Source organism: Methylobacterium sp. yr668 (assembly GCF_900116245.1).
Taxonomy (GTDB): domain Bacteria; phylum Pseudomonadota; class Alphaproteobacteria; order Rhizobiales; family Beijerinckiaceae; genus Methylobacterium.
On sequence record NZ_FOZY01000007.1, the window covers coordinates 218,884 to 274,160 of the forward strand.

Consider the following 55,277-nt stretch of genomic DNA (forward strand, 5'->3'; position numbering starts at 1 on the left):
TGATCGCGCTGCTCTCCCATCCGATGGTCCATCTCGGCCTGCCGCGTCCCGACGTGGTCCGGGGCGCGGCCGCCCTGGAGATCGGATTGCTGCGCGGCCCCGTTCCGGCCCCGGGCTTCGACGGCCTGCGCAAGGCCCTCGCCGCCGAGCGCGCCGGGCCGCCCGAGCACCGGCCCCGGGCCAAGCGCCGCCTGAAGGACGTCGACTGGGAGCTGGCCGCGGACCTGCTGGACCGGCTCGATCTGGTGTTCCGGGATTTCCCGGGCCCGGACGGGGCGGGGGAATGCGACCTCGTCACCACCGCCGCGGGTCACCGTGAGGCGTGCGACCGGCTGATCGCCGGGCCGGAGGACGGTCCCCCGGTCGAGACGGACGGATCCCTGTCCTGCCTCGACGCCCTGTTCGACGACCTGGAGATGGCCGAGCCCGGCCTGATGCCGGGGCGGTTCGACGATTACGCCACTTTCTTCACGTCGCTCGCCCGGGAGCGCAAAGTCGCCTGCTCGGGCGAGGCGCCGCATCCGCGCCTGCGCATCCTCGGGCTGCTGGAGGCGCGCCTGCTCTCGGTGGATCGCGTGGTGCTCGGCGGGCTGGACGAGGGCGTCTGGCCGGTGCGCACGCTGACCGACTCGTTCCTCAACCGGCCGATGCGCGAGCGGGTCGGCCTCAACCCGCCCGAGCGGCGGATCGGGCAGATGGCCCACGACTTCGTGCAGGCGCTCGGCTGCCGCGACGCGGTGATCACCCGCGCGCTGAAGCGGGAGGGCGCGCCGACCGTGCCGTCGCGCCTGATCCAGCGCCTGCGCGCCCTCTCGGGCGACGCCCGCTGGGACGTCGTCCTGCACGCGGGGCGCCGGCTCGCGGGCCTCGCCGCGCGGCTCGACGCGGCGCCGCCGGAGCCGCGGCTGAAGCGCCCCGCGCCGAAGCCGGACCCGGCCCTGTTCCCGCGCTCGCTCAGCGTCACCGAGATCGAGACGCTGGTGCGCGATCCCTACAGCATCTTCGCCCGCCACGTGCTCGGGCTCGACCCGCTCGATCCGCTGGCGGCGGCGCCGGGCGTCGCCACCCGCGGCTCCCTGGTGCACGACGTCTTCGCGGAATTCGCCAGTCGCCATCCCAAGGACCTGCCGCCGGACTCCGCGGAGCGGCTGCTGAACTTCGCGGTGAACGCCTTCGGCGACATCGAGGCGGAGTACCCCAACCTCTACGCCGAGTGGTGGCCGCGCTACGAGCGCATGGCCTCGGCCTATCTCGACTGGGAGGCGCGGCGGCGGCCCGGCCTGACCCGGGTCTACCCGGAGGTCTCCGGGCGTTGGGCGATCCCGATGGGGCGCGAGACCTTCACGCTGCGCGCCCGGGCCGACCGGATCGAGCTGCGGCCGGACGGCACCGCCTGCATCGTCGATTACAAGACCGGGACGCCGCCCTCGGGCAAGATGATCTTCTCCGGGTTCTCGCCGCAGCTCACCCTGGAGGCGGCGATGCTGATGCACGGCGCCTTCGCGGATCTGCCGGCCGTGACGACGACGCCGGACCTGCTCTACGTCCACGCCTCGGGCGGCCGGAAGCCCTTCGTCCCGATCCCGGTGAAGCCGCCCCGGGGCGAGGAGCGCGGCGTGGAGGCGATCGTGGCCGAGCACGCCGCGCGGCTCCGGGGGCTGGTGGCCCGGTTCATGACCGGCGAGGCGGCCTACACGGCGCGGCCCTACCCGCAATATGCCAGCCGGTACGGCGCCTACGACCACCTCGCCCGGGTGCTCGAGTGGTCGCTCGCCGGGGACGAGGGCGGGGAGTGACCCCGCCCGGGCCCTCATCCTGAGGTGCCGAAGCGCAGCGGAGGTCTCGAGGAAGCCTCCCGATATCGCCGCGGTTCCGGGGGACTTCTTCGAGGCGACTGCGCCGCACTTGAGGATGAGGTGACCCGGTGGGAGGCGCGTCCTCCGCGCCTCAGAAGAACGCCTGCAGCCCCGTCTGGGCCCGGCCCAGGATCAGGGCGTGGACGTCGTGGGTGCCTTCGTAGGTGTTCACCGTCTCGAGGTTCTGGGCGTGGCGCATCACGTGGTACTCGCCCATGATGCCGTTGCCGCCGTGCATGTCGCGGGCGGTGCGGGCGATGTCCAGCGCCTTGCCGCAATTGTTGCGCTTGACCAGCGAGATCATCTCGGGCGCCATCTTGCCCTCGTCCATCAGCCGCCCGACGCGGAGCGAGGCCTGGAGGCCCAGCGCGATCTCGGTCTGCATGTCGGCGAGCTTCTTCTGGACGAGCTGGGTCTGCGCCAGGGGCCGGCCGAACTGCTTGCGCTCCAGCGTGTAGGTGCGGGCGCGGTGCCAGCAATCCTCTGCGGCGCCCATCGCGCCCCACGAGATGCCGTAGCGCGCCCGGTTGAGGCAGCCGAACGGCCCCTTCAGCCCCGAGACGTTCGGCAGCAGCGCGTCCTCCCCGACCTCGACGCCCTCCATGACGATCTCGCCGGTGGTGGAGGCGCGCAGGGACAGCTTGCCCTTCAGCGTCGGGGCGGACAGGCCCTTCATGCCCTTCTCGAGGACGAAGCCGCGGATCGCGCCCTCGTGGGCCTCTGACTTCGCCCAGACCACGAAGACGTCCGCGAAGGGGGCGTTCGAGATCCACATCTTGGCGCCGGAGATCCGGTAGCCGCCGTCGATCTTCTCGGCCTTGGTCTTCATGCCGGCCGGGTCCGAGCCGGCATCCGGCTCGGTGAGGCCGAAGCAGCCGATCCACTCGCCCGAGGCGAGCTTCGGCAGAAACTTCTCGCGCTGCTCCTCCGAGCCGTAGGCGTGGATCGGGTACATCACGAGGGAGGATTGCACGCTCATCATCGAGCGGTAGCCGGAATCCACCGCCTCGACCGCCCGCGCCACGAGCCCGTAGGCCACGTACGAGGCGCCCGCGCAGCCGTACTCCTCGGGGAGGGTCACGCCGAGCAGGCCGAGCTCGCCCATCTTGCGGAACAGGCCGGGATCGGTCTTCTCGGAGGCGTAGGCCTCCACGATCCCGGGCAGCAGCTGCTCCTGCGCGAAGCTCTGGGCGACGTCGCGGATCGCCCGCTCGTCCTCGGTGAGCTGATCCTCCAGCAGGAAGGGATCGTCCCAGACGAAGCGGGCCGAGGCCGGGGCCGACGGGGAGGCGCTGCCCGGAGGGCGCATCGGAGCGTTCATCGAGATTTCTCGCCTGCAGGGTGGCGCGGGTCTTCGCGGCCCGCGCGCTTGACCCTACCCTAGACCCGCGCGCCGCCCGGTCCAACGCGCGCGGTGACGCCGGGGCGCCGCCGTCACGCCCGGCCGAGGAGCATGAGCCAGAGCAGCGTGGTGAGCGGCGCCAGCAGCGTCGAGACCAGGACCGAGGCCGCGACCATGCCGGTCTCGGTCCGGTAGCGCGCCGCCAGCAGGTAGGCGTTGATCCCCACCGGCATGGCGGCGAACAGGGTCGCGACGCCCGCGTAGGCGGCCGGCATCGCGAAGACGTGGAAGGCCAGGACCCAGACCGCCAGCGGGTGCAGGAGGTTCTTCAGGAGCGCGATCACGAGCGCACCCTTGAGGTCGAACAGCACCCGGTAGCGCTTCAGGCCGGCGCCCAGCGCCACCAGGGCGCAGGTGGAGGCCGTGCCGGCGAAGGCGTCGATCAGCGACTGGGCGATGCCGACCGGCGCGAGGCCGAGGGCCTTCATGGCCATGCCGATCAGCAGCGCCACGAAGATCGGGTTGCGCAGCAGCACCAGGGCGAGCCCGCGGATCCGCGCCAGGACCGGCAGGCCGGAATCGGACTCGATCAGGAAAGTGGCGCTGCCCATCATCAGGGGCAGGTGGACGGCCAGCAGCATGAACAGCGGGAAGGCGCCCTCCTCGCCGTAGGCCTGGAGGATCATCGGGACGCCCACGAACACCGTGTTCGACTGGCTCGCCGCGAAGCCGTGGAGGATCGCACCCCGGCGCTCGATCCCGGCCCGCCGCCGGGCGATCAGCGTGCCGACGGACCACGAGATCGCCGCGCCGCCGAAATACGCGACCCAGTAGGACCACGCGATGGTCCCGCTCATCCCGGGCTTGGTCAGCGTGGCGATGATCAGCGCCGGGACGGCGACGGCGAAGACGTATTCCGACAGCCCGTCGCTGACCTTGTCGGAGAGGAGCCCCGCGAGGGCGGCGGCCCAGCCGATCAGGACGATCCCGAAGATCGGGGCGATGATGGCGAGGGCGTTCACGGTGCCGGCGGGAGCGGGGGCTGATGCGCGGGGGGAGGACTCGGCCCATAGCACGCCCGCGCGCCGCGTCGCGCCCCGTCGGAAGCTGTGCTGGCATGCCGGACGAGAGGAGGGAGAATCACCGCGCCGCCGAGCGCGCCCGGGTCGCCGCGGCGGTGCGGGCCCTCATGCCGACACCCGGCAACGCGCCGGCCGCGAGACCGTCGACCTCCCCTTCGTCACCACGGCCGACAGCGGCGCGTGACGGCGCCCGCGCCGCCTACTTGTTCTCCAGCACCTGGATCGGATCCGTGCGCTGGCTCGCGGGCGGTTCCTTGGTCAGGTTGGCGCCGCCCTCCCGCTGCACCTTGACGTCCTTCGGCGCACCCGGCCCGCCCACCGCGCGGCCGCCCTCGGCGCTCTGGGTCGGCACCGTGCCGGACGCCAGTTCCAGGCAGGTCACCATCTCGACGTAGGAGGGGAAGCCGCCCGCCTTGAACTGGTTCTGGCACTGGCTCTTCGCGGCGGGCGTGTAACTGCTCCAGTGGCGCTCGGCCTCCTTCTTGGCGTCGCGCTCGGAGCGGATGCAGCCGTCGTAATTCGCCTTGTCGCTGATGCTCGTGTTGGCGACCTGAGCCGACCGGCAGGTCCGCTCGACGTCGAGATCGGGAACCGCGTCGGCCCGGGCGGAGGCCGGCGCGAGCGCCAGGATGAGCAGCGCGAAGGTGCCGGGGACCATCGTGCGGGAACGGGTCGTCATGTCGTCAGACTCGCGATCTGTGGCGGTTCGCGCCGCCGGAACTGCCGGCACAACGCGCCAGGAGCCGGTTCGGCACCAAGCGCCCGCGACGATCAGCCCGCGTGGGCGCCGCGCAGGGCCTGGTCGAGATCGCCGTACAGGTCGTCCGTGTCCTCGATGCCGGTGGACAGGCGCAGCAGGTCCGGCGGGCAGGGGCTGCCCGGGCCTTCCACCGAGGCGCGGTGCTCGATGAGGCTCTCGACGCCGCCGAGCGAGGTCGCCCGCTTCCAGAGCCGCACCCGCGCCGCCGTGGCGATGGCGCCGGCCTCGCCGCCGGCGACCCGGATCGACAGCATGAAGCCGAACCCGTCCCGCATCTGCCGGCAGGCGACCGCGTGGCCGGGATCGTCCGGAAGGCCCGGGTAGAGGACCCGGGTCACGTGCGGGTGCCCGCTCAGGCGCCCGGCGAGGCGCAGGGCGCCCGCCGCCTGCGCGGCCGCCCGCAGGTGCAGGGTCCGGAGCGAGCGCATCAGCAGGTAGGCCTCGAACGGCCCGAGGATCCCGCCGCTGCCGGCGCGGATCCCCCGGATCCGCTCCCAGAACGCGTCGGCCCGCGCCCCCGCCAGCACGCCCGCAACCACGTCGGAATGACCGTTCAGGATCTTGGTGGCCGAGTGCATCACGATGTCGGCGCCGAGTTCCAGAGGGCGCGTGTGCACCGGTGAGGCGGCCGTCGAATCGACGGCGAGCCGCGCCCCCGCCGCGTGGGCGATCTCGGCCGCCGCGGCGATGTCGGTGACGGTCCAGAGCGGGTTGCCGGGGGTCTCGATCCAGACGAGCTTGGTCCGGCCGGGCTCGATCGCGGCGCGCAGGGCACCCGCGTCGTCCGTGTCCACGAAACTCAGTGTGAGGCCGCGCCGGGGCGCCTCCTCGCGCAGCCAGCGCTTCAGCGCCCAGTACATGACCGTGCCGGCGACAACGTGGTCGCCGGGCTCCAGCGCGCCGAACACCGCGGTCGCCGCCGCCATCCCCGAGCCGAACAGCAGCGCGCCGGCGGCGGCGCCCTCCAGCATCGCCAGGACCGACTCCGCCTCGCGCACCGTGGCGTTGTCGGGCCGCGCGTAGCTGTAGCCGGAGCTGTAGCCGTTGTCGGGATCGCGGATGAAGGTGGTGGCGACGTGGAGCGGCATCACGACCGCCCGCGTCTCCGGATCGATCCGGCCCATGGCCTGGGCGGCGAGGCTCCGGCGCGTGTATTCCGGCTCGGCGTCGCTCCGGGTATCCGACGGACCCCGCGGCGCGTAAGGCTGTGACATCTGGCGATTCTCGGCGGATGGAGACGGGCGCGTGCCACGGCGCGCGGGTGCCGGCAAGCCGCGCCACATGCCGGGCCACATGCCGCGCCACATGCCGCGCCCCGTGGAGACAGACGATCATGACCGCCGCCACACAGGTCCCCGAGGGATCGCCCCTGCCGCGCTGGCTGCGCCTCGCCGCCGCGATCCTGCCCGTCGCGGCCACGGCCGCCGTCGGCTCGGTGTCGACCCAGGCGGAGATCCCGGGCTGGTACGCGAGCCTGAACAAGCCGGCCTTCAACCCGCCGAACTGGGTGTTCCCGGTCGCCTGGACGATCCTCTACACGATGATCGCGGTCTCGCTCTGGCGCCTGCTCGGCGCCATGCCGCGCACGGGACCGAGCCGCCAGGGCTGGTGGCTCGCCCTCGCGGCATTCCTGGTGCAGATCGCCCTCAACGCCGCCTGGACGCCGGTCTTCTTCACCGCCCACGCGATCGGCGCCGGCCTGATCGTCGTCGCGATGCTGCTGGTGATGGTGCTCTGGACGATCCGGCTGACCTGGCGGTTCGACCGGCTCGCGGCGTGGCTCCTCGTCCCCTACGCGGCCTGGGTCGCCTTCGCGACGCTCCTCAACGCCGCGATCCTGCGGATGAACTGATTTCCAATTCCGGTTCGGTTTCCTTCCGTCATCGCGAGCGAAGCGACCCAGTGCAGCGTTACCTCGGTCGGCGTGGCGCAACTGGATTGCTTCGCTGCGCTCGCAAGGACGGTCAGGGCAATCCGGACGCCGTCAGGCGTACGGATCAGTGCAGGTCCTTCGTGAACGCCGCGAAGGCGCGCGGATCTCAGGACACGTGCTCGGGCTTCTCCTCGCCGGCCGGCTTGCCGTCGTCGCGGGCGCGGTGCAGCAGGAAGATCGCGAACACCATCGTGAGGATCAGACCCGCCAGCACGCCGAGCTCGATCATCGAGGCCTGGAACAGCGCCTGCTTCTCCGGCGACCAGTCCTTGGCGTGCATGATCTCCGACGATTGCAGGGTGATCACCAGAACCCGCCGGATCGAGGCGATCAGCCCGACGATCAGGAACGGCTCGCAGGTCAGCGTCCCCGACCGCATCGAGACCCGGACCGTGTGCAAAATCTCGATCAGCATCAGCAGGAACAGCAGCCGGTCGATCACCTCGAGGATCTGCTGAGCGCCGCCGAGCGCCCGCATCGCCTCCCAGGTCATGCCGGCAGCCTCGATCAGCGCCACGAGGGCGGTGAGCGCCAGCAGGATGCCGAGCGCCGCGTAGATCGCGTGCTCGGTGTGCAGGAAGATCGCGCTGGCGACCTTCGTCAGGCGCCCCTGGTCTTCTGAGTGTTCCGACATCATTCCCCCCCTGGAATGCGCCGAGACGATCAGCTTCCGGACCGCGCGTCCAGTGCGGCGACGCTTGTGCTCGATCGATCGGGATCGGGGGTGGCGTTACGTCGCTGCCGGCGGCCGGGGCCGCTCAGTGGAAGAACGGCAGGGCGTGCGGCGCGAGGTAGCCGAAGCCGAGCAGCGCCGCCCCGGCGAGGCCCAGGAAGCCGCCGGCGAAGACCAGCAGGCTGATCCCGGTGATGACCTCGGCCGAGGCCAGCACGATCCCGATCTGGAAGGCCGCCGAGGCCAGCTCGTAGTGGTGGTAGCGCAGCAGCGCGAGGTCGCGCCGGCCCTCCGAGGCGCGGGCCTTCTCGGACAGCTCCTTGCGGCCCTCGCCGGTCGCCGGCTCCGAATCCCAGCGCGCCAGCGTCTTCGACCACTCGGCGCGCTTGGCGGCGATCGCGTCCTGGTTCGGTCCCGGGGGCACCAGCGCCAGGGCCTCGTCGGCGGTCTTGAGCACCGTCGCGCGGATCGTGCGGGCCTGGAAATAGGCCCACTGGTTCGCGGCCTCGACGTTGGCGCCGATCGAATCCGTCTGGGACGCCTTGCCCAGTGTCTCGCTGAACGCGAGGAACAGCGCCAGCACCGAGATCAGCAGCGCCACGCGCTTGTTCGACCCCTCGACCGCCCCGTGACCACCCGACATCGTCTCGCTCGTCTCCGTTGATTCGGCGGGGCCGAGTCACAGCCCATCGCGGCGCGCGACGCAATCCGCGACACCGATCCGGCACCCGCTCTCCGCGCCGACCTGCTCTCCGCGCCGACCCGCTCTCCGCGCCGACCCGCTCTACTCCGCGGCGATCCGCGGCGGCGGCGGGTGCCCGTCATTGGCCGGATGGGCCGGATCGAAGACGGGGGCATCCTCCGGATCGTCGCGCTCGCCGATGAAGCGGCCGAACAGCCGCGTCAGCAGGCGGGACAGGTCGTCCATCAGCACGAAGATTGCCGGCACGAAGACGAGCGACAGCACCGTCGAGACGATCAGGCCGCCGATCACCGCCACCGCCATGGGCGAGCGGAACTCGCCGCCGATTCCGTAGGCCATCGCGGAGGGGACCATGCCGGCTGCCATGGCGATGGTGGTCATGACGATCGGCCGGGCGCGCTTGCGGCCGGCATCGACGATCGCGACGTTCCGGTCGACGCCGGCGCGGATCTGCTCGACGGCGAAATCCACCAGCATGATGGCGTTCTTGGTCACGACGCCCATCAGCATCAGGATACCGATCACCACCGGCATCGAGATCGGCATGTGGCAGATCAGGAGCGCCAGGATCGCGCCACCGATGGAGAGCGGCAGCGAGAACAGGATGGTCAGCGGCTGCAGGAAGTTGCCGAACAGCAGGATCAGCACGCCGAAGACCATCATCAGGCCGGCGCCCATGGCCAGCGCGAAGCCCTCGAAGACCTCGCCCATCACCTCGGCGTCGCCGGTCTGGCTGATCGTCACCCCGGGGGGCAGGTTCTTGGCGGTGGGCAGGTTCATGACCTGGCTGATCAGCGCGGCGAGCGCGTCGGTGCCCTGCATGTCGCCCTCGAGCGCGACGCGCACGGCGCGGTCGTAGCGGTCGATGCCGGTCGGGCCCTGGCCGAGGCTGATGTCGGCCACGGTCGCGAGCGGGACGGCCGTCCCGCCCTTCACCGGCACCTTCAGGGTCTCGAGGTCGGAGAGCCGGCCGCGCACGCTCTCGGGGAGCTGCACGCGGATCGGGATCTGCCGGTCGGTGGCGTTGAACTTGGCGAGGTTCATGCCGATGTCGCCGATCGTCCCGACCCGCACGGTCTCGGCGATGGTGTCGGTGCTGACGCCGAGATCGGCCGCCACGGCGGGCTTCGGCCGGATCCGGACCTCGGTCCGGTCGAGGGGGGCCGTCGACATGACGTTGACGAGGTGCGGGACCTGCTGGGCCTCGCGCTGGAGCTTGGCCGCCGTCTCGGCCACCACGGCCTTGTCGGGGCCGGCGATGATCAGCGCGAGGTCGCGCTGGCCGCCCTCGCGCAGGGCCCAGAAGCGCAGGTCCGGCTCCTCCCGGAGGATCGCCGCGACCTCGGCGTCGATCTGCTTCTGCGTCTTGTCGCGGCTGTTCTTCGGCGTGAGGTTGATGGTGAGACTCGCGAGCCGCACCTCCTTCTTGGCCGGCAGCTGACGGCCGCCGTCCACGAACACGCTCTTCACCTCGGGCAGCGCGCGGATCTTCTCCTCGATGCGGTCGGTGACCCGGACCGTGTCCTGGAGCCGGGCGCCCGGCGGCAGCTCCACCACGAACAGGGTGCGGGCCTGGTCCTCGGCCGGCAGGAAGCCCGCGGGCAGCAGGCCCGTGGAGGCGATGGAGCCGGCGAAGCACGCGAGGCCGAGCACCAGCGTGATGAACTTGTGCCGGACCGACCACGCCACGAGGCGGGTGTAGCCGCGCATGACGACGCCGTCCCGCTCGTGGTCCGGCCCGTGGTCGCGCAGGAAGTAGGCGGCGAGCAGCGGCGTGATCAGGCGCGCCACGAGCAGCGACATGAACACCGCGGCCGCGATGGTCAGGCCGAACTGCTTGAAGTACTGGCCGGCGATGCCGCCCATGAACGACACCGGCGAGAAGATCGCGATGATCGTCGCCGTGATGGCGATGACCGCGAGGCCGATCTCGTCGGCGGCCTCGAGGGACGCGCGGTAGGGCGACTTCCCCATCCGCATGTGCCGGACGATGTTCTCGATCTCCACGATCGCGTCGTCCACCAGGATGCCGGTGACGAGCGTGATCGCCAGCAGGCTGACGGCGTTGAGCGAGAAGCCCAGGGCGCTCATCACCCAGAAGGTCGGCAGCACCGAGAGGGGCAGCGCCACCGCGGCGATCAACGTCGCGCGCCAGTCGCGCAGGAACAGTAGGACCACCACGACGGCGAGGAGGGCCCCCTCGATCAGGCCCATCATGGCCGAGTGGTAGTTGCCGATCGTGTTGACGACGCTGGTGTCGATCAGGTCGAACCGTACGTTCGGATTGGCCGCGTGCAGCGCCGCGATCTTCTTGGCGACGCCCACCGACACGTCGGCGTCGCTGGCGCCGCTGGCGCGGGAGATCGCGAAGGCGACCACCGGCTCGCCGTTGAAGCGCGCGAAGGTGCGGGGCTCCTCGGCGGTGTCCGACAGGGTCGCGAGCTCGTCGAGGCGGACCTTGCGGTTGCCCGGCACCACGATGGAGGTCTTGGCCAGCGTCTCGAGGCTCGCCGAGGCGGCCAGCGCCCGGATGGACTGCTCCTGGCCGCCGACCTCGGCCCGGCCGCCGGCCATGTCGGCCGAGGTCAGGCGCAGCTGCCGGTTCACGTCCGCGGCGGTGATGCCGAGCGCCAGCAGGCGGTCGGGCTTCAGGGTGACGCGGATCTCGCGGGCGACGCCGCCGAGGCGCTCGACGCCGCCGACGCCCTTCACGCTCTGCAAGCCCCGGGCGACGACGTCGTCCACGAACCACGACAGGTCCTCGGGCGTCATGGCGGGCGCTGAGGCGCCGTAGACCATGATCGGCAGGCCGGCGATCTCCACGCGCGAGACGATCGGCTCGTCGATCGTCCGCGGCAGGTTTTGGCGGATCTTGGCGATCGCGTCCTTGACGTCGTTTGTCGCCCGATCCTGGTTCACCTCCAGGCGGAACTCGATCGTGGTGGTGGAGGTGCCCTCCGTGATCGTCGAGAGGATGTGCTTGACGCCCTTCACGCCGGCGACCGAATCCTCGACCCACTTGGTGACCTGGGTCTGGAGTTCGGCGGGCGCGGCGCCCGATTGGGTGATCGTCACCGAGACGATCGGGATGTCGATGTTGGGGAACCGGGTGATCGGCAGCGCGCGGAAGCTCACCAGCCCGAGGATCATCAGGACCAGGAACAGGACCACCGAGGGCAGGGGCTTGCGGATCGCCCAGGCGGAGACGTTGAGGCGCATGGCCGGATCCTTCGTCTCGTCCTACCGCGGGGCCGCGTCGGCGATCGGCGTGCTGGTGGGCGCCGGCACGGGGCGCACCCGGTCGCCGTCGCGCAGGAAGCTCCCCGCGCGGGCCACGACGCTCTCGCCGGCCGCGACGCCGGAGCGGAGCTCGGTGAAGCCGTCGGCCGAGAGCCCCGCGGCCACGGGCCGCGCCTCGACGCGCCCGTCCTTCACCACGAGGACGCTGGCGCGGCCGTCGGCCGCGTAGAGCAGGCTGGAGACCGGCACGGCCACGCCGGTGCGGCGCGCGATCTCGACGTTGCCGCGCGCGAAGGCGCCGATGCGCAGGGCCGGATCGTCGCCGAGGCGGATGCGCACCTTGCCGAGCCGCGTCGCCCGGTCGACCTCCGGGTAGACCCGGCGCACCTTGCCGGCGAGGCGGCGGCCATCATCGAGGTCGAGGCTCGCCGGGTTGCCGACGTGGATGCGCGCCAGCGACGTCTCCGGCACCTCGCCTTCCAACTCGATCTCGCCCCGGGCGATCAGCCGGAACAGCGGCTCGCCCACCGCGGTGGCTGTGGCGCCGATCCGGGCGGTGCGGCGATTGACGATGCCGGCCTCCGGCGCCCGGATATCGGTGCGGGCACGCCGCAGGGCGATCTCGGCGCCGGCCGCCCGGGCGGTGGCGAGGTCGGCCTGGGCCGATTGCAGGCCGCCCCTGGCGGCGGCGAGGCGCCCTTCCGCTCCCTGCGCCGCCGAGACGCGCTGTTCCAGCACGGCCGCGGTTGCGTTCCCGGTCTTGGCGAGCGCCTGGGCCCGCTCCAGCGACTGCTTGGCTTCGACGTTGGCCGCCTCCGCCTGGACGATCTGGCTCTGGGCCTGGACGATGGCCGCCTCGGCCCGGGCGATCGCCGCGGCGTTCGAGGCCTCCTGGGTGACGATCATCTCCAGCGACAGCTTGGCGAGAACCTGTCCCTTGGTGACGCGGTCGCCCTCCTCGACGAGGAGATCGGTGATGCGCAGGCCCTCTACCTCGGGGGAGACGAGGATCTCGTCGCGCGGGACCAGCGTGCCGGTGACGACCGCCCGCTCGACGATCTCGCGGTTCTCGGCCGGGACCACGGTGACGGCGGGCGCGATGGCGGCCGCGTCGGGAACGGCGGCGGTCTCGACGGCCCTGGCCGGCGCCCCGGCGAGGATCGCGAGCCCGCACAGGAGAGTGAGGCGGGGCGCGCGCCAACGGACGGAGTTCACGACGGGGGCCTCGCAAGCGGCGCTGGACTGGTATTGCCTCTCCCTCGCTGGGCAGGTCGGCGTTTTCATGGCGAGCCACTCCACCGGAGGTCGAGCATAGCGCCATCCGGCGGGGCCGTCGCCGGGCCTCGCGCCGCAGGTGATCGGGGCGGCCGGAGCGCGGCCGTTCACGGCGCTCAACCTGCAACCAGCCACGAATAGCGACGTTAATAGGCCGATGGTCTTCTCGGGACCGGGGAGGGGTCGATGAGCATTTTCCAGATTAGGCAGACGAAGAGCGGCGCGGTGCTCTGGACGGGGGCGGCCGACGACGAGCAGACGGCCCTCGACGCCATGGCGCGCGAGGCGGGCTATCGCGACTTCTCGTCCCTGCCGGACACGATCCGCGCCGACGGGATCGAGGCCGCGAAGCTCGACCTGATCTCCTGAGTCCGGACATGAGTCCGGATATGAGTGCGGACTGAGGCACCCCGCGCCGGCGCGGCGACCGCCCGCTCCGTCGCGGCCCGGCCGTTCAGAGATCCGCGATCAGGGTCTGGATCGTCGCGGCGCAGGTCCGGACCGCGTCCGGGTCGTGCAGGCCGCCGATCACCGATGGATCGATGGCGCGGGCCGCCGCGATGAGGCCAGGCCACGCCGCGGCCGAGGGCCAGCCGGGATGAACGATCGCGCCCCCGAGCCGGGCCAGAGCCTCGGCCTTCTCGGTCTGCTCCCCGTAGGCACGCTCCTCCGGGAGGCAGACGAAGCGCTTCCGCTGCGCGGCCGCCAGGGCGACCACGCCGTCGCCGCCGCCGCCCACCAGCAAAGCCGCCCGAGCGACCCGCGCCTCGACGTCCGGGACCCAGCCGTGCAGGTGCAGGTTGCCGGGGACGGCGCCCGAGCCTGAGACCGGCCCCAGGACGTGCCACGGCCGGTCCGGCACCGCCCGCGCGGCCGCGGCGAGATCCGCGAGGTCGCCCCCCGCGCCGCCGCGGCCGAACACCACGACGATGTCGCGTCCCGCCTCGATCGGGGCCTGCGCCGGCGCGCCCAGGAAGCCCGCGTACAGCGTCTTGGCCCGGACCCAGTCCGGCACGCCCGCGCCGTCGAGCGCCTCGGGGAAGGGGGCGAGCAGCCGCGCCGCGCCGCGGAAGGCCTCCAGATGCGGCCGGTCGGTCCGGGTCCCCGCGAGCCGCACCACCAGGGTCGGCACCGACAGGAGGCGCGCCAGGAGGGCCACCTCCACCGAGACGTCGACGACCAGGAGGGCCGGCTCGGCCCGCTCCGCCCAGGCGGCGATGCGCGCCATCCGCGCGCGGACCCCCGGATGGTTGAGCGGCGCGTAGTGCAGGGCCTCGGGCCGCCCGGTCGCGCCGTCCCGGCCGTCGAAGGCCGCGTCGCCGAGGGGGCGGTCGTCGGGCAGGTCGACGGTGTCGAGGCCGGCGGTGTCGAACCCGGCCAGCGTCCCGAGGATCGTGCAGGGCCGGTCCAGAGCACCGGCGACGGCCCGGGCCCGCTGGAGATGGCCGGCGCCCTGGTGATGGACGTACCAGCCGATGCCGCGGGTCACGCGGCGTCCCTCAGGGACGACGCGAGGGCGTCGAGATCGGCGACCGCCTGGTCGAGGGCGCAGTCCCGCGCCGGCGGGCTGCGCGACTCGAGGATCCGGTCGGCCCGCTCCACGAAGGCGATGTCGTTCGGGCAGGCCCCGACGGCGGCGAGGTCGTCGGCATCGAGACCGAGCCGCGCGCAGGCCGCGGCGCGGGCCTGCGGGTCGAGGTGGAAGGCCCGGCGCAGGGCCGCGCGGCGCAGGATCAGCGCCTGCCAGTGCGCGGCCTCCGGCAGCAGGTAGGCCTCCCCGTCGAGGACGCGGGTCCGGCGCAGCATCTCGGTGGCCATGCCGCCCGAGACCCGCCCCTGGTGGCGGGACGAGACCAGCACCTGCACGTCCGGGCAGTGGCGCAGGCGCGCGCCGTTGGCGCGCAGCAGCCCGACGAGGGCGTTGTCCTCGCCGCAGGGCAGCGCCGGCAGCCCGCCGACCGCCCGGTACAGGATCGCGGGAACGGCGAGGCTCGCGCCGGTATGGTCGCCGTGACGGGGGGCGGGATCGTAGGGCGGCGGGTCGAGCAGATCCTCCAGGCGTCGGACGCCGGACCAGTAGCGCTCGATGCGCGCGTGCAGGTCCGTCAGGGCGGGGTCCGGCGTGCCGTCGTCGTCGATCACCAGCCGGCCACCGACGATGTCGGCGGCCTCCAGCGCGCGGAGGTTGGCCGCGACCCACTCGGCCGGCAGGCGGGCATCCGCGTCGGTGGTGAGGAGGATGCCGTCCGGCTCCCCGTCCGCCTCCAGCCACTCGGCACCGGCATCGAGCGCCATGCGCCGCGCCGTGCCGACATGGGCGTCCGCGCCGCCGAGCTCGACCGCGATCAGCCGGAGGGTCAGGGTCGCGAGGATGCCCGAGGCCTCGACGTCCCGCACCGCCTGGACGGTCCCGTCCGTGCAGTTGTTGGCCAGCACCACGACGCGCAGGGGCGCCCGCGCCGAGACGCCGTTCTGCGCGGCCAGGGAGGCGAGCAGGCGCGGCAGGCGCTCGGCCTCGTTCCGGGCGGGAATGCAGACGACGCAGGGGGGCGGGGCCGGATGGTCGGCGTCGGTGGTCATGGCAGGTCTCCCGTGGCACCCTCGTGCGCCGCGGAGGTCAGGGGCGGCCCGTCATGCCGCCGGGCTCCGGGCTCGGGTGCGGATTGCGGCGCGCGGATCCGCGCCGTTCAGCCGCGTCCTCCGGCGACGCGCAGGGCCGGCCGCGCCCGCTCGGCGCAGCGCGCGATCACGGCGTCGTAGGCCTCCAGGTAGCGCCCTGTCATGGCGGCGGCGTCGTAGAGCGCCTCGGCGCGGTCGCGGCAGGCCCGGCGCGACAGGCCGGCGGCCTCCCGGATCGCCACCGAGAGATCCTGCGGGTCGTCCGGGCGGGCAAGGCGGCCGCAGGACGCGTCCAGGATGTCGGGCATGGCGCCGCGCCGGAAGGCGGCGACCGGCGTGCCGCAGGCCAGGGCCTCCGCCACGACGAGGCCGAAGGGTTCCTCCCAGCGGGGCGAGACGATCGCCACGCGGGCCCGGCCGAGATGGTGGGCGAGGTCCCGGTGGGAGAGATGGCCGAGATGCGTCAGGTCCGGCCCGAGACGCGGGGCGATCTCGGCGGCCCAGTAGCCGGGATTGAGCTTGGGACCCGCGAAGGTCAGCGGCAGCCCGGCGGCGCGGGCCGCGTCGATCGCGAGGTGCAGCCCCTTCTCGGGTACGATCCGACCCGACCAGAAGGCGAAGGGCGTATCGTCGGCAGCGTGTGAGAACGCGAAGGTCGAGAGGTCCACGCCGTTGTCTACCACCTGGGCGCCGGGCACGAGATGCGCCCATTCCTGCGCCAGCGACGGGGACACCGCCAGGAAGGCCATGTCGGGGTCGGCCTGGACCACGCCGCCGACCAGGGAGTCGAAGGGCGGCGTGTGCAGCACGGTGACCCAGGGCAGGCCGAGCCGGGCGCTCTCGCGCAGCGGCAGGGCGTGCAGCGCGTTGTTGTGGACGAGATCGAAGCCTCCGGCCGCGACCATCTCCATCATGCGCCGGTAGGCGTCCTCCTCCTCCCGGTCGATCGCCTCCTCCCGCTCCGGGTCGAGGAGCGCGTCCCCGGTCGGATCGCAGAGCATGACCGGGTCGAGCGCCGGGTCGGACCCGCGGCTCGCGAACAGCGTGACGTCGTGCCCGTGCCGCTTCAGCGCGACGGTCAGGAGATGCGTGTGCATCTCCAGGCCGCCGGCGTAGGGCTGGCCGATCGGGTATTTCAGATGTGCGAGGACAGCGATCTTCACGCGCGCACCGAGTCCGGTTGGGTGGGGATTTCTGCCGCCCGCAGCGGCGCGAAAGGACTTCTTTCCGCAGCGAGGGTGGCGGGGATCATGCCGAATATTTCTTCAACAAGCGTTGCGTTGACGGGGTCCGAGCGACGACGGACGCGACGCTTGCCGGCTTCCTAAGCGCGGCGGCCTGAACCATTGATGATCGACATCCGCTGGTGACCGTTCACGCCGCGGCGCGGCACGCCTCCGGGCTGCCCCGCGGACACGCGGTCGCGGAGCCCCGATCGGCCTGTTAGGCTGCGCGGCCGCGCCGGCCGTGGCGCCGTCAGGGGAGGGGTGTCGATGGGGCTTCCGTTGGGGCTGAGCGTGTTCGCCGTGGGCTTGGCGGTGCTGGCGATCATCACCCTGGCCGCAGGCGTGAAGATCGTGCCCCAGGGCCACGTCTACACGGTGGAGCGCTTCGGCCGCTACGCCCGCAGCCTCGACGCCGGCCTGGGCCTGATCACGCCCTTCGTCGAGCGGATCGGCCGCAAGGTCAACGTGATGGAGCAGGTCATCGACGTGCCGAGCCAGCAGGCCTTCACCCGCGACAATGCCGGCGTCACCATCGACGCGGTGGTGTTCTACCAAGTGCTCGACGCGGCGCGCGCCTCCTACGAGGTCTCGAGCCTCGACCTCGCGGCCACGACCCTGACCATGACCAACATCCGCACCGTGGTCGGCTCGATGGATCTCGACCAGCTCCTCGCCCACCGCGACGAGATCAACGAGCGCCTGCTCCGGGTGATGGACGCGGCGGCCTCGCCCTGGGGCGTCAAGATCAACCGGATCGAGATCAAGGACATCGTGCTCCCGGCCGACCTCGCGGGGGCGATGGCCCGGCAGATGAAGGCCGAGCGCGAGAAGCGCGCCTCGATCCTGGAGGCGGAGGGGCAGCGCGCCGCCGAGATCCTGCGGGCCGAGGGGCGCAAGCAGTCGGCGATCCTGGAGGCGGAGGGCCGGCGCGAGGCCGCGTTCCGCGACGCGGAGGCGCGGGAGCGCTCGGCCGAGGCCGAGGCGGCGGCGACCGGGATGGTCAGCCGGGCGATCGCCGAGGGCGACATCGCGGCGGCGAACTTCCTCGTGGCCGAGAAGTACGTCGACGCGGTGCGGGCGATCGCCACCGCGCCGAACCAGCGGGTCGTGGTGGTGCCGATCGAGGCGGCGGCCCTGGCCGGCACCCTCGGCGGCATCGGCGAGCTCACCCGCTCGGTCTTCGGCGACGGCGCCGCGGCGCCCCGGCGCGCGGGGAGCCCGCCGAACGTCGCGCCGCCGCGGGCCTGACGCCGGTGACGCTCGATTCCCTCGCCGGAACCCTCGGGGCCCTCGGGGCGGCCTGGAGCTGGGTCATCGCCGGCCTCGTGCTCGCCGGTGCCGAGATCCTGCTGCCCGGCGTGTTCCTGATCTGGCTCGGCCTCGCCGCCGTCGCGACCGGCCTCGCGGCCGCGGCGCTGCCCATGCCCTGGCAGGGCCAGACCCTGCTGTTCGCCGGTCTCGCCGTCGCCCTGGTGGCGCTCGCGGCGCGCCTCCAGCACCGCGGCAGGCGGGCCGGGCCGGACCTGAACCGCGCCGACCGCGGCCTGATCGGGCGCGAGGGCGTGCTCGACGAGCCGATCGTGCGGGGCGCGGGCCGGATCCGCTTCGACGACACGCTGTGGCGGGTCGAGGGGCCCGACCTGCCCGCCGGTCGCCGGGTGCGCGTCACCGGGATCGGCGGCACGGTCCTGCGGGTGGAGGCGGCCTGAGGACCGCGCCTACCCGAACGCCCCGACCTCGTGCTGGATCATCCCCGAGATCTCCCGCACCTGATCGAACATCCGGCGGATCGGCTGGAACAGGTTGGCGTGCTCCGCCTCGTAGGTGCCGACGTCGCGCGGGCCGGCCGGCTCGCCGAAGTTCAGGCCCAGCGTCGGGTCCGGCGTGACCGGGAAGATCGCGTCGAGGAGCTTCAGGCAGCCGTCGATGTCCAGCCGCAGGAAGCGCTCCAGCAGCTGCTCGCGGGAGATGCCCGCCTGCGGCCGGAAGCCCGGGATGTGCACCGCCAGGAACCAGATCCGGTGGATCAGGGCGAGGCGCAGGGCGTGGAGCAGCGTCAGCCGGGCCGACATGGCGGGCAGGTCCGGGGCGGCAGCGCTCAGGGCGAGCCAGTCCCGGGTCAGGCGTCCGAACAGGTTCCGCAGCGCTGGGGCGAGGTCGAGGCGCTCCAGCGCCCCGGAGATCACCACCAGCTCGTCCCGGCGGAAATCCTTCTGGGTGCGCCGCGCCCGCTCCAGCCACACGGCCGGGTCCAGGGTGTCGATGTAGGCCCGCAGCACGTCGAGGTCGCCGACTGAGGCGGCGTGCTGGACCAGCCGGAAGGCCCGGGAGAAGCGTACCGAATCGCGCCGCATGTCGCGGAACAGGTCGGGGCCGCGCTGGGCCGCCCGGCCGATCCCGTGGAGGGAGTTCGCCAGGAAGCCGAGCTGGTGCAGGATCGCGTTGTTGGGGATCGCCCGCATCTGGCGCGGATGGGTGATCCGCGCCGGGCCGCCGTTGTCGGTCTGGCGCGCCACCGGGCGCGACCCGGTCCGGTCGATCAGGCTCGGGCCGAAGGTGCCGAGGAGCGCCGCGTAGCCCGGGTCGTCGACCAGCGACTCCATGTCCTGGCGGGCTGCGGTGAAGAATTCGAGGGCGAAATCCGGCTCGGCGTAGATCGGGTCGACCTTGCCGTCGGAGGCCTTCGGCCGGTCGTTCAGGGCGTAGTCCGGGAACGAATCCTCCTCCGTCACGTCGAGCGCGTAGACGTGCTCGGCGATGCGGGCGACGCTGGCGCGCGCCAGCGCCTCGGTGCCGTACAGCAGGTAACCGTCGGTGCCCTGGAAGCTCGATTCGAGCCGGACGCGGATGCCGGCCTTGCGGGCCCGGTCCCGGGCATCCTCCGGGGCGAGGTAGGCGAGGCGGTCGCGCAGGGAGGTCGGATGCGCGCCGCGCCCGATCGACTCGCCGTGCGTGTCGAAGATCGCGAGCTCGACGTCGGACAGGCCGTTCTGGACCAGCATCTCGGTGATGCGCAGCCGCAGCCGCTCGATCCAGAAGGTCGCCGCGAGCTGGCCGACGTAGCGGCCCGAATCGGAGTAGCCGAACTGCACGGTGAGGCGGCCGATGCGCTTCAGGTACTGCCGCCAGTGCGGGTTGCGCAGGGCGTCGTCGAGCACCCGGATGCCCTGCTCCAGCGCACTCGCCGTCTCGAACAGCGGCGTGATCTCGAGCTTGTCGGCGATGCCGTAGTGGCGTGCGAGCCAGAGGGCGGCGAGCAGGGTGTAGCCGGTCTCGGTCTCGGCGATGAGGAAGCGCACCGGATGGGTGCCGTCCACGTGCTTGAGGATCTGGGCGATCGTCATCATCAGCCGCGCGGCCGAGGCCCGCTCGGCCGCGAGCGCCCCGAAATCGACCGCCACCGGGCGGACGTCGTTCAGCAGCGTGTGGATCGTCGCGAGGTGCGAGCGGCGCCGGGCTGCGTCGGTGGGCTCGCCCTCCAGGTCGATCACCCGCCGCACCGCGTTGTGGATCTGGCTGGCGTTCAGCCGGAAATGCGGCAGGGCGTTCGACAGGCCGTGCGTCGCGACGCCCGCGCGCAGGACGGCGATCCGGCGCTGGTCGGCCGCGTCGTCGGCGGCCTCCAGGGCCTTGGTCAGCGCGGCGACGAGGGCGCCGGCATCGGTCTGGGCGCGCTCCCGCTCGATGATGAGCGCCAGGGCGAAGCGGTGCACCGCCTCGAGGGACGGCTGGTCGCCGAGGCGCGGCGCCACCGTGAGCTGGCGGTTCACCGCCGCCAGGGCGTTCTCGGCGAGCGCCCGGACCTCCCGGCAGGCCGGGATCTCGGGCAGGTCGCGCATTACCCGGTCGAACTGCATGCGCTTCGAGATCAGCCGGTAGCGCAGGGTGTCCCACCAGCCGATATCGGTCCGCCCGTCGGTGTCGCAGCCGACCCAGCTGGCGATGGCGAAGGGGCGGGGCGTCAGCTCGGTCCAGCGGTCGGGCCAGCGGGCGCGGGCGGCGTCGAGCAGGGCGCCGTTGAAGGCGTCGAGGGCGAGCCGGCCGTTATTGGCCGCCGCGCAGGCCTGCTCGAACTCGACATCCAGGGTGATCGGCGCGTCCGGCCGGGTCGACAGGGCCGCCGCGCGCGCGACCAGCCCGGCGCGGTCCCTGGCGTCGGGCAGGCTCGCGGCCTCGGCGAGGAGGCCCGCGACGGCTCGGGGCATGCCGAAGGTCGGGTGGGCCGTGAACACCACCGCGAAGGCGGTGCGGTGGATCAGGGCCGCGAAGGCCTCGACGCCGTCCGGCCGGTCGGGTGCCGCCGCCACGAGCCGCGCGGGGATCGCCGCCTGCGGATCCTCCTGGCCGGCATCGAGCCCGACATAGGCCCGCAGCCGTTCCGCCCGCGCCGCCAGCGCTGCGGCACGCAGGCGCACGAACAGGCCGTCCAGGTCGCCCGTCGAGATCTCGTTCCGGTCGAAGCGCCGGGTGATCGCCAGGGTCACCGCCAGGACGGGGTTGCGGAACGGGTCCTCCCGGGCCTGATCCCGGGCGGCCTCGATCAGTCCGAGGAGGTGCGCCTCCAGTTCCTCGGGCTCGCGGCTCGGCTCGTGCTGCATCGGTCGGTCCCGGCTCCGGTCTGCCCGCATCTACCCGGTCCGGCGGCCCACGCAAGGAGCGTTCCGCACGTGACCCGGGACTGACCGGATCCTGACAGAGGACGGGGCCGAGGACGTGACGGGGAACACAACCGCGACGCGGCGGGGCGATATCGACGATGGGATGGGGTGGCGGCGGCCTGAACCGCAGGCTAGAGCTGACCTCCTGATGGAGCGCCTGTTCATCATCCTGGCTATTCTGGTCTTCGCTGTCGCCATCGTCGCCGTTGCCGCGATGGCGGCGCGCGGCCGGCGCGAGCCCCTGCGCATGGGTTCCGAACTCGACATCGAGGACGAGGACCTCGTCATCGGCTCGGTCGGACCGCGCAGGAGCCCGATCGACCGCAGCGCCCAGGTGCTCGACCCGCGCGTGCTCGATCTGGACGCGATCGAACTGGAGCCGATCCGCGCCCTCGACCGGACGCAGCGCGACGCGGCGCTCCGCGGAGATCCGCCGGGAGCCGGGCGATGAAGCGATGTGCGCGCGGGGTGGCCGGGCTGCTGCTCGCCGGTCCTCTCTGCCTGTCGACGATGCATGTGACGGCCGCGCCCGCCGGCAAACCGGCGGCGGCCGTTCCGGCGCCGGCCGCGCCTCCCCAGGCTGCGCCCGCGCAAGTCGCGCCTGCACCGCCCGCGCCTGCGCCGGCCGCGCCCGCCGCGACGGCGCCGCCGGGCCAAGCCGCCTCTCAGGCGGCGAGCCCTACGCCCGCCGCCGGCCCGACCCTCGAGCAGCCCTGCGGGACGCAGGCGGCCCGCTTCGAGAGCGCCAAGGGGTTCAAGATGGTGATCACGCGGGCCGGGCAGGTCCGCACGACGAACCCGCTCAGGCCGCTCACGCCCGAGGTGAACGAGGTTCTCCAGGTGGTGATCGCCGGAAAGGTCGCCACGGCCTACGGGCCCGATTTCACGACGCTGCGGCGCGGCGGCGCCGCGTCGGGCATCGAGGCGATGCTGGGCGGTTCGATCCACTGGGAGCCGACGCTGCCGACCTTCCCCGACCCGATCGCGATCGTCAGCGAGGAGGGGACGCCCCTGGCGCAGCTGACCTTCCGCGCCTGCGAGGCGCCGCCCGCCGTCAAGGCGCCGAAGGTGCCGAAGGCCGAGGCCCGCAAGAAGGCGCCCCGCCAGGCGGCACCGAAGGCCGCAGCGGCCCCGAAGACGCCCCCCGGCTTCTCCATGCCCCAGGGGGCGATCGCCGAGTAGCGGCTACTTCTGCTTGGCGATGATCTTGTCCTTGATGCCGTCGTAGACGCTCTGCGGGATGATCTTCTTGGAGACGAGATCGTCCTTCCCGCGATACGGCCGTCCCTTGATGATCGCGGCCGCGCGCGCCGCGCCGATGCCGGGCAGCGCGTCGAGCTCCTCGGTGCTGGCGCTGTTGAGATCGATCAGCGCCCCCTTGGCGGCGTTCGGCGATCCGGCGACGGGCGCGCTCGGGGCCGCGGGCTTCGCGGGGGCCGTCGGTGCCGCGGTCGTCGGCGCCTGCGGCGCCTGCGCCAGGGCCGGGGCCGCGACGAGGCTCGACAGGAGGGCGAGGAGGGCGAGGGTCTTGGTGGAGGAAGCCATGGCGTTCTCCCGAGAGGCGCGGCCCGCACAGCGGTGCCGTCCGGCCAGATCTGCGCCGCTCCGCTTGAACCCGCCCTTAACGGTTGTGGTCCGGCACCCCTAGTCACGGGCCGGCGCCGGAGCTATAAGCCCGGCCTCATCCGTATCCCGCGGTGTGCGTGGCGATCCTCGATCGAGGAGCCGCCCGCGCGCCGCTTTGTCCGCGGCGTCACGAAGGATCCAGCCATGGCCGTTCCGAAGCGAAAGACCTCCCCCTCCCGCCGCGGCATGCGCCGCTCGGCCGACGCCCTCAAGGCGCCGACCTACGTCGAGGACAAGGATTCCGGCGAGCTGCGCCGTCCGCACCACATCGACCTGAAGACCGGCATGTACCGCGGCCGTCAGGTCCTGAAGGTGAAGTCGGCCGAGGCCTGAGCCTCGCGAGGGCGGCGCCTCAGGCGAGGCGCCGCGCGGCCTCCGCGTAGCGCGCGGCGGCCATCCGGGTCCGTTCCAGGCGCGACGGCAGCAGCGTCGGATCGCCCGCCGTCAGCAATTGCGCGATGAAGCCGGCGCGGGGTCTCCCCGCGGCCGCGCGTTCCGCTGTCCGGGGGGCGGGCGGCTCATCGGACCGGCCGCCGTCGATCAGGGCGAGCGCCTGGACCTCCGTCCGCGCCGCCTCGGGGGAGGCGTCCGCGTCCGGGACCGGCGCGCGCCGGGTGGAGCGGACCTGTGTCGGGCCGAGACGGCTGACTGTTCCGATACGCACCATGCGCACATTCTCCGCACGTTTCCGTGCCCGTGTCGCAAAGGTGGGGCCGACGTTTACCGATCGTCAACCCTTCGTCCGATCGGTCCGTCCGAATTACTTTTTCGCGAGCGCTTCCAGGCGCTGCTGCATCTCCAGCATCTGGCGCTTGAGATCGTCCAGCTCGCCGCCCCCGTAGGTCGCGGGCTGAGTCGCGGCCGGCGCCGTCGGCTGGGCTCCCGGCGCGGGCGGGGCGAAGCCCGTGAACATCTTCATGGCATCGCCGAAGAAGTTCATGTTGGTGCGCACCTGCTGCTCGATGGCGTTCTGGAACGCCGCCGGGCCGAAGCTCTGGGCAAATTTCTCGCGCAGGCCGTCCTGGTCCTTGGCGAAGTTCGCCATCGAGAATTCGAGGAAGCTCGGCACCATCGTGCGCATGCTGTCGCCGTAGAAGCGGATCAGCTGGCGCAGGAACGCCACCGGGAGCAGGTTCTCGGCACCGGCCTTGTTCTCCTGCTCGAAAATGATCTGCGTCAGGACCGAGCGCGTGATGTCGTCGCCCGTGCGCGCGTCGTAGACGACGAAATCCTCGCCGTTCTGCACCATCGTGGCGAGGTCCTCCAGCGTCACGTACGTCGAGGTGCCGGTGTGATAGAGGCGCCGGTTGGCGTACTTCTTGATGACGGTCTGGGTGGCCTTGACGGTATCCGCCATCGGGAACGGCCTTTCTGGACTCGGGACCGGGGGGCGTTGCAGACGCGCGGTGCTGTCTGACGGGGGCTGTCTTCGCGCCCGCAACACGATCCTTAAAGCCTTCCCCGGGCGCAGAAAACAGCAAACTGCAGCTGTTCAACGCAGAATAATGCAGAGCGGTTGGGGCGGCCGCGCCATTTCAGTCTCGCGGTCGCGTCATCGGCGCGTTTGGCGCGTTGATCCACAACCTTGACTTCGCCCACCTCAGGCCCTTCATCCCAGGGCCGGCACAGAGCGCGCCCCGGGACGTGGAAGGCGCGCCGGCTCGCGAGAGGAGAACGTTCACATGGCAGGCAGCGAAGAGATCGTCATCGTCGGGGCGGCGCGCACGCCGGTCGGCTCGTTCGGCGGCGCCTTCGGGGCGGTGCCGGCCCACGAGCTCGGCGCGACGGCGATCAAGGCCGCCCTGGAGCGCGCCAAGGTCTCGCCCGACGAGGTGGACGAGGTGATCTTCGGCCAGGTCCTCACCGCGGGCGCCGGCCAGAACCCCGCCCGGCAGGCGGCCATCAAGGCCGGCATCCCCGAGAAGGCCACCGCCTGGGGCCTCAACCAGGTCTGCGGCTCGGGCCTGCGCACGGTCGCGATCGGCATGCAGCAGATCGCCAACGGCGACGCCAAGGTCATCGTGGCCGGCGGCCAGGAGTCGATGTCGCTGTCGCCCCACGCGCAGTACCTGCGCGGCGGCCAGAAGATGGGCGACGTGAAGCTCGTCGACACCATGATCAAGGACGGGCTCTGGGACGCCTTCAACGGCTACCACATGGGCCAGACCGCCGAGAACGTCGCCCAGGCCTTCCAGCTCACCCGCGAGCAGCAGGACCAGTTCGCGACCCGCTCGCAGAACAAGGCCGAGGCCGCCCGCAAGGAGGGCCGGTTCAAGGACGAGATCGTCCCCGTCACGGTGCCGGGCAAGAAGGGCGACACGATCGTCGACACCGACGAGTACATCCGCGACGGCGCCACCCTGGAGGCGATGGGCAAGCTGAAGCCGGCCTTCACCAAGGACGGCACCGTCACCGCCGCCAACGCCTCCGGCCTCAACGACGGCGCCGCCGCCCTGGTGCTGATGTCGGCCTCGGAGGCCGAGCGCCGCGGCCTGACCCCGCTCGCCCGGATCAAGTCCTGGGCGACCGCGGGCGTCGACCCGAAGGTGATGGGCACCGGCCCGATCCCGGCCTCGCGCAAGGCCCTGGACAAGGCCGGCTGGAAGCCGTCCGACCTCGACCTGATCGAGGCGAACGAGGCCTTCGCGGCCCAGGCGCTGGCCGTCAACAAGGACATGGGCTGGGACGACGCGAAGGTGAACGTCAACGGCGGCGCCATCGCCATCGGCCACCCGATCGGTGCCTCGGGCGCCCGCGTCCTCGTCACCCTGCTCCACGAGATGAAGCGCCGCGACGCCAAGAAGGGCCTCGCTACGCTCTGCATCGGCGGCGGGATGGGCGTGGCGATGTGCGTCGAGCGGACCTGATCGGTCTGTCACGACAGTATTGGCCCACAACATAGACTTAAGGCCGAAGTCAGAAAAAATCGCGTGCGGACGCCATCCGCACGCGGCATCAAGTGATGCGAACAGGAGGAAACAATGGCTCAAGGACGCGTCGCCCTCGTGACGGGCGGCACCCGCGGCATCGGCGCGGCGATCTCGAAGCGGCTCAAGGACAAGGGCTACAAGGTCGCCGCCAACTACGCCGGCAACGACGAGGCGGCCAACGCCTTCAAGGCCGAGACCGGGATCCCCGTCTTCAAGTTCGACGTGGGCGATCTCGCGAGCTGCGAGGCCGGCATCAAGGCGATCGAGGCCGAGCTCGGCCCGGTGGACGTCCTGGTGAACAACGCCGGCATCACCCGGGACGGTGCCTTCCACAAGATGACGTTCGAGAAGTGGCAGGCGGTCATCAAGACCAACCTCGACTCGATGTTCACCTGCACCCGTCCGCTGATCGAGGGCATGCGCAGCCGCAACTTCGGCCGCATCATCATCATCTCGTCGATCAACGGCCAGAAGGGCCAGGCCGGGCAGACCAACTACTCGGCCGCCAAGGCCGGCGTGATCGGCTTCGCCAAGGCGCTCGCGCAGGAGAGCGCCTCGAAGGGCATCACGGTCAACGTGGTGGCGCCGGGCTACATCGCCACCGAGATGGTGATGGCGGTGGCGGAGGACATCCGCAACAAGATCATCTCCACGATCCCGACCGGCCGCCTCGGCGAGGCCGACGAGATCGCCCACGCGGTCGAGTATCTCGCCAGCGACGAGGCCGGCTTCGTGAACGGCTCGACGCTGACCATCAACGGCGGCCAGCACTTCGTCTGATCGCCGCGGGCGCGCCGGATCGACCCGGCGCGCCCGCCCTGTGGGCGAGCCGCCCCACCGCGCCGGACGCGCAACTCTCCGTCCGGTGAGCGTTCCTTCCGACACTCCGCGCGGCCGAGCCCGACGACGGCGCTCCTAGCGCCGGGCCCCGCCTGCCGGCGACCGTCCCGGGCAGCACCGGTCCGGCCCACGCGCCGCGCGCGCCGCCGGCCGTGCTCGCGGGCCCGCCCCACCGACCCATCAAGCGTGACGAAAGTCCTTCCCCGCGTGCGGAATCGCGCGTCGGGCGGGATAACGGGCATTGCGGGCAGCGATCGAGCCGCTGGCCCGCGTGTTCTGAGACACGAACAATTCGAACGGCCTCGTATAGACCTCCTTCCATCGGCTCACGGATGGTCCCGCCGATAGAAATCGAGGTCCCGAGGATCATGAACAACTGGTTTCACGGTAAATTCGGCGTTCAGTTTATCGGCGCGAGCCAGAATTGTTCTTCCCGCACGACCGCGATGCGTGACGACCGCTCCGGGCTGCCCGCAATCGCGAAGCTCGGGCTCGCGGCGGCCTGTGCCCTGGGGCTGGCGGCCTGCGTCACCCCGCAAGAGCGCCACGCGCTGGATCAGAACCAGTGCTACGCTTTCGGCTTCGAGCCCGGCACCGACGGCTTCGCCGAGTGCATGATGGGGCTCCACCAGCAGCGCGCCGTCGCCCAGTCCAACAGCAACCTGTACTGGCAGGCGCAGCTCGCCGAGCAGAACCGCCGCCGCGAGGCCCAGCAGGACCTCTACAAGGTCATGAGCCTGCAGCGCACCGGCGACGCGCGGTTCCCCGTCTGCGGCGCCTCCTCGGACGGCGGCATGGATCGCCGGACCATGACTTGGTACGGCCCGAACTGCCGCGCCCGCTGATCCGGATCGAGGGAGGTCCCCATGTCCGACATGACGACGCGCGGCCCGCGCAACCCGAGCCGGATCATCTTCGTGACCGTGGCCCTGATCGGCATCGCCGTCGGGTTCGCGACCGCCAGCCTCGCTTGGTTCACGCTCGCGGTCCTCGGCTCCGCCGCTCTGACCTGCGCGGGCTACGGCCTGATCCGGCGGCGGCTCGGCTGGAAGCCGCTGAGCGGCGAGTACCTGTCCAACCTCCTCTACGTGCTGAGCCCGTACTAGGCGGACACCACGCATGCCCCCGCGGTCGCGCCGCGGGGCTCATCGGCGGGCGGCGCAGGTCCACGAAGACCTGGCCGCGCCGCGCACCCATCCCCCAGACCGCTCCGCCTCCGAGGCCACCATGACGCTCGCCCTCATCATCACCGGCTTCCTGATCGTGAACTTCGTGATGGCCGGCCTCTTCTCCCTCGTGGCCCTCTGGGCCGACTGAGCGGCGGCGCTAAGGAGCGCCGACGCAGTTGGCGTAGAAGGTCGTGGTCGCGGGCCAGTCGGAGAAGACCCCCAGCACGCCCACCTGACCGTACAGGACGTCGAGCAGCCGCAGGATGTCGCCGTCGCCGGTGACCACCGGCTTGATCGACTGGTAATAGTACCCGCCGCCGCCCTTCAGGGGGCCCGAGCGCTCCAGCGACCACGCGATCAGCCCCAGCCCGGCCGCCTTGGCCTCCCGGGCGTAGGTCGAGGGCTCGATCGTCCCGTCCGGGCCCGGCCGGACCAGCATCCACAGCGGCGGCGCCAGGATCTTCACGCCCTTCCGGGCGAGCTCGGCCATGCCGGGCTGCCACGTGGCGGGCTTCTCCGGGTCGAAGCCCTTCGCGGTCTCGTCCCGGTCGTCGAGGAAGATCGCCTGGCGGCCGAATTCCGGATCCTTCTCCAACCAGTAGAGGATGTCGCGGAGCTGGAAGCTCTGCGGGTAGACGTCGGAGGCCGGGATCCCGGCCTCCCGGTACTCGTCGACCAGCTGCTGGGCGTACATGTCCTGCGTGTAGGTGCCCTGGAACGGCATCGGAACCTGGGGCACCTTCAGCTCGGGGGTGAATTTCCGCCCCATCCCCTTCACCAGCGCGATGTACTCCTTGTGGGACATCAGCGTACCGGTGCCGGCGTAGAGGTCGGTGCGCCAGCGCGGCGTCGCGTTCATGTAGGCCGCCACCGTGGTGGCGTCCGGGTCGGACGCGTCCATCTTCCCGTTCAGCGACTTGAATTCGTCCAGCGTCAGGTCGCTGGTGCAGCACTTGGCCGAGGCCTTCCGCCCGGTGGCCGGGTCGGCCGGCGTGAAGCCCTGCGTGCACTTCGCCGCGAGCTCGGGCCGGGCGAGGATGTCGGTGGTCGTGTGCAGGTCGCACTGGCTGTGGCGGCAGACGAGCTGGCGGTCCTTGGTGAAGGCCACGTCGCACTCGATGATCCCGGCGCCCATCCGGTACGCGGCGAGCAGGCCCTCCCGGGTGTGTTCGGGAAACATCAGCGGCGCGCCGCGGTGCGAGATCGAGAAGGTCCGGGGCGTGTAGGTCCGGTCGACGCCGCAGGCGGCGAGCCTGTCCTTGAGCGGGCCAGGCTTCAGCTGGTCGACGAGATAGAAGGGTCGGGGGCCGAGCTGGGCGGCCTCGCCGGCGAGCGCGGGGCCCGCTCCCAGAAGCAGCCCCAGCCCCAACATGATCGCACGCATCGCGAACCTCCCGTTTCAGGCCGCCGGTAGAGGGGGACGGTGACAGGGGCGTGACCCCGCACGCCCCGGCGCGCCGCCGCCATGATAGCGGCGGATCATCCGCGCGGCGTCGGCCGCCAGTCGGGCGGCGCCATCTCGAAGCCGGCGAAGTCGAAGCCCGGCGAGACCGTGCAGCCGACGAGCGTCCAGGCGCCCAGGCTGGTGGCGGTCTGCCAGTGGCCGGCCGGCACGACGCATTGCGGGCGCTGCCCGGCGGCGAGGTCCGGCCCGAGATGCCGGGCCTCGGCGTCGTGCCCGTTGGGGCTCGTGGTGATCACCAGCGGCGCGCCGGCGTGCCAGTGCCAGATCTCGGTGGCGTCGACCCGGTGCCACGCCGAGACCTCGCCGAGATCCAGCAGGAAGTAGATCGCGGTGCCGACCGAACGGCCGTCGACGGTCCGTGGATCGCGGAACGTCTCGCGGTAATGGCCGCCCTCCGGATGGGGCTTCAACCCCAGGGTCGCGATCACCTCGGCTGCCGTCATGTCCAGCTCCCTGTCGATCCCGGCCGCGCGGATCGTCCGCGGCTTGCCGGCACTTGGCACCGATGCTACCGGCCGAAAACCCGCAAGGTCCGAGAACGATGCCGAGCCCGACCGTACGTCTCCACCGCGGCGACCTGCCCGCCACCTACGACGCGGGGCGGGCGGTGGCCATCGACACCGAGACGCTCGGTCTCAACCCGCATCGGGACCGCCTCTGCGTGGTGCAGCTCTCCACCGGCGACGGCACGGCCGACGTGGTGCAGATCCCGCAGGACGGGCCGGAGCCGGTCGTGCTCAAGCGGGTCCTGGCCGATCCCGGCATCCTGAAGATCTTCCACTTCGCGCGGTTCGACGTGGCGGTCCTGTACAGGGCCCTCGGCGTGATGCCGAGCCCGGTCTACTGCACCAAGATCGCCTCGAAGCTCGCGCGCACCTACACGGATCGCCACGGGCTGAAGGACGTGGTCCGCGAGCTGGTCGGCGTCGACCTGTCGAAGCAGCAGCAATCCTCGGACTGGGGCGCCGAGACCCTGTCGCAGGCCCAGCTCGACTACGCGGCCTCGGACGTCCTCCACCTCCACGCGGCCCGGGAGCGGCTCGACGCGATGCTGGCCCGGGAGGGTCGCACCGACCTCGCGTCCGCCTGCTTCGGCTTCCTGCCGACGCGGGCGCGCCTCGACCTCGACGGCTGGCCCGAGACCGACATCTTCGCGCACACCTGATCGTCCGGCGGGGCCTGCACACTTCCTGTGCGGAGTGAGACTTTCCTGTCACCGCACCGCGATAAGTCGCTGGTAGGTTGTGGCTGCCTGGGCTTCCGAGTCCCGGCCAGGCCCTCCTCGCCGGTCGCCCACCCGATCAGGCCGGCGAGGAGGGTCCGTCGCCCTCAGGTCAGGGTCCGCGGGCCCGACGGCGTGCTGATCCGGGCGGTCCAGCGCGGGCCCCGGCCGGCCACAACCTGCGGTGGAGCGACGAGGCCCAGCGCCGCGTGAAGCCCCGCGACGGCGGCGGGATCCGGATCCGTCAGGACGAGCGCCTCCAGACCGGCGCCGAGATCCGGCATCGTCGCGGCGGGATTGCCGCGCGGTCCCCACGCCATCGCGCAGGGCGCGGCCCCGTCCGCCGGCCACGCCCCGCCCGGGGGCACCGCGAAGCGCCAGGACAGGTCGCCCCGGGTCATCGTCGCCGCCGCGCCGAGGAGCGCGCCGTGCGCGGCGAGGAGGCCGTCGAGATCGTCCGCGCGGGCGACCAAGCCGCGCAGCCGCCGGCCCGAATCCCAGTCGGCCCGCACCCGCGCCGCGTCGCCGAGGCCGAACCAACGGGCGCCCGACGGCGGCGGCGCCTCCGGATCGACGGCGATCACCTCCAGGAACAGGGCGTCGCCGAGGCGCAGCAGGTGGTTGCGCGTGCCCATCTCGCGGTGGCGACCGCCCTCGGGCATGGCGAGGCCGAGGCAGTCCCGCACATGGGCCACGCCCTCCGCGAGGTCGGGCGCGACGACGACGAGGTGGTCGAGGGTGAGCATCGTTCGGGCTCCGTGTGCGCGGGCACCTATGCAGCCGGCCGCCGGGCATGCCCGGGACCGCACCGGTCCCGACCCGGTCTCGGCGCTCACAGGCTGCCTCGGGTGAGGCGGCGAGGGGTAACGTCTGAGCGTCCCCAAGAAAAAGGCCGGGGCCCCGCGAGAGGCCCCGGCCCGGAAGTGCGTGCCGGGCCGGGCCTCGTGCCCGGCCGGCTCTCACATCACAGCGAGTAGTACTGCACGAACTCGATCGGGTGCGGCGTCATCTCGTAGCGCAGCACCTCGGTCATCTTCAGCTCGATGAACGAGTCGATCTGGTCGTCCGAGAACACGCCGCCCTCCTTGAGGAAGGCCCGGTCCTTGTCGAGGCTGTTCAGGGCCTCCCGGAGCGACCCGCACACGGTCGGGATCTTCTTCAGCTCCCGCGGCGGCAGCTCGTACAGGTCCTTGTCCATGGCCGGGCCCGGGTCGATCTTGTTCCGGATGCCGTCGAGGCCGGCCATCAGCAGCGCGGAGAAGGCGAGGTAGGGGTTCGCCATCGGATCGGGGAAGCGGACCTCGACGCGCTTGGCCTTCGGGCTCTTGGTCCACGGGATGCGGCAGGAGGCCGAGCGGTTGCGCGCCGAGTAGGCGAGCAGCACCGGCGCCTCGTAGCCCGGCACCAGGCGCTTGTACGAGTTGGTCGACGGGTTCGTGAAGGCGTTCAGCGCCTTGGCGTGCTTGATGATGCCGCCGATGTACCAGAGGCACTCCTGGGACAGGCCGGCATACTTGTCGCCCGCGAAGACCGGCTTGCCGTCCTTCCAGATCGACTGGTGGACGTGCATCCCTGAGCCGTTGTCGCCGTAGACGGGCTTGGGCATGAAGGTCGCGGACTTGCCGTAGCTCTGCGCGACGTTGTGGATGCAGTACTTGTAGATCTGCATGTGGTCGGCGAGCAGGGTCAGCGTGTCGAACTTCATGCCGAGCTCGTGCTGGGCCGAGGCCACCTCGTGGTGGTGCTTCTCGACCTTCACGCCCATGGACTGCATGGCCGCGAGCATCTCGCCGCGCATGTCCTGCGCCGAGTCCTGCGGCGGGACCGGGAAGTAGCCGCCCTTGGTCTGGACCCGGTGGCCGAGGTTGCCGCCCTCGTAATCGGTGAAGCCGTTGGTCGGCAATTCGGTGGAGTCGAGCTCGAAGCCCGTGCGGTACGGGTCGGCGCCGAACTTCACGTCGTCGAACACGAAGAACTCGGCCTCGGGGCCGACGTAGATCGTGTCGCCGATGCCGGTCTGCTGCAGGTAGGCCTCGGCGCGCTTGGCGGTGCCGCGCGGGTCACGGCCGTAGGGCTCGCCGGTGGCCGGCTCCAGCACGTCGCAGACGATCGACATGGTCGCGGCCGAGAAGAATGGGTCCAGCGTGGCGGTGACGGGATCCGGCATCAGCAGCATGTCGGACTCGTTGATCGCCTTCCAGCCGGCGATCGAGGAGCCGTCGAACATGGTGCCCTCGTCGAAGATCTCCTCGTCGATGAGCGACACGTCGAACGTGACGTGCTGCCACTTGCCGCGCGGGTCGGTGAACCGGAAGTCCACGTAACGCACGTCGTTGTCCCGGATCGTCTTCAGCACCTCGGCCGCAGTCGTCATCGTGGGCATCCTCCAGGGATCTCTGAATCGGCTCTCGTGGCGCACCCGCACGCGGTCGCGCGCCGGCAAGCGGCGCTTGATATCCGGCGCGGGCGTGCCTTGCCACCCGCCGGGCAGCGGAATCGGCCGACGGATGAAACGATCGGCCCGTTCGCGCACCCGATCTCGTAACCGTGATCGGCAGCTCCGTTTCTAGGGCACCGTTGTTCTCCGGCAATGGCCTTCCTGGCACGATCCATGCAATTGCGGCCGCAGCCGTCGACGAGGCGGCAAGCCGTTCGCGTCTTCCCGGGTTGCCCAGGTCGCGCATCGATACGGACGAGAGAACCGGAATGACCAAATACAAGCTCGAGTACATATGGCTCGACGGGTACACGCCGACCCCGAACCTCCGCGGTAAGACGCAGATCAAGGAATTCGACAGCTTCCCGACCCTCGAGCAGCTCCCGATGTGGGGCTTCGACGGCTCGTCCACCAAGCAGGCCGAGGGCGGCAGCTCCGACTGCATGCTGAAGCCCGTGCGCCACTTCCCCGACCCGGCCCGCAAGAACGGCGTGCTGGTGATGTGCGAAGTGATGATGCCGGACGGCGTGACCCCGCACGAGTCCAACAAGCGCGCCACGATCCTGGACGATGCCGGCGCCTGGTTCGGCTTCGAGCAGGAGTACTTCCTGTACAAGGACGGCCGCCCGCTCGGCTTCCCGGCCTCCGGCTACCCGGCGCCGCAGGGCCCGTACTACACCGGCGTCGGCTATTCGAACGTCGGCGACGTCGCCCGCAAGATCGTCGAGGAGCACCTCGACCTCTGCCTCGACGCCGGCATCAACCACGAGGGCATCAACGCCGAGGTGGCCAAGGGCCAGTGGGAGTTCCAGATCTTCGGCAAGGGCTCCAAGAAGGCCGCCGACGAGATGTGGATGGCCCGCTACCTCCTGCAGCGCCTCTGCGAGAAGTACGGCATCGACGTCGAGTACCACTGCAAGCCGCTCGGCGACACCGACTGGAACGGGTCGGGCATGCACTGCAACTTCTCGACCGCGTTCATGCGCGAGCACGGCGGCAAGGCCTACTTCGAGAAGCTCATGGAGGCGTTCCAGAACGCCCGCGAGGAGCACATCGCCGTCTACGGTCCGGACAACCACATGCGCCTGACCGGCAAGCACGAGACCGCCTCGATCCACGAGTTCTCGTACGGCGTGGCCGACCGCGGCGCCTCGATCCGCGTGCCGCACTCCTTCGTGAACAACGGCTACAAGGGCTACCTGGAGGACCGCCGTCCGAACTCGCAGGGCGACCCCTACCAGATCGCCTCGCAGGTGCTGAAGACGATCGCTTCCGTGCCGACCGAGGCCGCTGCAGCCGCGTAAGACGCGGAGCTTCGACAGACGATGCGAAGCCGGGCCCTCGGGTCCGGCTTCGCCGTTTCCGGGGTAATGGGCTTCCGATCTACCCCGTCCTGGGGGTTGGAGCGCGGCGCAGGCCTCGACGAAGGCCTCCGGGGATCGCGCGGACCGCCGGGCGCCCTCTCAAGGCCCGCTGGCGCGGGCACGTCAGGATGAGTGGGTCGGGTGAAGGAGCCCGTCCGGCCTGCTCGACGGCCGCAGGGGCGCCATCGCTCCCGAATTCCTCCGCCTCAGGACCGCCGCGGGCGCTCGTCCTCGCGGATGGCGGCCTCGTGGTACCAAGCGCCCCCGCCGAAGCTCGGCACGGGCGCGGGCTTCGCCTCCGGAGCCGCCCGGGCGGTCTCGCGCGCGCGTCGGAACGCGGACAGATCGTAGATCTTGGCGGTCTCGCGCGGGTCCGTGGCGGCCATCGCACTTCCTCCTGCACCGGTTCGAGCGGCCGATCGGGCCGGCCGTTCCCGATGATGTGGGGTGCGGGAAGCGGCGCTCCAGGGCCGGAGGCGCCGATGCCGGACATTCGCGCAGTGCGAAATCTTAGGCAGTGTCGCGCGGTGCGCGGCCGCCGGCGGTCCTGGACCGCGGGCGGAAGGATCAGATCGCGTCCGTGCCGGTCTCGCCGGTGCGGATGCGGATCGCCTCCTCGATCGTCGAGACGAAGATTTTTCCGTCGCCGATGCGCCCGGTCTGGGCCGACTTGCGGATCGCCTCCACGGCGCCCTCGACCAGGGCGTCGGACAGGACGATCTCGAGCTTCACCTTGGGCAGGAAGTCGACCACGTACTCGGCGCCCCGGTAGAGCTCCGTGTGGCCCTTCTGACGGCCGAAACCCTTCGCCTCGATGACGGTGATGCCCTGGAGGCCGACCTCCTGGAGCGCCTCCTTCACCTCGTCGAGCTTGAAAGGCTTGATGATCGCTTCGATCTTCTTCATGCCGCTCGGGCCTGCGCTGCGGTGCCTGGCATTTCTAACATCCTCGTGACGCCTTCGCCACGCCGTTTTCGCGGCGTGTCCGACCATAGTGCCTATTTGCTGTGCGATGCACGCACATCCTTAGAGCGCTTCACCGGAATCTGGCGCGATTTTAGTCAGGGCTGATCGGTGCACGGGCAGAGGCGGAGACGGATATGCGGTTGCTGACGGTCGCGGCAATGAGGTGGGTCGATGCCGCGGCAATCGAGGGCGGCGTGCCGGGCCTGACGCTGATGGAGGCGGCCGGGGCCGCCGTCGCCGGGCGCGCCCGGGCGAGGCTCCCGGCCGGTGGCCGCGTCGTCGTGCTGTGCGGGCCGGGCAACAACGGCGGCGACGGCTTCGTGGCCGCGCGCCTGCTGGCCGAAGCCGGCTACGCGGTCGAGCTCCTCTGCCTCGGCGCGGTGTCGGCGCTGACGGGGGACGCCGCGCTCGCGGCCGCGGCCTGGACGGGGCCGGTGCGCCCGGCCGCGGGCGGCGCGCTGCCGTCCGGCGACCTCGTGATCGACGCGCTGTTCGGCGCCGGCCTGTCGCGCGACCTCGACGGCGCCGCCCGCGCGCTCGTGGAGGCGGTGAACGAGGCCGGGATGCCGGTGCTCGCCGTCGACGTGCCGAGCGGGGTCGACGGCGATACCGGCGCGGTGCGCGGCGCCGCCATCCGGGCAGTGGAGACTGTGACCTTCGTGACCTTCAAGCCCGGGCACCTGCTCCAGCCCGGGCGGGGCCTGTGCGGCCAGCTCAGCCTCGCCGATATCGGGACCGGCCCGGCGGCGCTGGAGGCGGGCCTGGCCGCCGGCGCACCCCTCGACCGGAACGGGCCCGACCTGTGGGGCCGGGACTTCCCGCGCCTCACCGGCGCGAGCCACAAGTACACCCGCGGCCACGCCCTGGTCCTGTCCGGGCCGGCCACCAAGACCGGCGCCGCCCGGCTCGCCGCCCGCGGCGCCCTGCGGGTCGGCGCCGGGCTCGTCACCGTCGCGTCCCCGACCGCCGCGCTGCCCGAGAACGCCGCCCACCTCACGGCGATCATGCTGCGGCCCTGCGAGAGCGCCGACGACCTCGACGACCTGCTCACCGACGAGCGGCTGAACGTGATCCTGGCCGGACCCGGGCTCGGCACCGGCGAGCCGACCCGGGAGCGCGTGGCCGTCGCGGCCGCGGCCGGGCGCGGCCTCGTCCTCGACGCCGACGCGCTGACGAGCTTCGCCGGCAAGGCGCCGCTGCTCGCCGCCCATCTCGCCGACGGGGACGCGCGGGCCGTGCTGACCCCGCATGCCGGCGAGTTCGCGCGGCTCTTCGACGGGACGGACGCGATGGCCGAGGGCGCCGACAAGGTCGCCCGGGCCCGCGCGGCGGCCGCGCTCACCGGCGCCGTGGTGGTCTTCAAGGGGGCCGACACGGTGATCGCGGCCCCCGACGGCCGTGCGGCCATCAACGACCACGGCAGCCCCTATCTCGGGACGGCCGGGTCCGGGGACGTGCTCGGCGGCCTGATCGCCGGCCTGCTCGCGCAGGGCATGGAGCCCTTCGCGGCCGCCGCGGCCGGCGTCTGGCTCCACGGGGATGCGGGCCTGCGCCACGGGCCGGGCCTGATCGCCGAGGATATCCCCGAGCTGATGCCGGCGGTCTTGCGCGACCTCGTCGCGTCGACCGGGGGCTGACCCGGCGGCTGACCGCTCAGGTGACCTCGAACATCGTCCAGAGGCCGGTGTCGAACCGCTCCAGCACCGTGGCGCTGATCAGCCAGCGCCCCGGATTGTCCGCCAGGAAGCCGATCCGGGCCGTCCGCCCCTCCAGGAGCTGGAACGTGTCGAGCCAGTAGGGCTCCCAGCCGTCGTCCAGGGGATGGAGCAGGCGGAAGCAGTGGCCGTGCAGGTGCAGGGCCTGCGGGAAGGCGGTCTCGTTGCGCAGGGCCAGCACCACCACCTGCCCGCGCTTCACCGAGAAGATCGGCGCGAGGCCGGCGGTGCCGCTCGCGCCGTTCACCGACCAGATTTTCTGCGGGTCGCCCGTGTAGACCGGATCAGGCGCGGGGCCGTCCTTGGCTCCGTCCTTGGCTCCGTCCTTCACTCCGTCCTTGCCCTTCGGCACGAAGGCGCCGCCGGTGATCACCACGTCGCGGCGCAGGGCGTTCTGGAGCTTGATCTCGGCCGGCAGGCGCTTGTTCTCGCCGATCGGCCCGATCGGGGGCCGCTTCTCGGTGATCCGGGCGCCCTTGGTGACGACGCTCGCCAGGACCAGGCCCTTGCCGATCAGCGCGTGGATCTCGCAGGTGGCGCCTTCCTCCTCCGGCAGGTCGACCAGCAGGTCGTAGCGGGTGCCGGGCGGGAAGGGCAGGGTCGCCCGCAGGGGCTCGAACGTGTCGGTGGGCTGGCCGTCGACCGCCGCCACGTAGACCTTCACGCCCTCGAACTTGATGCGCGTTGCCCGGGCGTTGCAGGCATTGCCGAGACGCAGGCGGATTCGGGAGCCGGGTCTCGCCTCGAAGGCGCCCGGCACCGGCTTGCCGTTGACGGTCACGAGGTTGCCGAGGCGCCCGTGCGCGGCCGCGAGCGCCGTCTGCCCGAACGGCATGAGGGTGCCGTCGTCCTGGAGCCGCCAGTCCTGCAGCACGACGCTGACGTCGGCGTCGACCGCGGGCGGGTTCGTCTCCTCGACGACCAGCATGCCCGCGAGGCCCCGGCCCGACGGCTCGCTCGCCCCGCCGACGACCAGGGGCCGGATCAGGTAGGAGCCGGCATCCGGCGGCGTGAAAGTGTAGAGGAAGTCGCCGCCCGGCGGGATCGGCGCCTGGGTCACGCCGCCGACGCCGTCCATGGCGTTGACGTTGCGCACCCCGTGCCAGTGGAGCGACAGCGGCTTGTCGGTCCGGTTCTCGACCTTGAGGCGCAACGCCTGCCCGAGCTTCACCCGGACCACGGGCGGCAGGGCCTTGCCGTCGAAGCACCAGACCGCCGTCTCGGGTGCGGGGTCCGGCCTGAACCGGGCCTTGCCGGGCGCCGCCGGCAGGGCCGCCGGCGCGACCGCGGGCTCCGGCTGGACGGGCGCGGATGTCCCAGGCGCGGCGGCCGGCGCCTGGGCCCGCGCGGCCTCCGGCGCGAGCCCGAAGGCCGCCGCGGCGGCGAGCAGGGTTCGGCGCGACGGCGTGCCGGCGCGCGAATCGGTCGACGGCACGGTGCGGGATTGCGGCATGGGATCTCGGCTGCGGCTCGCGACGGGTCCGCTCCTTAGCGGCGCGCGGGCTCCCGCGCCACAGGGGCAAGTTTTTTGCTGCGGGCCCGCCGGCCCATGCTATAGGGCGCGCTTCCGGCGGCCGGCGATGCGCCGGATGTCGGCGCGCGCGGGCGTGGCGGAACTGGTAGACGCGCTGGATTTAGGTTCCAGTGTCGCAAGACGTGGGGGTTCGAGCCCCTCCGCCCGCACCAGGACCTCTGCTGAGGTTGCGGTCCCCTCGGGACCCTCCGCCCCGTACCCGACATCTCGGCATCCCGGTCCGCGCGAGCACGACGCCGGCCCGGCCGGCGAACCCAGGTTTCTTTGAAGAGCGACGACGACGATGCAGGTGACCGAGATCAATGCCCAGGGGCTGAAGCGCGAGTTTCAGGTTCTGCTGGCCGCCCAGGAACTCGAGGAGCGCCTGACCAACGAGCTGTCCGGCATGAAGGACAAGGTGCAGCTCAAGGGCTTCCGTCCCGGCAAGGTGCCGGTCGCGCACCTGCGCAAGGTCTACGGCCGCTCCGTGATGGCCGAGGTGGTGCAGAACGCCGTCAACGAGGCGAACCGCCAGATCGTCACCGATAACGGCCTCAAGCTCGCCCTGGAGCCGCAGGTCGAGTTCCCGACCGACCAGGCCGAGGTCGAGAAGGCGCTCGACGCCAAGGGCGACCTCGCCTTCAAGGTCGCCCTCGAGGTGATGCCGAGCTTCGAGCTCGCCGACCTCTCCGACGTCAGCCTGACCAAGCTCGTGGCCAAGCCCGCCGACGCCGAGGTCGACGAGGCCCTGGAGCGCATGGCCGGCCAGAGCCGTCCGTTCACCGAGCGCGAGGAGGGCGCCGAGGCCCAGAGCGGCGACCGCGTCACCATCGACTTCGTCGGCCGCATCGACGGCGAGGAGTTCCAGGGCGGCAAGGGCGAGGGCATCGACCTGGAGCTCGGCTCCGGCTCGTTCATCCCGGGCTTCGAGGAGCAGCTCGTCGGCGCCAAGGTCGGCGACAAGCGCCTCGTGAAGGTCACCTTCCCGGCCGAGTACGGGGCCGAGCACCTCGCCGGCAAGGACGCCGAATTCGACGTGACCGTCACGAAGATCCAGGCGGCGGGCGAGGCCAAGATCGACGACGAGCTCGCCAAGTCCATGGGCATGGAGTCGCTGGAGAAGCTCCGCGAGGCCGTGTCCGAGGCGATCGGCCGGGATTTCGAGGCCGCCTCGCGCCGCCGGCTCAAGAAGGAGCTCCTCGACGCGCTGGACGGCAAGTACGCCTTCGAGCTGCCCCCGTCGCTGGTGGCCCAGGAATTCGCCGCCGTCTGGGCCCAGGTCGAGCAGGACCTCAAGACCCGCGGCAAGACCTTCGAGGACGAGGACACCACCGAGGAGAAGGCCCAGGCCGAGTACCGGAAGATCGCGGAACGGCGCGTCCGTCTCGGTCTCGTGCTTGCGCAGGTCGGCGAGAGCGCCGATATCAAGGTCTCGGACGAGGAGGTGAACCAGGCCCTCATCGCCCGGGTCCGGCAGTTCCCGGGCCAGGAGCAGCAGGTCTGGGACTTCTACCGGAAGAATGCGCAGGCGCTCGCGGAACTCCGCGCGCCCCTGTTCGAGGAGAAGGTCGTCGACCACGTCCTCGGGCAGGTCAAGCTCGTCGAGGAGCCCGTCTCGAAAGAGGCGCTTTTCGCGGACGAAGATGACGACGACACGACCGGCGGCAAGCCGGCAGACAAGGCCGAGGCCAAGGGCGAGTCCAAGACCGACGCCAAGACCGAAGCCAAGGCCGACTGAGTCCCGCTCTGTCCCAGGACGGCGGGCAAGGGTTAGGCGATGGTTAAGCATCGCCGGTGTTCGCTGACATGCCCGGGGCTGCCCTGATTCGCGGCAGCCCCGGGCCTCACTCCGGGGCAGGATGAGATGAGAGATCCGATCGACGTCTACAACAACGCGCTCGTGCCGATGGTCGTCGAGCAGTCGAGCCGCGGCGAGCGCGCCTTCGACATCTACTCCCGCCTGCTCCGCGAGCGCATCATCTTCCTCACCGGCCCCGTGGAGGATTACGGCGCGTCGCTGATCGTGGCGCAGCTGCTCTTCCTCGAGGCGGAGAACCCGAAGAAGGAAATCTCCTTCTACATCAACTCCCCCGGCGGCGTGGTCACCTCGGGCCTGTCGATCTACGACACGATGCAGTTCATCCGCTGCCCGGTGACGACCCTCTGCGTCGGCCAGGCTGCCTCGATGGGCTCCCTGCTGCTCACCGCTGGCGAGCCGGGCCACCGCTTCGCCCTGCCGAACGCCCGGATCATGGTCCACCAGCCGTCCGGCGGATTCCAGGGCCAGGCAACCGACATCCTGATCCACGCCCGCGAGATCGAGGCGCTGAAGCGGCGCCTGAACGAGATCTACGTGAAGCACACCGGCCGCGACTACGACACGATCCACACGGCGCTGGAGCGCGACAACTTCATGACCGCCGACGCGGCCAAGGAGTTCGGGCTCATCGACGAGGTGATCGAGAAGCGTCCCGAGCCGGCGGCCGCCTGACCGGCCCGCGTCGCCTGACCGCCGCGGCGCGGCCTTGATCCCGCCGCGGCAGCGTGTTTGCATCGAGGTTCGGGCCCTTCGGTCAAAGGCGCGCAGCACACTGTTTCTTTAAACGGGCCCCCTACATTCATGCGATGCGCGTCCGCCCCTTGCCGGCGGCGGACGCGAGGAATCGGAGACCGATATGAGCAAGACTGGCGGCAACGACTCGAAGAGCACGCTGTATTGCTCGTTCTGCGGCAAGAGCCAGCACGAGGTCCGCAAGCTGATCGCCGGCCCCACGGTGTTCATCTGCGACGAGTGCGTCGAGCTGTGCATGGACATCATCCGCGAGGAGTCGAAATCCTCGCTGGTGAAGAGCCGCGACGGCGTGCCGACGCCCAAGGAGATCCGCCGCGTCCTCGACGACTACGTCATCGGTCAGGACTTCGCCAAGAAGGTCCTCTCGGTCGCGGTGCACAACCACTACAAGCGGCTCGCCCACGCGACGAAGCACAACGACGTCGAGCTGGCCAAGTCCAACATCATGCTGATCGGGCCGACCGGCTCGGGCAAGACCCTGCTCGCGCAGACGCTGGCCCGGATCCTCGACGTGCCGTTCACCATGGCGGACGCCACGACGCTGACCGAGGCCGGCTACGTCGGTGAGGACGTCGAGAACATCATCCTCAAGCTGCTCCAGGCCTCGGACTACAACGTCGAGCGGGCGCAGCGCGGCATCGTCTACATCGACGAGATCGACAAGATCTCCCGGAAGTCCGACAACCCGTCGATCACCCGCGACGTGTCGGGCGAGGGCGTGCAGCAGGCGCTCCTGAAGATCATGGAGGGCACGGTCGCCTCCGTCCCGCCCCAGGGCGGAAGGAAGCACCCGCAGCAGGAATTCCTGCAGGTCGACACCACCAACATCCTGTTCATCTGCGGCGGCGCCTTCGCGGGGCTGGAGCGGATCATCTCCCAGCGCGGCAAGGGCACCTCGATCGGCTTCGGCGCGACCGTGCAGGCCCCGGACGACCGCCGCACCGGCGAGATCTTCCGCTCGGTCGAGCCGGAGGACCTGCTGAAGTTCGGCCTCATCCCCGAGTTCGTCGGCCGTCTGCCGGTCCTGGCGACGCTGGAGGACCTCGACGAGGCCGCGCTGAAGAAGATCCTGCAGGAGCCGAAGAACGCCCTGGTCAAGCAGTACCAGCGGCTGTTCGAGATGGAGAACGTCGACCTGACGTTCCAGGACGAGGCGCTGTCGCTCGTCGCCCGCAAGGCGATCGAGCGCAAGACCGGCGCCCGCGGCCTGCGCTCCATCCTGGAGACGATCCTGCTCGACACGATGTACGACCTGCCGGGCCTCGAGTCCGTGGAGCAGGTGGTCATCGGTCCGGAGGTGGTGGAGGGCAAGTCGCGCCCCCTCTACATCCACGGCGACCGCAACAAGGACACGCCCGCGAGCGTCAGCGCGTAGGCACTCGGCAGGGTTGCATCCGGCGCCCGGCCCAGGCCGGGCGCGCTGCGGGGATCGCCTTGAAAACGCGCTTCCTCGCAGCCACCTCAGGCTCAGCGCGGTGGCCGCACGCTCCTTCGAGGTCCGGTCCGCGTCGCCAGCCGCAAAGTTAGCGAAATCCGACCCTCGCGGCCCGGTCGGCACCCGGCTGTAGGCGCGCTCCGTGCATGGGGGCGTCGAACCTGGGCGTCCCTGAGAGGAAGTCACATGTCACAGTCGAAATCGCGCCAGCCGGTGGTCCCGGGTTCGACGGGCACCTACGCCGTCCTCCCCCTGCGCGACATCGTCGTCTTCCCGCACATGATCGTGCCCCTGTTCGTGGGCCGCGAGAAGTCGATCCGCGCCCTCGAGGAGGCCGTCCGCACCGACCGCCACATCCTGCTCGCCACCCAGATCAACGCGGGCGACGACGACCCGGCGACCGACGCCATCTACAAGATCGGCACGCTCGCCTCGGTGCTGCAGCTGCTGAAGCTCCCCGACGGCACCGTGAAGGTGCTGGTCGAGGGTGTCGGCCGCGCCAAGGTCGTCGACTTCACCCGCTCGGACGAGTTCTACGAGGCGACCGCCGAGGCGCTCCACGACGAGCTCGGCGACCGCGTTGAGGCCGAGGCGCTCGCGCGCTCCGTGCTCTCGGAGTTCGAGAACTACGTCAAGCTGAACAAGAAGATCTCGCCCGAGGTCGTCTCCGCCGTGACCCAGATCGACGAGCCGTCCAAGCTCGCCGACACGATCGGCTCGCACCTGCTCGTCAAGATCTCCGACAAGCAGGGCATCCTGGAGACCCCCACGGTGGCGCAGCGCCTCGAGCGCGTGCTGTCGCTGATGGAGAGCGAGATCTCCGTGCTCCAGGTGGAGAAGCGCATCCGGACCCGCGTCAAGCGGCAGATGGAGAAGACCCAGCGCGAGTACTACCTGAACGAGCAGATGAAGGCGATCCAGAAGGAGCTGGGCGACTCCGAGGATGGCCGCGACGAGCTGGCCGAATTGGAAGAGAAGATCGAGAAGACCAAGCTCTCCAAGGAGGCCCGCGACAAGGCCACCGCCGAGCTGAAGAAGCTGCGGCAGATGTCGCCGATGTCGGCCGAGGCGACCGTCGTGCGCAACTACCTCGACTGGATGCTCGGCATCCCGTGGGGCAAGCGCTCGAAGATCAAGAAGGACCTGCTCGGCGCCCAGGCGCTGCTCGACGAGGATCATTTCGGCCTCGACAAGGTCAAGGAGCGGATCGTCGAGTACCTCGCGGTGCAGCAGCGCGCGAACAAGCTCACCGGCCCGATCCTGTGCCTCGTCGGTCCCCCCGGCGTCGGCAAGACCTCGCTCGGCAAGTCCATCGCCAAGGCGACGGGTCGCGAGTTCGTCCGGATGTCGCTCGGCGGCGTGCGCGACGAGGCCGAGATCCGCGGTCACCGTCGGACCTATATCGGCTCGATGCCCGGCAAGATCGTGCAGTCGATGCGCAAGGCCAAGACCTCGAACCCGCTCATCCTGCTCGACGAGATCGACAAGATGGGCATGGACTTCCGCGGCGATCCGTCGGCGGCGCTCCTCGAGGTGCTCGACCCTGAGCAGAACAGCACCTTCAACGACCACTACCTGGAGGTGGATTACGACCTCTCGAACGTGATGTTCGTGACCACGGCCAACACCCTCAACATCCCGGGCCCGCTCATGGACCGGATGGAGGTGATCCGCATCGCCGGATACACCGAGGAGGAGAAGGTCGAGATCGCGCGCAAGCACCTGATCCCGAACGCCCTGAAGAAGCATGGCCTCGGGACGCACGAGTGGTCGATCGACGACGACGGCCTGATGATGCTGGTCCGCCGCTACACGCGGGAGGCCGGCGTCCGCAACCTGGAGCGCGAGCTGTCCAACCTGATCCGCAAGGCGGTGAAGGAGATCCTGATCACCAAGACCAAGTCGGTCGCGGTGAACGTGGAGACCCTTCCGGTCTTCCTCGGCCCGCCGAAGTTCCGCTACGGCGAGATCGACGCGGACGATCAGGTCGGCGTGGTGACGGGTTTGGCCTGGACCGAGGTCGGCGGCGAGCTGCTGACGATCGAGGGCGTCATGATGCCCGGCAAGGGCAAGATGACGGTCACCGGCAACCTGAAGGACGTGATGAAGGAGTCGATCTCGGCGGCGGCGAGCTACGTCCGCTCCCGGGCGATCGATTTCGGGATCGAGCCGCCGCTGTTCGACCGGCGCGACATCCACGTCCACGTTCCCGAGGGGGCGACCCCGAAGGACGGTCCGTCGGCAGGCATCGCCATGGCCACCGCGATCATCTCGACGCTGACCGGGATCCCGGTCCGTCGCGACGTCGCGATGACCGGCGAGGTGACGCTCCGCGGCCGGGTCCTGCCGATCGGCGGCCTGAAGGAGAAGCTGCTCGCCGCGCTGCGCGGCGGCATCAAGACGGTGCTGATCCCCGAGGAGAACGCCAAGGACATCGCCGAGGTGCCCGACAGCGTGAAGAACGGGCTGGAGATCGTGCCCGTGTCGCGGATGGATCAGGTGCTGGAGAAGGCGCTGGTCCGTCAGCCCGAGGCGATCGAGTGGGAGGAGCCGCTCCCGGTGGCCAAGCCCGCCCGGACCGAAGAGGACGGCGCCGCCTTCGTGGCGCACTGAGCCGCCCGATCAATTGAGACGAGCCCCCGGTGCCCCGAGCCCCGGGGGCTTTTTCATGGGTGGACGCGGGCGCGGAGGCCCGGATGCGCATCCTGCTGATCAACCCGAACACGAGTGCGCACGTCACCGATCTCGTCGCCGGCCATGTCCGCACTCAGCTCGGCGGCCGTGCGGAGCTGCGCGCCGTCACCGGCCGGTTCGGAGCCCGCTACATCGCGAGCCGGGCGGCGGCGGCGATCGCCGGCCACGCGGCCCTCGACGCTCTCGCGGAGCACGGCGCCGGCTGCGATGCGGTCTACCTAGCCTGCTTCGGTGATCCCGGCCTCCTCGCCCTGCGCGAGCTGTCGCGGGTACCGGTCATCGGCATGGCGGAGGCGGCCTGCCGCGAGGCCGCTGCGTCCGGTCGCTTCGGGATCGTCACCGGGGGCGCGGCCTGGGAGCCGATGCTGCGGGAGTTCGTGGCGGCGCTCGGCCTCGCCGACGCCCTCGCGGCCCTCCGCACGGTGGCTCCGAGCGGCGGCACGATCGCCCGTGACCCGGACGCGGCCCTGGAGATCCTCGCCGAAGCCTGCCGCGCCTGCGCGGGGGCCGGCGCAGAGTCGGTCATCCTGGGCGGTGCCGGTCTGGCCGGGCTCGCCGCGCGGATCGCCCCGCAGGTTCCCGTTCCGGTGATCTGCTCGGTCGAGGCGGGGACCCGCGCGGTTCTGGCCGCGGGCGCATTTGGGCAGGCCCCGTCGAGGCCCGACCCTGTCGAGAGCATCGGCCTGACACCCGCGCTGGCGACGCGGCTCATCGACCCCTGATGAGGATCCGGGGTGCGGACCCTTGCACCGGACCGGGACCATGCCGTAACGGTCGCCAGCCGGGCGGTTAGCTCAGTTGGTAGAGCGTCTCCTTTACACGGAGAGGGTCGGGGGTTCGAGTCCCTCACCGCCCACCAAGATTGTTTCTCGTTTTACATTGTTTGCTGATGTGAGGCCGGCAAATTCCGGCCTCAACAACCGTTCTGACGGCGCCTTACGGCACCTTGGTTCCGGCTAGGCCGCGGCCCACAGGAGAGGACTGATGAAGCCGCGGTCGATGGCTCGAGCGCCTCGGTCAACTTCTGGCCGTCGCGCTTGCGCTGCTGCGCCTCCACGGCCCGTTCCTAGGACACGCCGAGCCGAACCGAGCTGGTGCGCCTCAAGGGCGAGATGAAGGCGCTGGAAAAGGTCTCCGTCCAGAAGACATGCGGGATCCAGTTCGAGCGGCAGGCTGCCCGCTGACCGGCTTGGCGGGGCGTGCTAACCTAAGCCGCATGCCCCGCTGGCTTCAATTCGCCCTCGGCCTCGTCACGCTGATCGCGCTCGCCGCGGGCATCGTGCGTACGCTCGTGCGTCACATGCCGGACGCGGTCGCATCGTGGCTCGGGCCGTGGGCTTACGAGGCGTTGATCCTGCTGCTGGCCGTCAGCTTCGTGGCGATCATCGTGCGGGCCGCCCAGGGCTATCGCTCTCCTCGATCTGATAAGGTGCGGTAATGCTCCGCCGGCTCGCGATCCTCCTCCCTTTGCTCGTCTCCACGGTCGCGCACGCTGCGGGCCCCGGAGCCAGGGCGGTGGGCACCTTCGAGCACCAGGAGGACGGCTACGAGCAGGGCGTCGAGGTGAAGGCGGCGGGCGCAGCCGGCTTCACGGCCCAGTTCTCAACGGGAACCAAGGGCTGCGGCGGTGAGGTGACGATGAAAGGGCGGCCGACCGGACCCGACACGGTCGTCTTCAGCAAAACCGACGGTGGGCAAACCTGCCGGATCACCGCCCGCTACGCTTCGGATTTCCGGTCCGTCGTCCTGGAAGAACAGGGCTGCACGATGTGGCACGGCGCCTCGTGTGAGTTCCAAGGGACGTTGAAGCGAACGGGACGCTAGCTGCCCCGCTACGCTGCGGCGCGCCTGTGGAGGCACCGATAAATCTGGCGAGGGCGAATATCAGTACTAGGACACAATTAGAGAGTGGGCCTGTTGCAAAAACAGGAGGATCTTCGGATGCTTCGCCCTGATTCGAGGGCGGGCTCGCGTGTCGATGGCGTTCAATCAGATTTTATTTTCGATTTTTGTGTATCTAGGTGCCGCTATTTGTGGGGCAGTGGTGGGTGGAATACTGAGTTTTCTCGTCGGTTCTTGGTATGTTGACATCATGAAGGTAACTCAGCGCGAAGGCACGGCCAGCTATATGGTCGTTTTGCTTTTCACGCCAATCGGGGCGTCCTTGGGAGCCGTTGTTGCCCTCGTCGCGCTGGTCATTCGTCGTCACTATTATTGATGAGTTCAATCAGGCATTGTCGGGCGCCGACTCGACCTGGCTGAACTGCCGCGCGCACTGCGCCACACCTTCGCGACGGGGGGCATGAGGGCGGGCGTGCCGTTCGGCAAGGTTGCTCGAGCACTCGGCACCAACGAGCAGGTCGTGGAGCAGGTTTATGGCCACCACCTCCCGGAGCATCTGCGCGGCGTTGTGGAGACCGTGTCTCGGGGTGGTCGGGCGGAAGGCAGACAGGAACTCCATCGAAAAGCGACACAGGATCATGCACATAAGTGCAGAATAAAAACCTTGATTACGTCTTAAATATTACTTTGGCCGCGCTTTTATCACATGTTGAACTGAAAAAAGGGCGGGCGCGATCCTGCAGAGCTGGCCGAGCACAAAACTCTTCTGATCTTGAGGGAGAAAGCGAAAGGGCGTGTAGCGGTATACGCCCATCCAGCCACCCGCGGCACCGCGAATATCTTCAACTTCATATCCCGCCGCCTCGAACAAATGACGTACACTCCTGCGCGTGAACCATCGGAGATGTGTGGCATCCATTATCCCGGTCGGCTTGTAGTTAAAATTTCCGAATAATAATTGCGCTCTTACGGTCCAATGCGCAACATTTGGAATAGAGGCCAGCACACGACCATCTGGCGCCAGCGAATTTTTTACTTCTCTCAACATTTCTGCTGGGTCTACAAGATGCTCTAAAACGTCTGCAAATAAGATGTAGTCAAATTTCTCGTTTCTCTGTGCGAAAGTTTGATCATAAACACCAGTGATGACATTTAATCCTTCTGTGCGCGCTTGCTCGGCTCTCTCGGGATGAGGCTCAACGCCAACTACATCAAGAGAGAGAGCGTCTCTCAGTGTGGATGTAATCGTCCCTGTTCCGCATCCAACATCTAATAGCTTTTTGTTTTTTTTCATAAACGAAATCAATAATCCCGTGCTTTCGTATCGATTATTGTTTCTGCTGTTATACCTCAGAGAAAAAACATTTTGTTTGCTGAGTCCGGCGACGGCCTCTCGAGTATGTGTCATGTTCGGAAGCTCCATTCTGTCGCCTGCGTTGTTATAGGCATTTTCGGAATCGGCTTAGAGCCGATCCGTCAGCAGATTTTGATGCTCAAAATATGGAAAAATCAGCATTGATGCGTGACAAATAAACAAACAACAGTCAAGAAGTCAGAGGTCCGCCAATAGGGTTTTTCAATCGTCCATAGGTCTATGCGAGAGCTTGCCGACAAGCTGGCCGAGATCCGCGCCGGGGTCGCGCAGTTGGAACGGATTGCGGCGATCGCGACGTGCCGGGAGGTCGGGTGCGATATACGGCGCACCGGCGGGCGCAATGTGGCCGGCGGCGTCAGGTGCTGTTCCGCGCTCGACAGCGTCTGTACCCGGTGCGGCGATAGAGACGATGGCGACAAGGCCGAAGCCGTCGAGCGACAAGCCGGGTGCGACGACCGCGTGACCAATTACGGGCCGACATGGGTGCGCTGTAGAACACAGGGGGGATCCGACGAACCGGCCCGGAACAGGTCTCCGGATATTTTCCGGAAACGAAGGCCCGACGGGGCTCCGGATGGCCCGCTACGTTTTTTTCCTGTGCCGTCGCTCTACGGCCTGGGAACGCCAATCCTTCCACGGAGAGGGTCAGGAGTTCGAGTCCCTCACCGCCCGCCGGCGCTCCGGCGCCGGCCTCCGTCGACGGTGAGGGCGGGCGGCTACCGGTAGCCGCCGTTCGGCAGCCGTCCGTGATACGGCGTGTTGCGGCAATGGCCCCACGGTCCGCGCCAGTAGCCGGGCGGGCAGCCGTTCCCCGCTCGCACCTGATACCAGCCGCCGGGCAGCGGACCGACATAGGGCGTGCTGCGGCAGTGGCCCCAGGGGCCGCGCCAGGCGCCCGGCCCACATCCCCCCGCCACCAGCGTGATCGGCGCCGCGAGGCCCGGATCGGCCACGACCGGCATCGCCTGCGCGGCCGAGACCGGCAGCGCCGCCAGGGCTACGGCCGCGGCAGCTTTCGTTAAAATATTCATCATCACTCTCCGGGAAATCGGTCCGTATTGATCGCCCCGATCTTTCACAGAACTCATCGATACCCCCGCAGATGCATTAAATATCGGCCATGAAAGAAATTGGTTCCGGAAATGCGATCAATCCGATGCATTGGCGCGGCGCTTCCGCGCCGGCATCGCCCGTCAGCGGGAGCGCCGCTGGCGACCGGCAGCCGCGTCCGGCCCCGGAAAGAGCTGCAACCGGAAATCTCAACCGGAGGTGGTTCATGATGAAGCTGAAGACAAATGCCTGAGGCCGTGACGCTCAGTCATACCTAAGAATCGGTACTGTAAGCCTAGGAATAGACGTGGGCATCTTCGCGGAATCACTTCGAAGCGGAGGGTGCGATGCCAGTCACGATTCCGGATCGCCTGGGGCTCGGCGTCGCCGATGCCGGGAACGGCCTCTCCGCCCGCGCGGCCGACGCACGGTCGCGGCTCGTCCGCTGGATCGTGGGTAATCGCGCGGCGGCGCGCGTCCCGACGCGGATCCTGACCGACGACGAGATCGCCGCGTTCCGGCGCGACGGGTTCGTCACCGTCCCGGCGATCACCACCGCCGAGGAGCTCGACACCCTGCGCGGCGCCTATGACCGTCTGTTCGAGGAGGCGCGGGGCTGGAAGGACGGGAGCCTGTTCGACCTCGTCGACGTCGACCGCGGCGCCAGCGAGGCGCGCTCGCCCCAGCTCCTCAACCCGTCCCGCTTCGAGCCGCTGCTCCGGGACATCCTGTTCCGGGCCAACGCCCTGGCCATGTCGCGCCAGCTCCTGGGGAACCGCGCGGCCCTCGTCTTCGAGCACGCGATCCGCAAGCCGCCGAAGATCGGCGCCGCCACCGCGTGGCACCAGGACGAGGCGTTCTACGCCGCCTACACGAATTACCGGGCCATCACGGTCTGGATGCCCCTGCAGGACGTCTCGCCGGAGAACGGCTGCATGCTCTACGTCCCGGGCAGCCACCGGGAGCCGCTCCTCCCCCATCGCAGCATCGGCGGCGACCCGCGGATCCACGGGCTCGAGGCCCTCGGCGTTCCGGTGGAGCGCGCGGTCCCGTGTCCGCTCCCGGCGGGCGGCGCCACCTTCCACGATTGCCGGACCCTGCACTGCGCCGGGCCGAATCTCAGCGCCGGACCGCGGCGCGCCTACGCCCTCGGCTTCGGGGTCCGCGCGCCGGAGCACACGCTCCGCCACGAGCATCCCTGGAACGCCGAGAAGCGCACGCTGCGGCAGGAGCGCGAGCGGCAGGCTCGCGGCGGGCTGGCCCGGTTGAAGGCGGGCGCCAAGCAGCAGATCAAGGCGCTCATCCGCTGAGGGAGGCCCCGCCCGCGGGGCTCGTGACCGGGTCCGTCAGGCCTCCGACCGCACCGCCAGGGCCGCGCGCACGACCGCGTCGGTCTGCAGGTGGTGCAGCATGTGGCCGGCCCCCGGAAGGGGCTCGAACCGCGCCCCCGGGATCAGGCCGGCCGCGCGCCGGGCGTGCAACTCGGTGTTCACCACCAGGTCGGCGCTGCCGCCCAGGATACGGGTGGGCCGGCGCAGGGACGGGTAGCCGAGGACGCTGCGCGCGAGCCCCGGCCAGAGCCAGCCCGCATCCTCGCCCTCGGCGGTGATCTGCGCCGGGCGACCCGCGAGGGCGAAGGGGAAGTCCCGCGCGAAGCGCGCCGGCATCGCCTCGGGGAAGAACATCGCGTTCCACAGGAGCGGGAGCAGCGCCCGGTCGCTGCTGGCGCCCAGGAACGCCGACAGCGCGTCGCCGCCGAAGGGCAGCGCCCGCGGCCCGAACAGCACCTGCTCCAGCCGCGGCTCGGGGAAGCAGATCGGCGCGAGGGCGACGATGCCGGCCACCTCGTCCGGATGGAGCATGCCGTAGGCGAGGGCGACGGCGCCCCCGAACGAGTGGCCCAGGATGACCGGGCGCTCCAGGCCGAGGCGCCGCACCGCCTCCCGGATGGACGCCGCCTGGTCCCAGATGTCGGCGCCCCCGCCGCGCGGTCGGCGGCTGAAGCCGTGGCCCGGGCGGTCGACGGCGACCACGCGGAAATGCTCGGCCAGAGCCGGCACGGGCCCGAGCCAGACGTCCTCCAGGCACATCAGCGTGCCGTGGATCGCCACGAGGTCCGGCCCGGCGCCGGTCTCCGCGTAGGCGATCGTCCGGTCGTCGGCCAGGGACACGATCCGGCGCGGCACGATCCGGGGATCGGCCTCGGGGCCGGTCCCGGCCTCCCGCGCCGGTCGGGCGGGGCCGGGCAGGGTCTCCGTCGCGACAGCCATTTACAGGCGCCGCCGGCGCCCGGACGAGGTGCCGAGCACCGCGAAGGCCGTGGCCGCGCCGACGCCGAGGAGGCCGGCCGCCGCCGCGAGGGGGTGCAGGGTCGCGCGGGTATAGGCGCTGGTCCGCATGACCGGGACGGGCGGGTCGCCCCGCGTCTCGCCCGCCGGGACCGGCGCGTGCAGCGCACCGTCCGGGTTGCGGGGCGCGCTCCGGCGCTTCTGGAGCGCGATGATGGCCGGGCCGAGATAGTCGTAGGCGCCGGGCGCGAATTCCTTGCCGGCCACGAAGGCCTTGCCGGCCCCGCCCACGAAGATGTCGCGCTGCGGGTGGACGGCCGCGTGCAGGATGGCGTTCGCCACCTCCTCCGGCGGGTAGATCGGCGGCGGCAGGCTCGGCTCGCGGTCCATGTAGTTGCGCGCCCGCTGGGGCAGGGGGGTGTCGATCGAGGCTGGCTTGATCAGCGTCACCGAGATCGGCGCGTTCTCGTCCATCAGCTCCATGCGCAGGGCGTCGGTGAAGCCCTTCACGGCGTGTTTCGAGGCCGCGTACATGCCCTGGAACGGGAAGGCGAGGTCGGAGGCGATGCTGCCGACGTTGATGAGGGCGCCGCCGTTTTGGCGCATGTGCTCGGTCGCCACGAGGGAGCCGTAGACGGTCCCCCAGAAATTCGTCTGGATCAGGCGCTCGTGGTCGGCGTCGCTGATCTCGCGCAGCCGGCCGTAGATCGAGCCGCCGGCCACGTTCACCCAGGTGTCGAAGCCGCCGAAGGTCGCCTCGGCCCGGTCGGCGACCGCCTGCACGTCGGCCCGCCGGCCGACATCGGCGACGACGTCGATCGCCTTGCCGCCGACGCCCTCGATCTCGGCGCGGATGCGCGCCAGGGCGTCGCCGCTGCGCGCCGCCAGCACCACCCGGGCGCCGCGCTCGGCCGCCATCCGGGCCGTTGCGAGACCGATGCCCGACGAGGCGCCGGTGATCACGATGACCTGCTCGCGGAGCGGCTTGTGCTTCATGCGGTATCCCCGACGCTGTGGCGCGGCCGCACGGGAGCGGCCACACGCTAGGCTATCGATCGGGGTGGCCGCATGTTCCGGGCGCGCCTGCGGGTGATCGGGTCGCAGGCTGCCCGGCCGGGCGCTCAGCGGCCGTAGATGTCCTCGACGCGGATGATGTCGTCCTCGCCGGTGTAGGAGCCGACTTGGACCTCGATCAACTCCAGCGGGATCTTGCCGGGGTTGGCCAGCCGGTGCATCGAGCCGATCGGCAGGTAGACCGCCTCGTTCTCGTGGACCAGCACCACCCGCTCGTCGATCGTGACCTCGGCGGTGCCGCGCACCACCACCCAGTGCTCCGCCCGGTGGTAGTGCTTCTGCAGCGACAGCCGCCCGCCCGGCACCACCTGGATCCGCTTCACTTGGAAGCGCTCGCCGAGGTCGATGCGCTGGTACCAGCCCCAGGGCCGATACATCCGCAGATGCGCGTCCGCCTCCGGCGCCCCCCGCGCCCGCAGCGCGCCGACCAGCTCCTTCACCTTGCCCGAATGCGCCTTGGAGGCCACCAGCACCGCGTCGGGGGTCGAGACCACCACGACGTCCTCCAGGCCCACCACCGCCGTCAGGCCCTCGCCCTGGCTGTGCACGAGGCTGTTCTTGGTCCCGATCAGCGACACCCGGCCGCGCACGGCGTTGCCGGCCTCGTCGTGGTCCAGCACCTGCCAGACCGCGTCCCAGGTGCCGACATCCGACCACGCGAACGACACCGGCAGCACGCCGGCCCGGGCGGTCCGCTCCATCACCGCGTAGTCGATCGAGATCTTGGGCGCCTGGGCGAAGGCCGCCGCGTCGAGGCGGACGAAGTCGAGGTCGGTCACCGCCGCCTCCAGGGCCGCGCGCGCGGCCGCCAGCACCTCGGGGACGAACGCCTCCAGCTCGGCCAGCATCAGGTCGGCGCGGAACAGGAAGTAGCCCGAGTTCCACAGGGCGCCGTCGGTGATCAGCGCCTCGGCGCCGGCCCGGTCGGGCTTCTCGACGAAGCGGGCGACGCGGGCCGCGCCCGGGGCCTCGGCGATCGGCTCGCCACGGCGGATGTAGCCGTAATCGGTGGCCGGCCGGTCGGGCTCGATGCCGAGCGTCATCGTGTAGCCGGCCTGGGCGCCGGCGGCCGCGCGCCGCACGGCGTCGACGAAGGCCGCCGTGTCGGGCACGACGTGGTCGGCGGCCATGATCAGCACCACGGCCTGCGGGTCGCTGGCGGCGGCGTGCAGCGCCGCGACCGCAACGGCGGCGGCGGAGTCGCGGCCCTGCGGCTCGAGCAGGATGTCGGCGGAGAGACCGAGCTGGTCGCGCTGCTCGGCGACGATGAAGCGGGCCTCGGCCGAGGCGATGACGGTGGGCGTGGCGAAGACGGTGGCGTCCGACACCCGCGCCAGCGTCGCCTGGAAGGTCGAGCGCTCGGCGTCGACCAGACGGGCGAACTGCTTGGGCATGCTCTCCCGCGAGGCCGGCCACAGCCGCGTCCCCGTCCCCCCGCACAGGATCATCGGGTGGATCTGGATCGAAGGTCGGGACATGGTGACGTCTCCCGAGAAGGCTCGGCGGTGTTGGCGCGGCCGAGCCCGCCCCGCGCGGGTGCGATGGACTCTCGGGCGCCGATTTCAGGATCTGCCCTTACCGTCGGGCCGGGACCGGAACAACCTGCGCGCATTATCCGCGCGTCGACGGGCTGGCTCCGTGCACCGGGATGGTTATCTCTGGCCTGCCATGAACGCGCCCGTCCCCACCCCGCAGGCCGACGACCCGGCGCCGTCCCCGCGCCGGATTCCCGCGGTGGAGCGCCTCGTCGGCGGCGCGTCGGCGGCGGAGCTCGAGACCTACGGGCGGACGGCCTTCACGGACGCGATCCGGGCGGTGCTGGCCGAGATCCGGGCCGGGGGCGGCCCCGTCCCGGACGCGGAGTCGATCCGGGCCGCGGCGTCGGCGCGGCTCGCCGCCGAGCGCCGGCCGTCGCTGCGGCCGGTCTTCAATCTGACCGGCACGGTGCTGCACACCAATCTCGGCCGCGCCCTGCTGCCCCGCTCGGCCGCGGAGGCCGTGGCCGCCGTGATGGTGCAGGCGAGCAACCTCGAGTTCGATCTCGAGACCGGCGCCCGCGGCGAGCGGGACGACCATGTCGAGGCCCTGATCTGCCGCCTGACCGGCGCCGAGGCCGCGGTGGTCGTCAACAACAACGCGGCCGCGGTGCTGCTGGTGCTGAACGCGCTCGCCATGCGCAAGGAGGTCGTGGTCTCCCGCGGCGAACTCGTGGAGATCGGCGGCTCGTTCCGGGTGCCCGACGTGATGGTGCGGGCCGGCTGCCGCCTGCGCGAGGTCGGCACCACCAACCGCACCCACCTGCGCGACTACGCGGAGGCCCTCGGACCCCGCAC

At 70.8% G+C, this 55,277-nt stretch carries 53 protein-coding genes and 2 tRNA genes (2 of these 55 only partly in view); 27 read left to right on the forward strand and 28 right to left on the reverse strand.

What is annotated here, in order from left to right; translation table 11 throughout:
- On the forward strand, positions 1 to 1,796 hold the 3' portion of the coding sequence (addB, locus tag BM419_RS11740; RefSeq protein ID WP_091926523.1) for a double-strand break repair protein AddB. The gene continues 1,369 nt to the left of window position 1, outside the view; only the last 1,796 of its 3,165 coding nucleotides appear in the window; its start codon lies off the left edge, out of view; it ends in the stop codon at positions 1,794 to 1,796.
- A gap of 151 nt (positions 1,797 to 1,947) precedes the next feature.
- Here addB and BM419_RS11745 read toward each other — a convergent pair whose 3' ends face one another.
- From BM419_RS11745 to BM419_RS11760, 4 genes are all read right to left on the reverse strand, one after another.
- Positions 1,948 to 3,177: an acyl-CoA dehydrogenase gene (locus BM419_RS11745; RefSeq protein WP_091926524.1), complete on the reverse strand. Its 1,230-nt coding sequence runs from the start codon at positions 3,175 to 3,177 to the stop codon at positions 1,948 to 1,950.
- Positions 3,178 to 3,290: 113 nt separating this feature from the next.
- Positions 3,291 to 4,220 (reverse strand): AEC family transporter, encoded by a 930-nt coding sequence (locus BM419_RS11750; protein ID WP_020090796.1) that lies wholly within the window; start codon positions 4,218 to 4,220, stop codon positions 3,291 to 3,293.
- Between the two features lie 259 nt (positions 4,221 to 4,479).
- The gene (locus BM419_RS11755) at positions 4,480 to 4,959 is read right to left on the reverse strand and encodes a hypothetical protein (protein WP_056531494.1); all 480 of its coding nucleotides are present in this window, start codon (positions 4,957 to 4,959) and stop codon (positions 4,480 to 4,482) included.
- Positions 4,960 to 5,051: 92 nt separating this feature from the next.
- Positions 5,052 to 6,254, reverse strand: coding sequence for a trans-sulfuration enzyme family protein (locus tag BM419_RS11760; protein WP_091926525.1), 1,203 nt, complete (start codon positions 6,252 to 6,254; stop codon positions 5,052 to 5,054).
- A gap of 119 nt (positions 6,255 to 6,373) precedes the next feature.
- On the opposite strand from BM419_RS11760, the gene BM419_RS11765 reads away from it, so the two are divergent.
- Positions 6,374 to 6,892 carry a TspO/MBR family protein gene (locus BM419_RS11765; RefSeq protein WP_091926526.1) on the forward strand — a complete coding sequence of 173 codons (519 nt, stop codon included), beginning with the start codon at positions 6,374 to 6,376 and terminating at the stop codon, positions 6,890 to 6,892.
- 187 nt (positions 6,893 to 7,079) lie between these two features.
- On the opposite strand, the gene BM419_RS11770 is transcribed toward BM419_RS11765, so the two are convergent.
- The 4 genes from BM419_RS11770 to BM419_RS11785 form a co-directional block, all read right to left on the reverse strand.
- Complete coding sequence (locus BM419_RS11770) at positions 7,080 to 7,607, reverse strand: phosphate-starvation-inducible PsiE family protein (RefSeq protein WP_043712027.1); 528 nt, start codon at positions 7,605 to 7,607, stop codon at positions 7,080 to 7,082.
- A gap of 124 nt (positions 7,608 to 7,731) precedes the next feature.
- Positions 7,732 to 8,289 carry a DUF4337 domain-containing protein gene (locus BM419_RS11775; protein ID WP_091676362.1) on the reverse strand — a complete coding sequence of 186 codons (558 nt, stop codon included), beginning with the start codon at positions 8,287 to 8,289 and terminating at the stop codon, positions 7,732 to 7,734.
- A gap of 141 nt (positions 8,290 to 8,430) precedes the next feature.
- A complete protein-coding gene (locus BM419_RS11780; protein WP_091926527.1) occupies positions 8,431 to 11,568 on the reverse strand; it encodes an efflux RND transporter permease subunit in 3,138 nt (1,045 codons plus the stop codon).
- Between the two features lie 21 nt (positions 11,569 to 11,589).
- Positions 11,590 to 12,873, reverse strand: a complete 1,284-nt coding sequence (locus tag BM419_RS11785) for an efflux RND transporter periplasmic adaptor subunit (protein ID WP_091926581.1) — start codon at positions 12,871 to 12,873, stop codon at positions 11,590 to 11,592.
- A gap of 177 nt (positions 12,874 to 13,050) precedes the next feature.
- On the opposite strand from BM419_RS11785, the gene BM419_RS11790 reads away from it, so the two are divergent.
- Positions 13,051 to 13,233 (forward strand): hypothetical protein, encoded by a 183-nt coding sequence (locus tag BM419_RS11790; RefSeq protein WP_020090787.1) that lies wholly within the window; start codon positions 13,051 to 13,053, stop codon positions 13,231 to 13,233.
- Between the two features lie 85 nt (positions 13,234 to 13,318).
- Here the strand turns inward: BM419_RS11790 and BM419_RS11795 are convergent, their stop codons facing one another.
- The 3 genes from BM419_RS11795 to BM419_RS11805 form a co-directional block, all read right to left on the reverse strand.
- Positions 13,319 to 14,353, reverse strand: a complete 1,035-nt coding sequence (locus BM419_RS11795) for a glycosyltransferase (RefSeq protein ID WP_091926528.1) — start codon at positions 14,351 to 14,353, stop codon at positions 13,319 to 13,321.
- Positions 14,350 to 15,444, reverse strand: coding sequence for a glycosyltransferase family 2 protein (locus BM419_RS11800; protein ID WP_020090785.1), 1,095 nt, complete (start codon positions 15,442 to 15,444; stop codon positions 14,350 to 14,352). The genes BM419_RS11795 and BM419_RS11800 overlap by 4 nt, the downstream gene beginning before the upstream one ends.
- Positions 15,445 to 15,551: 107 nt before the next feature.
- Positions 15,552 to 16,646 (reverse strand): glycosyltransferase family 4 protein, encoded by a 1,095-nt coding sequence (locus tag BM419_RS11805; RefSeq protein WP_020090784.1) that lies wholly within the window; start codon positions 16,644 to 16,646, stop codon positions 15,552 to 15,554.
- 330 nt (positions 16,647 to 16,976) lie between these two features.
- On the opposite strand from BM419_RS11805, the gene BM419_RS11810 reads away from it, so the two are divergent.
- Positions 16,977 to 17,957: an SPFH domain-containing protein gene (locus tag BM419_RS11810; RefSeq protein ID WP_091926529.1), complete on the forward strand. Its 981-nt coding sequence runs from the start codon at positions 16,977 to 16,979 to the stop codon at positions 17,955 to 17,957.
- 5 nt (positions 17,958 to 17,962) lie between these two features.
- A complete protein-coding gene (locus BM419_RS11815; RefSeq protein ID WP_056531510.1) occupies positions 17,963 to 18,418 on the forward strand; it encodes an NfeD family protein in 456 nt (151 codons plus the stop codon).
- Positions 18,419 to 18,427: 9 nt separating this feature from the next.
- Here BM419_RS11815 and BM419_RS11820 read toward each other — a convergent pair whose 3' ends face one another.
- A complete protein-coding gene (locus BM419_RS11820; RefSeq protein ID WP_091926530.1) occupies positions 18,428 to 21,307 on the reverse strand; it encodes a phosphoenolpyruvate carboxylase in 2,880 nt (959 codons plus the stop codon).
- 208 nt (positions 21,308 to 21,515) lie between these two features.
- On the opposite strand from BM419_RS11820, the gene BM419_RS11825 reads away from it, so the two are divergent.
- Positions 21,516 to 21,818, forward strand: coding sequence for a hypothetical protein (locus BM419_RS11825; protein WP_091926531.1), 303 nt, complete (start codon positions 21,516 to 21,518; stop codon positions 21,816 to 21,818).
- On the forward strand, positions 21,815 to 22,549 hold the full coding sequence (locus BM419_RS11830; protein ID WP_091926532.1) for a hypothetical protein: 735 nt from the start codon (positions 21,815 to 21,817) through the stop codon (positions 22,547 to 22,549). Before BM419_RS11825 ends, BM419_RS11830 begins: the two co-directional genes overlap by 4 nt.
- A 3-nt stretch (positions 22,550 to 22,552) precedes the next feature.
- Here BM419_RS11830 and BM419_RS11835 read toward each other — a convergent pair whose 3' ends face one another.
- The gene (locus tag BM419_RS11835; protein ID WP_091676385.1) at positions 22,553 to 22,912 is read right to left on the reverse strand and encodes a helix-hairpin-helix domain-containing protein; all 360 of its coding nucleotides are present in this window, start codon (positions 22,910 to 22,912) and stop codon (positions 22,553 to 22,555) included.
- Positions 22,913 to 23,137: 225 nt separating this feature from the next.
- Between BM419_RS11835 and rpmF the strand changes: the two genes are divergently transcribed.
- Positions 23,138 to 23,326, forward strand: a complete 189-nt coding sequence (gene rpmF, locus BM419_RS11840) for a 50S ribosomal protein L32 (protein ID WP_003601373.1) — start codon at positions 23,138 to 23,140, stop codon at positions 23,324 to 23,326.
- A gap of 19 nt (positions 23,327 to 23,345) precedes the next feature.
- On the opposite strand, the gene BM419_RS11845 is transcribed toward rpmF, so the two are convergent.
- Together BM419_RS11845 and phaR are read right to left on the reverse strand one after the other, a co-directional pair.
- Positions 23,346 to 23,660 carry a hypothetical protein gene (locus BM419_RS11845; protein WP_091926533.1) on the reverse strand — a complete coding sequence of 105 codons (315 nt, stop codon included), beginning with the start codon at positions 23,658 to 23,660 and terminating at the stop codon, positions 23,346 to 23,348.
- Positions 23,661 to 23,753: 93 nt separating this feature from the next.
- Positions 23,754 to 24,350 carry a polyhydroxyalkanoate synthesis repressor PhaR gene (phaR, locus tag BM419_RS11850; protein WP_056531522.1) on the reverse strand — a complete coding sequence of 199 codons (597 nt, stop codon included), beginning with the start codon at positions 24,348 to 24,350 and terminating at the stop codon, positions 23,754 to 23,756.
- 325 nt (positions 24,351 to 24,675) lie between these two features.
- Here phaR and BM419_RS11855 point away from each other — a divergent pair, with 325 nt between their 5' ends.
- The 4 genes from BM419_RS11855 to BM419_RS11870 all read left to right on the forward strand — a co-directional run bounded on the left by BM419_RS11855 (position 24,676) and on the right by BM419_RS11870 (position 27,869).
- Positions 24,676 to 25,860, forward strand: a complete 1,185-nt coding sequence (locus BM419_RS11855; RefSeq protein WP_091926534.1) for an acetyl-CoA C-acetyltransferase — start codon at positions 24,676 to 24,678, stop codon at positions 25,858 to 25,860.
- Positions 25,861 to 25,974: 114 nt separating this feature from the next.
- Positions 25,975 to 26,703, forward strand: coding sequence for an acetoacetyl-CoA reductase (phbB, locus tag BM419_RS11860; RefSeq protein ID WP_091926535.1), 729 nt, complete (start codon positions 25,975 to 25,977; stop codon positions 26,701 to 26,703).
- Between the two features lie 506 nt (positions 26,704 to 27,209).
- The gene (locus tag BM419_RS11865; RefSeq protein ID WP_091926536.1) at positions 27,210 to 27,608 is read left to right on the forward strand and encodes a hypothetical protein; all 399 of its coding nucleotides are present in this window, start codon (positions 27,210 to 27,212) and stop codon (positions 27,606 to 27,608) included.
- Between the two features lie 21 nt (positions 27,609 to 27,629).
- Complete coding sequence (locus tag BM419_RS11870; RefSeq protein ID WP_091926537.1) at positions 27,630 to 27,869, forward strand: hypothetical protein; 240 nt, start codon at positions 27,630 to 27,632, stop codon at positions 27,867 to 27,869.
- A gap of 220 nt (positions 27,870 to 28,089) precedes the next feature.
- Here BM419_RS11870 and BM419_RS11880 read toward each other — a convergent pair whose 3' ends face one another.
- Entirely contained in the window at positions 28,090 to 29,316 is a 1,227-nt protein-coding gene (locus BM419_RS11880) for a glycerophosphodiester phosphodiesterase family protein (RefSeq protein WP_091926539.1), read from the reverse strand.
- 95 nt (positions 29,317 to 29,411) lie between these two features.
- Complete coding sequence (locus tag BM419_RS11885; protein ID WP_020090769.1) at positions 29,412 to 29,840, reverse strand: cupin domain-containing protein; 429 nt, start codon at positions 29,838 to 29,840, stop codon at positions 29,412 to 29,414.
- Between the two features lie 98 nt (positions 29,841 to 29,938).
- Here BM419_RS11885 and BM419_RS11890 point away from each other — a divergent pair, with 98 nt between their 5' ends.
- On the forward strand, positions 29,939 to 30,562 hold the full coding sequence (locus BM419_RS11890) for a ribonuclease D (RefSeq protein WP_020090768.1): 624 nt from the start codon (positions 29,939 to 29,941) through the stop codon (positions 30,560 to 30,562).
- 164 nt (positions 30,563 to 30,726) lie between these two features.
- Here BM419_RS11890 and BM419_RS11895 read toward each other — a convergent pair whose 3' ends face one another.
- Entirely contained in the window at positions 30,727 to 31,365 is a 639-nt protein-coding gene (locus tag BM419_RS11895; protein ID WP_091926540.1) for a VOC family protein, read from the reverse strand.
- A gap of 218 nt (positions 31,366 to 31,583) precedes the next feature.
- Positions 31,584 to 32,993, reverse strand: coding sequence for a type I glutamate--ammonia ligase (gene glnA / locus BM419_RS11900; RefSeq protein WP_012322030.1), 1,410 nt, complete (start codon positions 32,991 to 32,993; stop codon positions 31,584 to 31,586).
- A 332-nt stretch (positions 32,994 to 33,325) separates the two neighbouring features.
- Here glnA and BM419_RS11905 point away from each other — a divergent pair, with 332 nt between their 5' ends.
- Entirely contained in the window at positions 33,326 to 34,360 is a 1,035-nt protein-coding gene (locus BM419_RS11905; protein WP_091926541.1) for a glutamine synthetase beta-grasp domain-containing protein, read from the forward strand.
- A 266-nt stretch (positions 34,361 to 34,626) separates the two neighbouring features.
- Here BM419_RS11905 and BM419_RS11910 read toward each other — a convergent pair whose 3' ends face one another.
- Both BM419_RS11910 and BM419_RS11915 read right to left on the reverse strand, forming a co-directional pair.
- A complete protein-coding gene (locus BM419_RS11910) occupies positions 34,627 to 34,806 on the reverse strand; it encodes a DUF2735 domain-containing protein (RefSeq protein ID WP_091926542.1) in 180 nt (59 codons plus the stop codon).
- Positions 34,807 to 34,987: 181 nt separating this feature from the next.
- Positions 34,988 to 35,326: a P-II family nitrogen regulator gene (locus BM419_RS11915; protein ID WP_003600526.1), complete on the reverse strand. Its 339-nt coding sequence runs from the start codon at positions 35,324 to 35,326 to the stop codon at positions 34,988 to 34,990.
- Between the two features lie 194 nt (positions 35,327 to 35,520).
- Here BM419_RS11915 and BM419_RS11920 point away from each other — a divergent pair, with 194 nt between their 5' ends.
- A complete protein-coding gene (locus BM419_RS11920; protein WP_091926543.1) occupies positions 35,521 to 37,023 on the forward strand; it encodes an NAD(P)H-hydrate dehydratase in 1,503 nt (500 codons plus the stop codon).
- Between the two features lie 16 nt (positions 37,024 to 37,039).
- Here BM419_RS11920 and BM419_RS11925 read toward each other — a convergent pair whose 3' ends face one another.
- Positions 37,040 to 38,554, reverse strand: a complete 1,515-nt coding sequence (locus tag BM419_RS11925; protein ID WP_091926544.1) for a multicopper oxidase family protein — start codon at positions 38,552 to 38,554, stop codon at positions 37,040 to 37,042.
- 148 nt (positions 38,555 to 38,702) lie between these two features.
- On the opposite strand from BM419_RS11925, the gene BM419_RS11930 reads away from it, so the two are divergent.
- The 10 genes from BM419_RS11930 (at position 38,703) to BM419_RS31915 (ending at position 47,533) form a co-directional block, all read left to right on the forward strand.
- Positions 38,703 to 38,787: transfer RNA gene (locus tag BM419_RS11930), tRNA-Leu, on the forward strand.
- Between the two features lie 131 nt (positions 38,788 to 38,918).
- On the forward strand, positions 38,919 to 40,352 hold the full coding sequence (gene tig, locus BM419_RS11935) for a trigger factor (RefSeq protein WP_042672154.1): 1,434 nt from the start codon (positions 38,919 to 38,921) through the stop codon (positions 40,350 to 40,352).
- A 126-nt stretch (positions 40,353 to 40,478) separates the two neighbouring features.
- Positions 40,479 to 41,105 carry an ATP-dependent Clp protease proteolytic subunit gene (locus tag BM419_RS11940; RefSeq protein WP_012322036.1) on the forward strand — a complete coding sequence of 209 codons (627 nt, stop codon included), beginning with the start codon at positions 40,479 to 40,481 and terminating at the stop codon, positions 41,103 to 41,105.
- 184 nt (positions 41,106 to 41,289) lie between these two features.
- The gene (clpX, locus tag BM419_RS11945; protein WP_020090762.1) at positions 41,290 to 42,561 is read left to right on the forward strand and encodes an ATP-dependent Clp protease ATP-binding subunit ClpX; all 1,272 of its coding nucleotides are present in this window, start codon (positions 41,290 to 41,292) and stop codon (positions 42,559 to 42,561) included.
- A gap of 246 nt (positions 42,562 to 42,807) precedes the next feature.
- Positions 42,808 to 45,234 carry an endopeptidase La gene (lon, locus tag BM419_RS11950; protein WP_091676417.1) on the forward strand — a complete coding sequence of 809 codons (2,427 nt, stop codon included), beginning with the start codon at positions 42,808 to 42,810 and terminating at the stop codon, positions 45,232 to 45,234.
- Between the two features lie 83 nt (positions 45,235 to 45,317).
- Positions 45,318 to 46,037 (forward strand): aspartate/glutamate racemase family protein, encoded by a 720-nt coding sequence (locus tag BM419_RS11955; RefSeq protein ID WP_091926582.1) that lies wholly within the window; start codon positions 45,318 to 45,320, stop codon positions 46,035 to 46,037.
- 61 nt (positions 46,038 to 46,098) lie between these two features.
- Positions 46,099 to 46,174: transfer RNA gene (locus BM419_RS11960), tRNA-Val, on the forward strand.
- A gap of 357 nt (positions 46,175 to 46,531) precedes the next feature.
- Positions 46,532 to 46,753, forward strand: coding sequence for a hypothetical protein (locus BM419_RS11965; protein WP_091676423.1), 222 nt, complete (start codon positions 46,532 to 46,534; stop codon positions 46,751 to 46,753).
- A gap of 77 nt (positions 46,754 to 46,830) precedes the next feature.
- Positions 46,831 to 47,139 (forward strand): hypothetical protein, encoded by a 309-nt coding sequence (locus BM419_RS11970; protein ID WP_132368135.1) that lies wholly within the window; start codon positions 46,831 to 46,833, stop codon positions 47,137 to 47,139.
- A gap of 148 nt (positions 47,140 to 47,287) precedes the next feature.
- Positions 47,288 to 47,533 carry a hypothetical protein gene (locus BM419_RS31915; protein ID WP_139257061.1) on the forward strand — a complete coding sequence of 82 codons (246 nt, stop codon included), beginning with the start codon at positions 47,288 to 47,290 and terminating at the stop codon, positions 47,531 to 47,533.
- A gap of 306 nt (positions 47,534 to 47,839) precedes the next feature.
- Here BM419_RS31915 and BM419_RS11980 read toward each other — a convergent pair whose 3' ends face one another.
- The 3 genes from BM419_RS11980 to BM419_RS11985 form a co-directional block, all read right to left on the reverse strand.
- Complete coding sequence (locus BM419_RS11980; RefSeq protein ID WP_091926546.1) at positions 47,840 to 48,580, reverse strand: class I SAM-dependent methyltransferase; 741 nt, start codon at positions 48,578 to 48,580, stop codon at positions 47,840 to 47,842.
- Between the two features lie 153 nt (positions 48,581 to 48,733).
- The gene (locus BM419_RS31920) at positions 48,734 to 48,973 is read right to left on the reverse strand and encodes a hypothetical protein (protein ID WP_139257062.1); all 240 of its coding nucleotides are present in this window, start codon (positions 48,971 to 48,973) and stop codon (positions 48,734 to 48,736) included.
- Positions 48,974 to 49,248: 275 nt separating this feature from the next.
- Positions 49,249 to 49,566: a GCG_CRPN prefix-to-repeats domain-containing protein gene (locus tag BM419_RS11985; protein ID WP_170855074.1), complete on the reverse strand. Its 318-nt coding sequence runs from the start codon at positions 49,564 to 49,566 to the stop codon at positions 49,249 to 49,251.
- 363 nt (positions 49,567 to 49,929) lie between these two features.
- Between BM419_RS11985 and BM419_RS11990 the strand changes: the two genes are divergently transcribed.
- Positions 49,930 to 50,892 (forward strand): phytanoyl-CoA dioxygenase family protein, encoded by a 963-nt coding sequence (locus tag BM419_RS11990; protein WP_091926547.1) that lies wholly within the window; start codon positions 49,930 to 49,932, stop codon positions 50,890 to 50,892.
- A 36-nt stretch (positions 50,893 to 50,928) separates the two neighbouring features.
- On the opposite strand, the gene BM419_RS11995 is transcribed toward BM419_RS11990, so the two are convergent.
- The 3 genes from BM419_RS11995 to BM419_RS12005 all read right to left on the reverse strand — a co-directional run bounded on the left by BM419_RS11995 (position 50,929) and on the right by BM419_RS12005 (position 54,422).
- On the reverse strand, positions 50,929 to 51,852 hold the full coding sequence (locus BM419_RS11995; RefSeq protein WP_091926548.1) for an alpha/beta fold hydrolase: 924 nt from the start codon (positions 51,850 to 51,852) through the stop codon (positions 50,929 to 50,931).
- Positions 51,853 to 52,866 (reverse strand): SDR family oxidoreductase, encoded by a 1,014-nt coding sequence (locus BM419_RS12000; protein WP_091926549.1) that lies wholly within the window; start codon positions 52,864 to 52,866, stop codon positions 51,853 to 51,855.
- Positions 52,867 to 52,991: 125 nt separating this feature from the next.
- Complete coding sequence (locus BM419_RS12005) at positions 52,992 to 54,422, reverse strand: mannose-1-phosphate guanylyltransferase/mannose-6-phosphate isomerase (protein ID WP_091926550.1); 1,431 nt, start codon at positions 54,420 to 54,422, stop codon at positions 52,992 to 52,994.
- Positions 54,423 to 54,612: 190 nt separating this feature from the next.
- Between BM419_RS12005 and selA the strand changes: the two genes are divergently transcribed.
- Positions 54,613 to 55,277 carry the start of an L-seryl-tRNA(Sec) selenium transferase gene (selA, locus tag BM419_RS12010; protein ID WP_091926551.1) on the forward strand. Its footprint extends 790 nt past the window's final position, so only the first 665 of its 1,455 coding nucleotides appear in the window; it begins with the start codon at positions 54,613 to 54,615; the stop codon falls past the right edge of the window.

Coding starts and splice junctions, on each gene's coding strand:
- BM419_RS11745 (WP_091926524.1), bottom strand. CDS start 3,177: ATGAACGCTCCGATGCGCCCTCCGGGCAGCGCCTCCCCGTCGGCCCCG.
- BM419_RS11755 (WP_056531494.1), bottom strand. CDS start 4,959: ATGACGACCCGTTCCCGCACGATGGTCCCCGGCACCTTCGCGCTGCTC.
- BM419_RS11760 (WP_091926525.1), bottom strand. CDS start 6,254: ATGTCACAGCCTTACGCGCCGCGGGGTCCGTCGGATACCCGGAGCGAC.
- BM419_RS11765 (WP_091926526.1), top strand. CDS start 6,374: ATGACCGCCGCCACACAGGTCCCCGAGGGATCGCCCCTGCCGCGCTGG.
- BM419_RS11770 (WP_043712027.1), bottom strand. CDS start 7,607: ATGTCGGAACACTCAGAAGACCAGGGGCGCCTGACGAAGGTCGCCAGC.
- BM419_RS11775 (WP_091676362.1), bottom strand. CDS start 8,289: ATGTCGGGTGGTCACGGGGCGGTCGAGGGGTCGAACAAGCGCGTGGCG.
- BM419_RS11780 (WP_091926527.1), bottom strand. CDS start 11,568: ATGCGCCTCAACGTCTCCGCCTGGGCGATCCGCAAGCCCCTGCCCTCG.
- BM419_RS11785 (WP_091926581.1), bottom strand. CDS start 12,873: ATGAAAACGCCGACCTGCCCAGCGAGGGAGAGGCAATACCAGTCCAGC.
- BM419_RS11790 (WP_020090787.1), top strand. CDS start 13,051: ATGAGCATTTTCCAGATTAGGCAGACGAAGAGCGGCGCGGTGCTCTGG.
- BM419_RS11800 (WP_020090785.1), bottom strand. CDS start 15,444: ATGACCACCGACGCCGACCATCCGGCCCCGCCCCCCTGCGTCGTCTGC.
- BM419_RS11810 (WP_091926529.1), top strand. CDS start 16,977: ATGGGGCTTCCGTTGGGGCTGAGCGTGTTCGCCGTGGGCTTGGCGGTG.
- BM419_RS11820 (WP_091926530.1), bottom strand. CDS start 21,307: ATGCAGCACGAGCCGAGCCGCGAGCCCGAGGAACTGGAGGCGCACCTC.
- BM419_RS11825 (WP_091926531.1), top strand. CDS start 21,516: ATGGAGCGCCTGTTCATCATCCTGGCTATTCTGGTCTTCGCTGTCGCC.
- BM419_RS11830 (WP_091926532.1), top strand. CDS start 21,815: ATGAAGCGATGTGCGCGCGGGGTGGCCGGGCTGCTGCTCGCCGGTCCT.
- BM419_RS11835 (WP_091676385.1), bottom strand. CDS start 22,912: ATGGCTTCCTCCACCAAGACCCTCGCCCTCCTCGCCCTCCTGTCGAGC.
- rpmF (WP_003601373.1), top strand. CDS start 23,138: ATGGCCGTTCCGAAGCGAAAGACCTCCCCCTCCCGCCGCGGCATGCGC.
- BM419_RS11845 (WP_091926533.1), bottom strand. CDS start 23,660: ATGGTGCGTATCGGAACAGTCAGCCGTCTCGGCCCGACACAGGTCCGC.
- phaR (WP_056531522.1), bottom strand. CDS start 24,350: ATGGCGGATACCGTCAAGGCCACCCAGACCGTCATCAAGAAGTACGCC.
- BM419_RS11855 (WP_091926534.1), top strand. CDS start 24,676: ATGGCAGGCAGCGAAGAGATCGTCATCGTCGGGGCGGCGCGCACGCCG.
- phbB (WP_091926535.1), top strand. CDS start 25,975: ATGGCTCAAGGACGCGTCGCCCTCGTGACGGGCGGCACCCGCGGCATC.
- BM419_RS11865 (WP_091926536.1), top strand. CDS start 27,210: ATGCGTGACGACCGCTCCGGGCTGCCCGCAATCGCGAAGCTCGGGCTC.
- BM419_RS11870 (WP_091926537.1), top strand. CDS start 27,630: ATGTCCGACATGACGACGCGCGGCCCGCGCAACCCGAGCCGGATCATC.
- BM419_RS11880 (WP_091926539.1), bottom strand. CDS start 29,316: ATGCGTGCGATCATGTTGGGGCTGGGGCTGCTTCTGGGAGCGGGCCCC.
- BM419_RS11885 (WP_020090769.1), bottom strand. CDS start 29,840: ATGACGGCAGCCGAGGTGATCGCGACCCTGGGGTTGAAGCCCCATCCG.
- BM419_RS11890 (WP_020090768.1), top strand. CDS start 29,939: ATGCCGAGCCCGACCGTACGTCTCCACCGCGGCGACCTGCCCGCCACC.
- BM419_RS11895 (WP_091926540.1), bottom strand. CDS start 31,365: ATGCTCACCCTCGACCACCTCGTCGTCGTCGCGCCCGACCTCGCGGAG.
- glnA (WP_012322030.1), bottom strand. CDS start 32,993: ATGACGACTGCGGCCGAGGTGCTGAAGACGATCCGGGACAACGACGTG.
- BM419_RS11905 (WP_091926541.1), top strand. CDS start 33,326: ATGACCAAATACAAGCTCGAGTACATATGGCTCGACGGGTACACGCCG.
- BM419_RS11910 (WP_091926542.1), bottom strand. CDS start 34,806: ATGGCCGCCACGGACCCGCGCGAGACCGCCAAGATCTACGATCTGTCC.
- BM419_RS11915 (WP_003600526.1), bottom strand. CDS start 35,326: ATGAAGAAGATCGAAGCGATCATCAAGCCTTTCAAGCTCGACGAGGTG.
- BM419_RS11920 (WP_091926543.1), top strand. CDS start 35,521: ATGCGGTTGCTGACGGTCGCGGCAATGAGGTGGGTCGATGCCGCGGCA.
- BM419_RS11925 (WP_091926544.1), bottom strand. CDS start 38,554: ATGCCGCAATCCCGCACCGTGCCGTCGACCGATTCGCGCGCCGGCACG.
- tig (WP_042672154.1), top strand. CDS start 38,919: ATGCAGGTGACCGAGATCAATGCCCAGGGGCTGAAGCGCGAGTTTCAG.
- BM419_RS11940 (WP_012322036.1), top strand. CDS start 40,479: ATGAGAGATCCGATCGACGTCTACAACAACGCGCTCGTGCCGATGGTC.
- clpX (WP_020090762.1), top strand. CDS start 41,290: ATGAGCAAGACTGGCGGCAACGACTCGAAGAGCACGCTGTATTGCTCG.
- lon (WP_091676417.1), top strand. CDS start 42,808: ATGTCACAGTCGAAATCGCGCCAGCCGGTGGTCCCGGGTTCGACGGGC.
- BM419_RS11955 (WP_091926582.1), top strand. CDS start 45,318: ATGCGCATCCTGCTGATCAACCCGAACACGAGTGCGCACGTCACCGAT.
- BM419_RS11965 (WP_091676423.1), top strand. CDS start 46,532: ATGCCCCGCTGGCTTCAATTCGCCCTCGGCCTCGTCACGCTGATCGCG.
- BM419_RS11980 (WP_091926546.1), bottom strand. CDS start 48,580: ATGGAGCTTCCGAACATGACACATACTCGAGAGGCCGTCGCCGGACTC.
- BM419_RS11985 (WP_170855074.1), bottom strand. CDS start 49,566: ATGATGAATATTTTAACGAAAGCTGCCGCGGCCGTAGCCCTGGCGGCG.
- BM419_RS11990 (WP_091926547.1), top strand. CDS start 49,930: ATGCCAGTCACGATTCCGGATCGCCTGGGGCTCGGCGTCGCCGATGCC.
- BM419_RS11995 (WP_091926548.1), bottom strand. CDS start 51,852: ATGGCTGTCGCGACGGAGACCCTGCCCGGCCCCGCCCGACCGGCGCGG.
- BM419_RS12000 (WP_091926549.1), bottom strand. CDS start 52,866: ATGAAGCACAAGCCGCTCCGCGAGCAGGTCATCGTGATCACCGGCGCC.
- BM419_RS12005 (WP_091926550.1), bottom strand. CDS start 54,422: ATGTCCCGACCTTCGATCCAGATCCACCCGATGATCCTGTGCGGGGGG.